The 56491-nt window shown below is 62.9% G+C and carries 54 protein-coding genes, 3 tRNA genes, 1 pseudogene and 1 riboswitch (2 of these 59 cut by a window edge); of the genes and pseudogenes, 33 read left to right on the top strand and 25 right to left on the bottom strand.

Features of this window, described 5'->3' with window-relative positions; genetic code table 11:
- Together trxB and trxA are read left to right on the top strand one after the other, a co-directional pair.
- Window positions 1-326: the final stretch of a thioredoxin-disulfide reductase gene (gene trxB / locus ACT3UE_RS01125; RefSeq protein ID WP_444554454.1), read on the top strand. Its footprint begins 655 nt before the window's first position; only the last 326 of its 981 coding nucleotides appear in the window; its start codon lies beyond the left edge, outside the window; it ends in the stop codon at window positions 324-326.
- A 28-nt stretch (window positions 327-354) separates the two neighbouring features.
- On the top strand, window positions 355-678 hold the full coding sequence (gene trxA / locus ACT3UE_RS01130; protein ID WP_444554455.1) for a thioredoxin: 324 nt from the start codon (window positions 355-357) through the stop codon (window positions 676-678).
- 1214 nt (window positions 679-1892) lie between these two features.
- On the opposite strand, the gene ACT3UE_RS01135 is transcribed toward trxA, so the two are convergent.
- The 8 genes from ACT3UE_RS01135 to rpmH form a co-directional block, all read right to left on the bottom strand.
- Entirely contained in the window at window positions 1893-3011 is a 1119-nt protein-coding gene (locus ACT3UE_RS01135; RefSeq protein ID WP_444554456.1) for a ParB/RepB/Spo0J family partition protein, read from the bottom strand.
- A gap of 535 nt (window positions 3012-3546) precedes the next feature.
- A complete protein-coding gene (locus ACT3UE_RS01140) occupies window positions 3547-4500 on the bottom strand; it encodes a ParA family protein (protein ID WP_444554491.1) in 954 nt (317 codons plus the stop codon).
- Between the two features lie 228 nt (window positions 4501-4728).
- Window positions 4729-5379 (bottom strand): 16S rRNA (guanine(527)-N(7))-methyltransferase RsmG, encoded by a 651-nt coding sequence (gene rsmG / locus ACT3UE_RS01145; protein WP_444554457.1) that lies wholly within the window; start codon window positions 5377-5379, stop codon window positions 4729-4731.
- 45 nt (window positions 5380-5424) lie between these two features.
- Window positions 5425-5931, bottom strand: a complete 507-nt coding sequence (locus ACT3UE_RS01150; protein WP_444554492.1) for a Jag family protein — start codon at window positions 5929-5931, stop codon at window positions 5425-5427.
- A 69-nt stretch (window positions 5932-6000) separates the two neighbouring features.
- On the bottom strand, window positions 6001-6960 hold the full coding sequence (yidC, locus tag ACT3UE_RS01155; RefSeq protein WP_444554458.1) for a membrane protein insertase YidC: 960 nt from the start codon (window positions 6958-6960) through the stop codon (window positions 6001-6003).
- Window positions 6961-6966: 6 nt separating this feature from the next.
- The gene (gene yidD / locus ACT3UE_RS01160; RefSeq protein WP_444554493.1) at window positions 6967-7344 is read right to left on the bottom strand and encodes a membrane protein insertion efficiency factor YidD; all 378 of its coding nucleotides are present in this window, start codon (window positions 7342-7344) and stop codon (window positions 6967-6969) included.
- Window positions 7331-7726, bottom strand: coding sequence for a ribonuclease P protein component (rnpA, locus tag ACT3UE_RS01165; RefSeq protein ID WP_444554459.1), 396 nt, complete (start codon window positions 7724-7726; stop codon window positions 7331-7333). Before rnpA ends, yidD begins: the two co-directional genes overlap by 14 nt.
- Window positions 7727-7796: 70 nt before the next feature.
- The gene (gene rpmH, locus ACT3UE_RS01170) at window positions 7797-7934 is read right to left on the bottom strand and encodes a 50S ribosomal protein L34 (RefSeq protein ID WP_444554460.1); all 138 of its coding nucleotides are present in this window, start codon (window positions 7932-7934) and stop codon (window positions 7797-7799) included.
- Between the two features lie 519 nt (window positions 7935-8453).
- Here rpmH and dnaA point away from each other — a divergent pair.
- The 12 genes from dnaA (at window position 8454) to ACT3UE_RS01230 (ending at window position 20494) form a co-directional block, all read left to right on the top strand.
- Window positions 8454-9869 carry a chromosomal replication initiator protein DnaA gene (gene dnaA / locus ACT3UE_RS01175; protein ID WP_444554461.1) on the top strand — a complete coding sequence of 472 codons (1416 nt, stop codon included), beginning with the start codon at window positions 8454-8456 and terminating at the stop codon, window positions 9867-9869.
- Window positions 9870-10274: 405 nt separating this feature from the next.
- Entirely contained in the window at window positions 10275-11396 is a 1122-nt protein-coding gene (gene dnaN, locus ACT3UE_RS01180) for a DNA polymerase III subunit beta (protein WP_444554462.1), read from the top strand.
- Between the two features lie 43 nt (window positions 11397-11439).
- The gene (gene gnd, locus ACT3UE_RS01185; protein WP_444554463.1) at window positions 11440-12327 is read left to right on the top strand and encodes a phosphogluconate dehydrogenase (NAD(+)-dependent, decarboxylating); all 888 of its coding nucleotides are present in this window, start codon (window positions 11440-11442) and stop codon (window positions 12325-12327) included.
- A gap of 15 nt (window positions 12328-12342) precedes the next feature.
- Complete coding sequence (gene recF / locus ACT3UE_RS01190) at window positions 12343-13530, top strand: DNA replication/repair protein RecF (protein WP_444554464.1); 1188 nt, start codon at window positions 12343-12345, stop codon at window positions 13528-13530.
- Window positions 13527-14084, top strand: coding sequence for a DUF721 domain-containing protein (locus ACT3UE_RS01195; protein WP_444554465.1), 558 nt, complete (start codon window positions 13527-13529; stop codon window positions 14082-14084). Before recF ends, ACT3UE_RS01195 begins: the two co-directional genes overlap by 4 nt.
- A gap of 261 nt (window positions 14085-14345) precedes the next feature.
- Complete coding sequence (gyrB, locus tag ACT3UE_RS01200; protein ID WP_444554466.1) at window positions 14346-16541, top strand: DNA topoisomerase (ATP-hydrolyzing) subunit B; 2196 nt, start codon at window positions 14346-14348, stop codon at window positions 16539-16541.
- A gap of 49 nt (window positions 16542-16590) precedes the next feature.
- Window positions 16591-19281, top strand: a complete 2691-nt coding sequence (gyrA, locus tag ACT3UE_RS01205; protein ID WP_444554467.1) for a DNA gyrase subunit A — start codon at window positions 16591-16593, stop codon at window positions 19279-19281.
- On the top strand, window positions 19278-19829 hold the full coding sequence (locus ACT3UE_RS01210; protein WP_444554468.1) for a DUF3566 domain-containing protein: 552 nt from the start codon (window positions 19278-19280) through the stop codon (window positions 19827-19829). The genes gyrA and ACT3UE_RS01210 overlap by 4 nt, the downstream gene beginning before the upstream one ends.
- A 110-nt stretch (window positions 19830-19939) precedes the next feature.
- Window positions 19940-20013 (top strand) — tRNA-Ile (locus ACT3UE_RS01215).
- A 37-nt stretch (window positions 20014-20050) separates the two neighbouring features.
- Window positions 20051-20167 carry a DLW-39 family protein gene (locus ACT3UE_RS01220; protein WP_444554469.1) on the top strand — a complete coding sequence of 39 codons (117 nt, stop codon included), beginning with the start codon at window positions 20051-20053 and terminating at the stop codon, window positions 20165-20167.
- 10 nt (window positions 20168-20177) lie between these two features.
- A tRNA-Ala gene (locus ACT3UE_RS01225) sits at window positions 20178-20250 on the top strand.
- 43 nt (window positions 20251-20293) lie between these two features.
- Window positions 20294-20494, top strand: coding sequence for a hypothetical protein (locus tag ACT3UE_RS01230; protein WP_441356577.1), 201 nt, complete (start codon window positions 20294-20296; stop codon window positions 20492-20494).
- Between the two features lie 360 nt (window positions 20495-20854).
- Here ACT3UE_RS01230 and ACT3UE_RS01235 read toward each other — a convergent pair.
- A pseudogene (locus ACT3UE_RS01235) lies at window positions 20855-21895 on the bottom strand (recombinase family protein); the annotation flags it as partial.
- A gap of 421 nt (window positions 21896-22316) precedes the next feature.
- Here ACT3UE_RS01235 and ACT3UE_RS01240 point away from each other — a divergent pair.
- Both ACT3UE_RS01240 and ACT3UE_RS01245 read left to right on the top strand, forming a co-directional pair.
- Window positions 22317-23012 (top strand): hypothetical protein, encoded by a 696-nt coding sequence (locus ACT3UE_RS01240; protein ID WP_441356576.1) that lies wholly within the window; start codon window positions 22317-22319, stop codon window positions 23010-23012.
- On the top strand, window positions 23013-23513 hold the full coding sequence (locus tag ACT3UE_RS01245; RefSeq protein WP_441356575.1) for a GNAT family N-acetyltransferase: 501 nt from the start codon (window positions 23013-23015) through the stop codon (window positions 23511-23513).
- A gap of 36 nt (window positions 23514-23549) precedes the next feature.
- Here the strand turns inward: ACT3UE_RS01245 and ACT3UE_RS01250 are convergent, their stop codons facing one another.
- Window positions 23550-23957 (bottom strand): RidA family protein, encoded by a 408-nt coding sequence (locus ACT3UE_RS01250; protein WP_444566104.1) that lies wholly within the window; start codon window positions 23955-23957, stop codon window positions 23550-23552.
- 219 nt (window positions 23958-24176) lie between these two features.
- Between ACT3UE_RS01250 and mobF the strand changes: the two genes are divergently transcribed.
- Window positions 24177-27632: a MobF family relaxase gene (gene mobF / locus ACT3UE_RS01255; protein ID WP_441442611.1), complete on the top strand. Its 3456-nt coding sequence runs from the start codon at window positions 24177-24179 to the stop codon at window positions 27630-27632.
- 171 nt (window positions 27633-27803) lie between these two features.
- On the opposite strand, the gene ACT3UE_RS01260 is transcribed toward mobF, so the two are convergent.
- Genes ACT3UE_RS01260 through ACT3UE_RS01270 form a run of 3 tightly spaced genes read right to left on the bottom strand, consistent with a single transcriptional unit; the run spans window position 27804 to window position 30418 of the window.
- Entirely contained in the window at window positions 27804-28655 is an 852-nt protein-coding gene (locus ACT3UE_RS01260; protein ID WP_441356572.1) for an ABC transporter ATP-binding protein, read from the bottom strand.
- Window positions 28630-29328, bottom strand: coding sequence for a TetR/AcrR family transcriptional regulator (locus tag ACT3UE_RS01265; RefSeq protein WP_441356571.1), 699 nt, complete (start codon window positions 29326-29328; stop codon window positions 28630-28632). The genes ACT3UE_RS01260 and ACT3UE_RS01265 overlap by 26 nt, the downstream gene beginning before the upstream one ends.
- A gap of 58 nt (window positions 29329-29386) precedes the next feature.
- Window positions 29387-30418: an ABC transporter substrate-binding protein gene (locus ACT3UE_RS01270; RefSeq protein ID WP_444554471.1), complete on the bottom strand. Its 1032-nt coding sequence runs from the start codon at window positions 30416-30418 to the stop codon at window positions 29387-29389.
- A 65-nt stretch (window positions 30419-30483) separates the two neighbouring features.
- Here ACT3UE_RS01270 and ACT3UE_RS01275 point away from each other — a divergent pair, with 65 nt between their 5' ends.
- The 4 genes from ACT3UE_RS01275 to ACT3UE_RS01290 all read left to right on the top strand — a co-directional run bounded on the left by ACT3UE_RS01275 (window position 30484) and on the right by ACT3UE_RS01290 (window position 34939).
- A complete protein-coding gene (locus ACT3UE_RS01275) occupies window positions 30484-31374 on the top strand; it encodes a siderophore-interacting protein (protein WP_441442605.1) in 891 nt (296 codons plus the stop codon).
- Between the two features lie 67 nt (window positions 31375-31441).
- Entirely contained in the window at window positions 31442-32383 is a 942-nt protein-coding gene (locus tag ACT3UE_RS01280; RefSeq protein ID WP_441839901.1) for a FecCD family ABC transporter permease, read from the top strand.
- A gap of 29 nt (window positions 32384-32412) precedes the next feature.
- The gene (locus tag ACT3UE_RS01285) at window positions 32413-33432 is read left to right on the top strand and encodes a FecCD family ABC transporter permease (RefSeq protein WP_441839907.1); all 1020 of its coding nucleotides are present in this window, start codon (window positions 32413-32415) and stop codon (window positions 33430-33432) included.
- A gap of 616 nt (window positions 33433-34048) precedes the next feature.
- Entirely contained in the window at window positions 34049-34939 is an 891-nt protein-coding gene (locus ACT3UE_RS01290) for a DMT family transporter (RefSeq protein WP_444554472.1), read from the top strand.
- 70 nt (window positions 34940-35009) lie between these two features.
- Here ACT3UE_RS01290 and ACT3UE_RS01295 read toward each other — a convergent pair whose 3' ends face one another.
- A complete protein-coding gene (locus ACT3UE_RS01295; RefSeq protein WP_444566105.1) occupies window positions 35010-35915 on the bottom strand; it encodes a hypothetical protein in 906 nt (301 codons plus the stop codon).
- Window positions 35916-36103: 188 nt separating this feature from the next.
- On the opposite strand from ACT3UE_RS01295, the gene ACT3UE_RS01300 reads away from it, so the two are divergent.
- From ACT3UE_RS01300 to ACT3UE_RS01310, 3 genes are all read left to right on the top strand, one after another.
- Window positions 36104-36649, top strand: a complete 546-nt coding sequence (locus ACT3UE_RS01300) for a peptidylprolyl isomerase (RefSeq protein WP_444554474.1) — start codon at window positions 36104-36106, stop codon at window positions 36647-36649.
- 121 nt (window positions 36650-36770) lie between these two features.
- Complete coding sequence (locus ACT3UE_RS01305) at window positions 36771-37643, top strand: rhomboid family intramembrane serine protease (protein WP_444566106.1); 873 nt, start codon at window positions 36771-36773, stop codon at window positions 37641-37643.
- 677 nt (window positions 37644-38320) lie between these two features.
- On the top strand, window positions 38321-39292 hold the full coding sequence (locus ACT3UE_RS01310; protein WP_444554475.1) for a GNAT family N-acetyltransferase: 972 nt from the start codon (window positions 38321-38323) through the stop codon (window positions 39290-39292).
- 28 nt (window positions 39293-39320) lie between these two features.
- Here the strand turns inward: ACT3UE_RS01310 and ACT3UE_RS01315 are convergent, their stop codons facing one another.
- Window positions 39321-39935, bottom strand: coding sequence for a LysE/ArgO family amino acid transporter (locus tag ACT3UE_RS01315; protein WP_444554476.1), 615 nt, complete (start codon window positions 39933-39935; stop codon window positions 39321-39323).
- A 71-nt stretch (window positions 39936-40006) separates the two neighbouring features.
- Between ACT3UE_RS01315 and ACT3UE_RS01320 the strand changes: the two genes are divergently transcribed.
- Complete coding sequence (locus tag ACT3UE_RS01320) at window positions 40007-40918, top strand: ArgP/LysG family DNA-binding transcriptional regulator (protein ID WP_444554477.1); 912 nt, start codon at window positions 40007-40009, stop codon at window positions 40916-40918.
- A gap of 44 nt (window positions 40919-40962) precedes the next feature.
- Here the strand turns inward: ACT3UE_RS01320 and ACT3UE_RS01325 are convergent, their stop codons facing one another.
- Complete coding sequence (locus ACT3UE_RS01325) at window positions 40963-41454, bottom strand: DUF3817 domain-containing protein (protein WP_444554478.1); 492 nt, start codon at window positions 41452-41454, stop codon at window positions 40963-40965.
- Window positions 41455-41524: 70 nt separating this feature from the next.
- A riboswitch (guanidine-III (ykkC-III) riboswitch) is annotated at window positions 41525-41589 on the top strand.
- Between the two features lie 21 nt (window positions 41590-41610).
- Between ACT3UE_RS01325 and ACT3UE_RS01330 the strand changes: the two genes are divergently transcribed.
- Window positions 41611-41925 carry a DMT family transporter gene (locus ACT3UE_RS01330; protein WP_444554479.1) on the top strand — a complete coding sequence of 105 codons (315 nt, stop codon included), beginning with the start codon at window positions 41611-41613 and terminating at the stop codon, window positions 41923-41925.
- 15 nt (window positions 41926-41940) lie between these two features.
- Here the strand turns inward: ACT3UE_RS01330 and ACT3UE_RS01335 are convergent, their stop codons facing one another.
- Window positions 41941-42192: a cell division protein CrgA gene (locus ACT3UE_RS01335; RefSeq protein ID WP_444554480.1), complete on the bottom strand. Its 252-nt coding sequence runs from the start codon at window positions 42190-42192 to the stop codon at window positions 41941-41943.
- 141 nt (window positions 42193-42333) lie between these two features.
- Here ACT3UE_RS01335 and ACT3UE_RS01340 point away from each other — a divergent pair, with 141 nt between their 5' ends.
- The 3 genes from ACT3UE_RS01340 to ACT3UE_RS01350 all read left to right on the top strand — a co-directional run bounded on the left by ACT3UE_RS01340 (window position 42334) and on the right by ACT3UE_RS01350 (window position 44012).
- Window positions 42334-43134 (top strand): class E sortase, encoded by an 801-nt coding sequence (locus tag ACT3UE_RS01340; RefSeq protein WP_444554481.1) that lies wholly within the window; start codon window positions 42334-42336, stop codon window positions 43132-43134.
- Window positions 43135-43200: 66 nt separating this feature from the next.
- Window positions 43201-43365 (top strand): hypothetical protein, encoded by a 165-nt coding sequence (locus ACT3UE_RS01345; RefSeq protein WP_443383319.1) that lies wholly within the window; start codon window positions 43201-43203, stop codon window positions 43363-43365.
- A 2-nt stretch (window positions 43366-43367) separates the two neighbouring features.
- Entirely contained in the window at window positions 43368-44012 is a 645-nt protein-coding gene (locus ACT3UE_RS01350) for an anthranilate synthase component II (RefSeq protein ID WP_444554482.1), read from the top strand.
- Window positions 44013-44088: 76 nt separating this feature from the next.
- Here ACT3UE_RS01350 and pknB read toward each other — a convergent pair whose 3' ends face one another.
- Genes pknB through ACT3UE_RS01385 form a run of 7 tightly spaced genes read right to left on the bottom strand, consistent with a single transcriptional unit; the run spans window position 44089 to window position 53595 of the window.
- Window positions 44089-46134 (bottom strand): Stk1 family PASTA domain-containing Ser/Thr kinase, encoded by a 2046-nt coding sequence (gene pknB, locus ACT3UE_RS01355; RefSeq protein ID WP_444554483.1) that lies wholly within the window; start codon window positions 46132-46134, stop codon window positions 44089-44091.
- A 24-nt stretch (window positions 46135-46158) separates the two neighbouring features.
- Window positions 46159-48045, bottom strand: a complete 1887-nt coding sequence (locus tag ACT3UE_RS01360) for a protein kinase domain-containing protein (protein ID WP_444554484.1) — start codon at window positions 48043-48045, stop codon at window positions 46159-46161.
- Complete coding sequence (locus tag ACT3UE_RS01365; RefSeq protein ID WP_444554485.1) at window positions 48042-49490, bottom strand: penicillin-binding transpeptidase domain-containing protein; 1449 nt, start codon at window positions 49488-49490, stop codon at window positions 48042-48044. Before ACT3UE_RS01365 ends, ACT3UE_RS01360 begins: the two co-directional genes overlap by 4 nt.
- Window positions 49487-50965 carry an FtsW/RodA/SpoVE family cell cycle protein gene (locus tag ACT3UE_RS01370; RefSeq protein ID WP_444554486.1) on the bottom strand — a complete coding sequence of 493 codons (1479 nt, stop codon included), beginning with the start codon at window positions 50963-50965 and terminating at the stop codon, window positions 49487-49489. Before ACT3UE_RS01370 ends, ACT3UE_RS01365 begins: the two co-directional genes overlap by 4 nt.
- On the bottom strand, window positions 50962-52374 hold the full coding sequence (locus ACT3UE_RS01375) for a PP2C family protein-serine/threonine phosphatase (protein ID WP_444554487.1): 1413 nt from the start codon (window positions 52372-52374) through the stop codon (window positions 50962-50964). Before ACT3UE_RS01375 ends, ACT3UE_RS01370 begins: the two co-directional genes overlap by 4 nt.
- Before the next feature lies 1 nt (window position 52375).
- Complete coding sequence (locus ACT3UE_RS01380; protein WP_444554488.1) at window positions 52376-52858, bottom strand: FHA domain-containing protein FhaB/FipA; 483 nt, start codon at window positions 52856-52858, stop codon at window positions 52376-52378.
- Window positions 52855-53595, bottom strand: a complete 741-nt coding sequence (locus ACT3UE_RS01385; protein ID WP_444554489.1) for an FhaA domain-containing protein — start codon at window positions 53593-53595, stop codon at window positions 52855-52857. Before ACT3UE_RS01385 ends, ACT3UE_RS01380 begins: the two co-directional genes overlap by 4 nt.
- Window positions 53596-53873: 278 nt before the next feature.
- On the opposite strand from ACT3UE_RS01385, the gene ACT3UE_RS01390 reads away from it, so the two are divergent.
- The 3 genes from ACT3UE_RS01390 to ACT3UE_RS01400 all read left to right on the top strand — a co-directional run bounded on the left by ACT3UE_RS01390 (window position 53874) and on the right by ACT3UE_RS01400 (window position 55312).
- Window positions 53874-53957, top strand: a tRNA-Leu gene (locus ACT3UE_RS01390).
- Between the two features lie 164 nt (window positions 53958-54121).
- The gene (locus tag ACT3UE_RS01395; RefSeq protein WP_444566107.1) at window positions 54122-54820 is read left to right on the top strand and encodes a dienelactone hydrolase family protein; all 699 of its coding nucleotides are present in this window, start codon (window positions 54122-54124) and stop codon (window positions 54818-54820) included.
- Window positions 54821-54880: 60 nt separating this feature from the next.
- Window positions 54881-55312: a universal stress protein gene (locus ACT3UE_RS01400; RefSeq protein ID WP_086994058.1), complete on the top strand. Its 432-nt coding sequence runs from the start codon at window positions 54881-54883 to the stop codon at window positions 55310-55312.
- A gap of 90 nt (window positions 55313-55402) precedes the next feature.
- Here ACT3UE_RS01400 and ACT3UE_RS01405 read toward each other — a convergent pair whose 3' ends face one another.
- A complete protein-coding gene (locus tag ACT3UE_RS01405) occupies window positions 55403-55804 on the bottom strand; it encodes a DUF5997 family protein (RefSeq protein WP_443383811.1) in 402 nt (133 codons plus the stop codon).
- Window positions 55805-55849: 45 nt separating this feature from the next.
- Here ACT3UE_RS01405 and ACT3UE_RS01410 point away from each other — a divergent pair, with 45 nt between their 5' ends.
- A protein-coding gene (locus tag ACT3UE_RS01410; protein ID WP_443383814.1) for a substrate-binding domain-containing protein crosses the window boundary here: on the top strand, window positions 55850-56491 show its 5' portion. 117 nt of this gene lie beyond the right edge of the window; the window shows 642 of its 759 coding nt (coding positions 1-642); it begins with the start codon at window positions 55850-55852; its stop codon lies beyond the right edge, outside the window.

Below are 56491 nucleotides of genomic sequence, written 5' to 3' on the forward strand. Positions count from 1 at the left end.
TCACCGGCCTGAAACTCCGCAATCTCCTGGACGGCAGTGAGTCCGAGCTCGAGGTGACCGGCGTATTCGTTGCCATCGGCAACGATCCGCGGACCGAACTGGTCAAGGACCAGTTGCCCGTCACGGCGGAAGGCACCATTGCCGTGGAGGGCCGGACGTCAAAGACGCGCCTGCCAGGCGTCTTCGCCGCCGGTGACGTCATCGACCCGACCTACCGTCAGGCCGTCACTGCCGCCGGCTCGGGCTGTGTGGCAGCACTGGACGTCGAACACTATCTCTCAGGTCTGCCTGTCCCGACAGAGCAAGCCGCAGCAGTTTCCAACTAGAACTCCCCCTCGGAAAGGACAACCAATCATGAGTCAGGCAAAGGACGTTACAGACAGCTCCTTCCAGGCCGACGTGCTGGATGCACCGAAGCCCGTCATCGTGGACTTCTGGGCCGAATGGTGTGGGCCCTGCCGCCAGCTGTCGCCCATTCTCGACCAGATCGCCGCAGAGCACGCCGATAAGGTCGACGTGGTCAAGGTCAACGTCGATGACAACCCCGGAATTGCCGCAAAGTACGGCATCACCAGCATCCCGGCGGTCTATGTCTTCGACAAGGGCGAACACGTGGCCAGTTCCATTGGTGCCAAGCCCAAGCAGGCGCTTGAGCAGGAGTTCGCGGCCTTCCTCTAGAAGGACGCAGCCGGCAATGCGCCGGCACTCCACGACCGAAACGGGGCCGCCTACCATGCAACATGGAAGGCGGCCCCGTTTTTATGCCCGGTGCGGACCGCGGGTCCTTCCCGCGGATGCTCGGAGGACGGCGAGAAGCTTCCCCACCACGTCACTGGACCCCTTCGGACCACTGCTCACGCCGGGGGCTCCGCCGGGCGCCGTCCCCCTGGCTCCAGGAAACTCCGTTCGCGCCATGGTCAAACTACCCCCTCAGACGCCCTGCTCCGTCAACAGCAGCCGACGACGGTGCCATAGGACATCCACCGCGCTCAATGCATCACTATCTGACGCAGTATCCCGGTGTTCCCAGCCTGTCCGGGGGACCCAACAGACGCGGGACCAGCACTGGATCCCTCAAGACCGGGCCCAAAGACCCTCGATACCAACGGGATCAGTTGCGTTTGTCTCTTCTCTCCTTTTCAGTAAATGATTTCTCATCAACGCGCTCACCGAACCAACTTTCTATGGATTCCTGGTCGGTCCGGTCACGAGAGATGCAATGGATGAATTTCACTGATTCCACGATCCAGGGCCCTCATCCGAACCCGTCGAGCGACCATCCACCTCGAACCATCGTTTCACGTGGAACATCCTCCAAGCATGAATCTCGTGCAAGCGTCATAACTTATCCACAAGATATGCACATTGTTAATATTCTGGGGATAACGAAGTCTCCGGCGGTCGCTCACGCCCAGGCGACGTGCGAATCAGGCACTCAATAACTCGGGTCGAACCAGTCGCGTCGATGGGGACATTGATAACTAATCGAGTCTCAAGAGTACGGTCGTAGTCCAGCCCACCACCACATCAAAGGCGTGAGGCTGCAGTCCACGTTTCACGTGGAACATCGTTGCGTCAACGGCTCGGATGGTCGCGTCAGTGAATCGGCCGTACACGACGCCAAGATCATTGATTTGGCTTCAACTGATACCCCGCGTCCTTTGAACGCACCCAGGCAATAGCTACTACCGGGCTCCCGAATACGGTCGCGCTTCACGTGAAACATAGGATTTATGGATTTTGTCGGACGAGAGCGCTCACTTGGTTCCCTTTTCCGACTCCGTGCCTACTCTGACAGGGGACTGTCTACAAGTTTTTCGGAACTACGGCCGGGCGGGGATAAAAGAAGCGGGTGGGTTTCACGTGAAACCCACCCGCTCGACTGACGAACACTACTGCTCAGCAGATGGCGCTATGACTCCCATGATTCGATTCAGATCATCGACCGAGCCGAATTCGATGCTGACGCGACCCTTTTTTGCTCCGAGGCTGATCTTGACATTGGTTTCCAGATGATCTGACAACGAATTGGCCAAATAATCGAGTCTTTCGTGCCGTGCAGTCGAACGCGGAGCCTTTTCCTTCGGCTTGCGCCGCAGACCATCATTCATCGCTACGATCTCTTCCGTCGCCCGGACCGAGAGACCCTCGTTGACGATACGCTGCGCTAGTCGCTCCATATCCGCGACATCTTCAAGTCCGAGGAGGGCACGAGCATGACCTGCGGATAGCACACCGGCAGCAACCCGTCGCTGAACCAGGGCAGGCAGTCGCATCAGACGAATAGTGTTGGAGATCTGTGGCCGGGAACGACCAATACGCTCAGACAATTCATCCTGAGTACAGTCGAACTCCTGCATGAGTTGTTGATAAGCCGCCGCCTCCTCCAGGGGATTCAACTGCGCACGGTGTAGGTTCTCCAACAGCGCATCTCGCAGTAGTGCGGTATCCGACGTCTCCCGCACGATTGCCGGGATGGTCGTCAGGCCGGCTTCCTGGACAGCACGCCAACGCCGTTCACCCATGACGAGCTCATAGAGTTGATCTCCACCTTCATCCGATGGACGCAGCACGATCGGCTGCAGAAGTCCGACTTCGCGAATCGAGTGCACGAGTTCAGCCATGTCATCATCATCAAAGACGGTACGTGGCTGCTTACGGTTCGGGTGGATGCTCGCGACAGACACTTCCGCGAACGTCGCCCCGGGTACCGCGACCAGCGTTTCACGTGAAACATCGTCCTCTGAAGATCGAGACTCACCTGCCGTCGAGGACTTATCGTCAGCAACACCCTTCCGAGATTCAGCTTCCTCATCGGTATTTGGTCCTCTGGACCCTACCGCCTGATCGGAGGGATCGGTTGCTGGATCACGCGAGGTCCGCACGTTACCGAGCACGTTCGGAACAGCTACACGGCGGTTCCTGGGTGTGGCTGGCTTGCGATCAGAATCAGCGATCTCATCGCCCGGCTTTCCTTCTTCAGTCCCTCCCTGCTCTGAGCTGAAGAACATATCAACCGGACGACTCCTCCGTGAAGGCTGCTTCGTTGTAGAACTGGGACGCGTCGACGACTTCTGTGCCTCCTTAGGGGTCTTCGGCGGTGTTGCCGCCCCCTTATCGATATCATCAGGTGTCGAGGATGCATAAGAGGTCTTCCCCGGACTGGTCGCCTGGCTGGAGGAACTACTCTTCCTCTTTGTTGGTGGTGTTTCACGTGAAACAGAAGAAGTGGACGAACCCTTGGATCCCTTGGAATCGGATTCACTCTCGATGTTCACTGCTGAAAGAGCACCATTCGGCCGGCCTGCATCATGACTCGTCTCCGCAGGTGAAGACGCCTTTGGAATGCCCTCTGACGACGAAGAAAGCCCATTATCAACCTGAGAGGGCTCTTCTTCCTCGTTTGACGGACTACCAGAGATCAGGGCACCAAGCCCACGTCCCAAACCGCGCCGCTTCTCAACCATTCGTCGTCCTCTCGACCTTGCCAGCGCGCCCGGGTGCGCGCAAAATTACCTACCAAGAGTCTACTGGCAACCAAGAGCTTCAGGAGCCGCTGACGCCCCGTTCGGCGATCTCCGCGGCTGCCTCCAGATAGGACAGCGCACCCGTTGAGCTCGGGTCATAAGTGACGACCGTCTGCTGATAGCTCGGAGCCTCTGAAATCCTGACACTCCGGGGAATCAATGCCTGGAGGACCTGGTTCGGGAAGTGCTCCCTCACCTCATCCGCAACCTGTGATGCCAGGTTGGTCCGGCCGTCGTACATCGTCAAAAGTATCGTGGAAACAACCAGATCTGAGTTCAAGTGCTTTTGGATCAGTTCAATGTTGCTGAGCAGCTGGCTCAGGCCCTCGAGTGCGTAGTACTCGCATTGGATCGGAATAAGCACTTCCTGCGCGGCAACGAAGGCATTGACCGTCAGCAACCCAAGACTGGGAGGGCAGTCCACGAAGACATAGTCGATTCGTTCGGCCCCTTGATCTTCCAGCATTTTGGCGTACTGGTCCAAGGCCCTGCGAAGTCGTTGCTCCCGGGCCACGAGCGATACCAACTCGATCTCCGCGCCAGCCAGGTGGATCGTCGCCGGGGCCACCAAGAGATTGGGGAACTGCGGACATGGCGCCAAGACATCACCCAGCGGAACATCGTTGATCAGCACGTCGTAAATACTGTCCACTTCGGCGTGGTGATCAATTCCCAAGGCAGTGGAGGCATTGCCCTGTGGATCGATATCAACCACCAGGACATTCATGCCGGCCTTCGCCAACGCCGCAGCGATGTTCACGGTCGTAGTGGTTTTACCGACGCCACCCTTTTGGTTGCTGACCGTCAGGTACCGCGTGCTATCGGGCTTGGGCAAGGTCGTCCCGCTGAGCTTCTCGCGACGCTTGGTTTCGTTGGCCAGCTGGCTTGCCAGCGGGGTGCTCTCGTCGATGCTGTCCATCATGTTCCGAACCGGTGCCTTCGCTTCCGACTGAAATTCTTCTTGCTGCTTGATGCTGCCGTCCTCCAGGGCTGGGCGTGAAGTGCACGGCTAGCTCCATACCGGCAGAACCACGTTTCACGTGAAACGTAAGAAACAACCGAATACGATTGCTCTACTGGTGGCAGTGTGCCGGTCGAGTGCTGAAGCCACTCGGTGGGGCCTGTTAAGACCTCCGTGCCATTCATGGTCGCTTCTCCTCACCACATCCATGACGAGTTCGCCACCAGTACAGCCTACCGGTCAGGACGCGGTACCGACGTTGATCCTCACTACGGTCGTGGTTTCCTCCAGCAACGAATCTCCCACGGTCAGGACTTCAGTTTCCCTGGCGCCAAGTTTTCGCAGGACCTTGGCTGCCTTATCGACTTCCTCCGCTGCACTACGACCCTTGATCGCCAACACCTCGCCCCGTCCATGCAGCAGGGGGATCGTGAGCCCGGCCAGGTTGCCCAATGCAGACACGGCGCGAGCGGTGACCACATCCGCGTTGATGTGCTCCACCGCCTGTTCGGCCCGGGAACGGTACACGGTGACGTTTTCCAACCCGAGGTCCTCCACTACTTCGTTCAGCCAGATACAACGCCGCTCAAGGGGTTCGATCAAAGTCAACGACAGGTCGGGACGAGCAATCGCGAAGGTCAGGCCGGGCAACCCTGCGCCACTTCCCACATCGGCAACCTCTGCCCCTTCAGCAATGAGCTCGGCGACCACCGCGCAATTCAACACGTGTCTACTCCAGAGACGAGGCACTTCCCGCGGGCCGAGGAGGCCACGTTCCATCCCGGTGGTGGCAAGGTGCTGAACGTACCTTTCGGCCAAAGGCAAACGATCTCCGAATATGGCCTGCGCCGCCCTCAATTCCGCTTCACTGGGCTGTACTTCCTGAATCACAACGCTCCTGTTCCTGGCTTCGGTAAGGTCGAACTCGCCGTAGGGTTAGGCGTCGCCCAGTGATACAACGATATGTCGGCGGCTTCCTTCGCCCTCGGATTCACTTTGCAATCCGAGATCGGCGACCGCGTCATGAACCAACTTTCGTTCATAAGCGCTCATAGGATCCAGCGCAATGTCCTCACCGCTTTCGCGGGCGCTCGCCACGGCCTCTTCGGCGATCTTCTTCAATTCGCCTGCCCGACCATCGCGGTATCCGGCAATATCCAGAACGAGCCGTGAACGATTGCCCGTCGCCGAGAGAACTGCGAGACGGGACAGTTCCTGGAGGGCTTCTAGGCCTTCCCCGTCACGACCGATCAGGTCCTTCAGGGATTCGTCTTCGGCTTCTTCACTGACGATGGAGATATAGGTCCGACCATTCCTGATCTCGATGTCGAGATCACCATCCAGATCGGCGATATCGAGCAATTCCTCGAGATAGTCCGCGGCGATGTCCCCCTCTTCCTCAGCACGGTTCGGCGCATCTGCGGTCTGGTCCATCGCCTGCATGGAAGGCTTCGTCTCATCCACGGTGTTCTCGACCGTGTCGGTGGCGTTCACATCGTCGGCACTCATCGTCTACTTCTTCTTCCTGTTCTTGCGCTGCGGTTGCTCGCGCTGTCCCTTGGGCTCGATGACCTCGGCTTCGACCACTTCGTCGGTCTTCTTCTGCCCGAGAGGCGGAAGACCCTTAGCTGCACGACGTTCATTGAGTTCGCGTGCCGCTTGGGAGCCGGGTGTCGGGTTGTTGCGGATCACGTAGAACTGCTGCCCCAGCGTCCAGACGTTCGTGGCGGTCCAGTAGATCAGTACACCGATGGGGAAGTTGATGCCGCCGATGCCGAACACCAGCGGCAGGATGTACATCATCATCTTCTGCTGCTGCATGAAGGGGCCCTGGAGGGCTTCCTTCGTCATGTTCTTGGTCATGATCTGTCGCTGCGTCGTGAACTGGCTCGCAGACATCGCGATGATCATCACGATCGCAGTGATGATGACGGAGACTTTCGGGGCCCCAGAATTCACCGTTCCGAGGAAGGTTTCCGACAGGCCGGCGCCAAAAATAGTCGACCCGTCAAAGCTACGCACCAGGTTGACGGACAATGCCCCGACGCTTTCCCCTTGATCACTGGCATGCGAAGCGTTGTTCAGTGTTCGGAAGAGGGCGAAGAAGAACGGCATCTGCACCAGAATCGGCAAGCAGGAAGCCAACGGGTTCGTCTTGTGCTTCTTGAACAGCTCCCGCTGTTCGGCAATCATGGCCTGCTGCGAGAGCTGGTCCTTCTTACCCTTATATTTAGCCTGCAGCTTCTTCAGATCGGGTTGGAGGACCTGCATCGCCCGCTGGGCCTTGATCTGTTTTACGAACACAGGGATCAGTGCAGTACGAATGAGCAACACCAGGCAGATGATGGACAACGTCCAGGTCCACCCCGAATCGGGATCCATGCCCACGAAAGTAAAGATCGCGTGGAAGGCCCGAAGGATCCATGAGACCACTTGGGTGAATGGCCACAGAAGTGTGTCTAGGAAGTTCATTTCCGGTTATGCTCCTCGAGCCGCATCCGCGGCATCATCGTCGGCGGGAATCGGCGGATGATTCAACACCATGATCTTGGGGGTTCTGCCTTCTGGCCAAATCCTGGATCCTGCAGGGACATGATCGATGCCGCCGTGACTCCATGGATTGCAGCGAAGGACGCGCCAAAAAGCCAACGCGCTGCCCTTGACGGCTCCATGTGCGGTGACCGCTTCCAGGCCGTACGCCGAGCAACTGGGAAAGTATCGACAGACGTCCCCGTATAAGGGCGAGATTGCCTTCCGATACCCCATGATCAAGAGGATCAAGAGGTTCCGGGGAAGATCCCAGAGCCAGCGAAGGGGTCCGGGACCAGCATCTGAAGGGACTTCAGCCAACCGAATGCCTCCTTCTTCTGCTCTCCGTCTTCAGCTCGGCTGCTTGCTGGCACGAATTGTCCAACGCTCGGCGCGCATCCGCGGATAAACCCGCCCATGTGGCCTGAGCCGAAGCGGGAAGGGCTCGCACCACGACGTCGTATCCTGACGCCAGTGAGGGAAGTTCCTGTGCCGCGACGGCCCTCAACCTCCTTTTAACGAGATTGCGGGTCACCGCGTTCCCGACGGCCTTGGACACGATAAAACCGAACCGCGTGGGTTCGGCATGATCGGCCTCAGGCCGCAAGCGTGCATATAGCACGACGTTCCGGCGCCCAGAACGGGCGCCGGAACGTACGGTGGCAGAGAATTCCGCGGCTGCGCGCAGACGGTGTCTCATGGGCAACATGGTCAGTATCCGACTCCGTCGGGGAACATGCTCACGTCACCCACGCGCGGTCCGCAGGAATGGCTCGATGCTATGCAGACAGCTCGGTGCGGCCCTTGGACCGGCGTGCTGACATGATGGCGCGACCTGCACGGGTGCGCATACGAAGACGGAAGCCGTGCTTCTTGGCACGACGGCGGTTATTCGGCTGAAAAGTCCGCTTGCTCACAGTAGTAACTCCAAGACGATCAAAGGATGCGCCTTAACCCGTTGCTACAAGGGGGAAGAACAGGCTGACGCTCGTATTTCATGTGGCACATTGGGTTGCCTGGCCCGAATCCCGCGTAAGCGGACGGATTGCAGGGTCCCAAAGCACACACACAGGACTAAACTACGATAGGCGACGCGTGGTAGCAAGGTCAAACCGGCACGCGGCGGATACCTCGGACATCCGACTACCGGGCTGTGAATAACTTCGTCTTCATTAATCCACAGTTGTGGACAACGAACAAGGCATTTGGGTGATTTCCCGCTACCGGCCATCGTCCTCGATCGCGCTCATGGTAGTTATCCGCAGCAATTCATTGGACTTGCGCGGCTGCTCGCCAATACTTCGCAGTTATCCACGGACTGTGAATAACGCTGTGGATGACGGCTAGAATCGAAACTCGTTGGTCGTCTTTCGCTTAGGGTGCGGGCCAGCGGAAACCTATCACCGGACCGGCCCACCTTGAAGGGGGAGATCGCAATGAGCACAGACGAATCCAACAGTGTCGGCAGCTCCTGGCGTCAAGTCGTTCGGATACTCGAACAAGACGATCGGGTCACCCCCCGCCAGCGCGGATTCGTGGTGCATGCCCGGCCGCTCGGCTTGATCGGCACCACCCTGCTGTTGGCCGTGCCCAATGAATTGACCCGCGAAGTTCTCCAAACCCAACTGAAGAATTCCCTCGACGCGGCACTACGCCAGGTCTTCCAGGATGACATCCTCTGTGCCTTCAGCATTGATGCCGATCTGGTCCCGGACACGGAGCCGGAGCCCAGCAAGCCCGAGCCGGCTCCGGTGGCCAAGGAACGGATGAGCGACCACCGTCCCCAACCTTCCCCGCCCTCGAATTCCCAGGAGTTCGGTCGCCTGAACCCCAAATACATCTTCGATACCTTCGTGATCGGCTCATCGAACCGCTTCGCCCACGCCGCCGCCGTGGCGGTCGCTGAAGCACCCGCCAAGGCATATAACCCGCTGTTCATATATGGGGATTCCGGGTTGGGCAAGACCCACTTGCTCCACGCCATCGGCCACTACGCCCGACATCTGTACAACGGCATCAGGGTCAGATATGTGAACTCCGAAGAGTTCACCAACGACTTCATCAACTCCATCCGCGACGACGAGGGCGCCAGCTTCAAGCAGACGTACCGCAACGTCGATATCCTCCTGATCGACGACATCCAGTTCCTGGCGAACAAGGATGCGACACAGGAGGAGTTCTTCCACACATTCAACGCGTTGCACAACCACAATAAGCAAGTCGTCATCACCTCGGATCTACCGCCGAAACAACTGGCGGGTTTTGAAGACCGGATGCGCTCGCGTTTCGAATGGGGACTGTTGACCGACATCCAGCCCCCTGAGTTGGAAACCAGGATCGCTATCCTGCGCAAAAAGGCCACCGCAGAGGGACTTTCGGCGCCGGACGATGTCATGGAGTACATCGCCTCGAAGATTTCAACGAACATCCGCGAGCTCGAAGGCGCCCTGATCCGCGTGACGGCTTTTGCCTCCTTGAACAACCAGACCGTGGACCTGACATTGGCCGAGCAAGTACTCAAGGACCTGATCACGGACGAGGGAGCCCAGGAGATCACGCCGGCCGCGATCATCGCCCAGACCGCTGACTACTTCAATCTCAGCATCGAGGAACTCAACAGCAAATCCAGGACACGCACCCTGGTGACCGCGCGACAGATCGCGATGTATCTACTGCGTGAGCTCACCGACATGTCGCTTCCAAAAATCGGGGCGGAACTCGGAGGGCGTGACCATACGACCGTGATCCACGCGGACCGCAAGATCAGGGAACTCATGGCAGAGCGCAGGGCGATCTTCAATCAGGTGACCGAACTGACCAACCGCATCAAGCAACAACAGCGCGAGGGCTAGGAAGCCCGAGTTTCCAGCGATATGAACGCTTGTGGATAAGTCTGTGGATAATTAAGTGGACGACTAGGTTCTTCTGCGGATAACTACAGGATTCCTGTGGACCCCCGAAATACCAATAGTTTTTATCCACCGGCCCGTTGGACTTCACACGATGGGAACCCACAAGTTGTGAACAGCCTTAAAGCCCGAGACGAACACGCGGGACATGGTTATCCACAGTATCCACAAGGGTTATTAACACTACTAATCCCTCTTTCTAGAAGAATCCAGATAACAAGTTCCCGTTCCCGACCACTCTGGCCTGCTGAGCACAGATCCCACCGGGGCAGTATGCCCACGTTGATGACTCGGGCTAAGCTTGCACCGGAAAGTTGTCACCAAAAGCTGTGAAAGGCGGATCACTACGTGAAGTTCAGTGTTGAAAGGGACGTTCTGGCAGATGCCGTGTCCTGGACCGCCCGTTCGCTGTCACAGCGGCCTCCCTCGCCGGTCCTCTCGGGGATCCTCATCAATGCGGGAGACTCGGTGGTCTCCTTCGCCGGTTTCGATTACGAAATTTCTGCTCATTTGGAGATCGCGGCGGAAGTCTCCACTCCCGGCACCATTCTTGTTTCAGGCAAACTGCTGGCTGAGATCTGCCGAAGCCTGCCCCAGTCGACCGTCACCATCGAAACGGAAGGCTCCAAGGTCACCGTCACTTGTGGCCGTAGCCGTTTCCACCTGGCGACCATGCCCGTGGCCGACTACCCCGAACTACCGGTCCTGCCGGAAATCGCCGGTGTCGTGGACGGGGCAGCCTTCTCCGAGGCCATCGCCCAAGTCATCGTCGCCGCCTCAAAGGACGACACACTGCCGATCCTCACGGGTGTGAAGATGGAGATCGAGGATGACCTGATCACTTTCCTGGCCACCGACCGTTACCGTCTGGCCATGCGTGAGGTTCATTGGAAGCCCACAACTCCCGGCATCTCAACCTCGGCCCTGGTGAAGGCCAAGACGCTCAACGAAGTCGCCAAGACCCTTGGCGGTGCCGGGGAGTTGCAGATCGCCCTCGGAGAGAACAGCGACCTCATTGGTTTCGAAAGCGGTAGCCGACGCACGACTTCACTCCTGGTCGACGGCGATTACCCGAAGATCAGGTCGTTGTTCCCGGAGAACACCCCCATCCATGCGACGGTCCGCACCCACGAGTTGGTTGAAGCAGTGCGTCGCGTCGCCGTCGTTGCAGAACGGAATACACCCGTTCGACTGGCCTTCACCGATTCCCAGCTGGCCCTTGATGCCGGTACGGGCGAAGACGCACAGGCCGAAGAAGCCATCGAGGCCCAGCTTGAAGGCGAAGAGATCACGGTGGCGTTCAATCCCGCGTACCTGAGCGAGGGCTTGAATGCCTTCAACACGGAGTTCGTTCGGTTCTCGTTCACCACCGCCCCCAAACCGGCGATGATGACCGCCCAAAAGGCACTCGACGGAAACGACGAGGACGACTACCGCTACCTGGTCATGCCGGTACGACTTCCAAACTAAGGCCAATCCACCGACCGGGGATTCCACTATCGAGGAGGATGCCATGCACATCGGAATGATCGGCTTGGGCAAGATGGGCTACAACATGCGGGCCCGCCTTCGCCAGGGTGGAATCGACGTCACTGGGTACGATCGGAACCCCGACGTGACCGATGTCGGATCCGTCGATGAACTACTGGCCCTGCTGCCGGATCGTAAAGTCCTGTGGATCATGGTTCCCTCAGGGGCCGTCACCGATGCGGTTGTCTCGGAGCTCGCGGGAAAACTGGGGGAGGACGATCTGGTCGTTGACGGCGGAAACACCCGATTCAGCGACGACATCCGCCATGGCACCGACCTGGCCAAAAGCGGCATACGCTTTGTGGATTGCGGCGTTTCAGGTGGCGTCTGGGGCCTGGAGAACGGCTACGGGCTCATGGCCGGCGGTGCTCCGGAGGACATCGAGGAACTTCTTCCGCTCTTTGATGCGTTGAGGCCGGAGGGAACCAGATCCGAGAGTTTCGTCCACGTCGGCGACATCGGCGCTGGGCATTACGCGAAAATGGTCCACAACGGCATTGAATACGGCATCATGCAGGCTTACGCCGAAGGCTATGAGCTCCTTGCCGCGAAGGAGATCATCAAAGACGTCCCCGGAACGTTCGGTGCCTGGCAGCAAGGAACGGTCATCCGTTCGTGGTTGCTGGATCTGCTGGTCAAGGCCTTGAAGGAAGACCCGGAACTCAAGGACATCGCCGGCTATGTAGAGGATTCAGGAGAAGGCCGTTGGACCGTTGAAGAGGCCATCGCCAATGCGGTTCCTGCCCCCGCCATTACGGCTTCGGTCTTTGCCCGGTTTGCCTCGCGGCAAGAAGATGCACCGGCAATGAAGATGGTTGCCGCCCTGCGGAACCAGTTCGGCGGACACGCGGTGCGCCGGCCGGGCGAATAAGCGGGACATCAGCAGTTGTACGTTTCTCATGTTTCCCTGACCGACTTCCGTTCCTATCGCCAAATCGACCTCGAACTCGCTCCGGGCACGACGGTCTTCGCTGGTCCCAATGGCGTGGGGAAGACCAATATTGCCGAAGCCTTGGGCTATTTGGCTTCGTTGTCCTCACACCGGGTGTCCAATGATGCTCCCTTGATTCATTTCGATGCCGACCAGGCTCTGGTTCGGGCCCGGATCCATCGGGGGGAGCAGGCGGTGGGGCTTGAACTGGAAATCACGGCGGGGAAGACCAATCGGGCGAGAATCAACCGGGCCAACCCCGTCAGGGCCCGCGAGATCCTGGGCATAGTGAGAACCGTGCTGTTCGCGCCCGAAGACCTGGCATTGGTCAAGGGGGATCCCTCGGAACGCCGGCGCTATCTCGATGATGTCCTGGTTGCCTTGCAGCCCCATCAAGCCGCCACGAGGTCCGACTACGAACGCGTCCTTAAACAACGCAATGCCCTGCTGAAATCGGCCCGTTCGTCTGGACGATTGTCCACCTCCCATGAAGCCACGCTTGCCGTGTGGGATCAGCATCTGGCATCGGCCGGGGCAAAACTGTTGCGCGGTCGGTTGGATGTCGTGGCCACCATCGAAGGACATATTTCGGATGCCTATGCGGGGCTGACGGACGGCTCGAAACCCGCCACGGTTATTTATACGTCCACGGTTGGTGGTGTCCTCCCCGCCGAAGACAACAACGGGGAGCAACCGCTGGCCGCCGGGGAACGCAGCCCGCTGGCCGAGCTCGATCTGGAGGAGCTCCACGAGGCCTTCCTGGCGTCCTTGGGGTCCCAGCGCAAGAAGGAACTCGAACGGGGACTGACTCTGGTTGGACCACATCGGGATGATCTGGTTCTCGGTCTTGGACAGGCGCCGGCCAAGGGATATGCCTCCCATGGTGAAACGTGGTCCCTCGCCCTGTCGCTTCGATTGGCGGTCTACCGTGCCCTGTGTGAAGACGACGCGCGACCCGGTGCGAAGCCGATCCTCATCCTTGATGACGTGTTCGCCGAGCTCGACCTTTCACGGCGACAAAAATTGGCGGCGGTGGTCGCCGACGCCGAACAGGTCATCGTGACGGCCGCGGTCGTCGGCGACGTCCCGGATGAGTTGGGTGGGCGGGTGCTGACCGTGGGTCCAGGAACGGTATCGGCATGAGCCCGGCCGATAAGACCCCCGGGGAAGGGCCGGCGGAATTCGATGCTGCCCGGACCATGTTGAATCGCATGCGTCAGAATGCCGTGGCCCGGGGAGAAGTCAGGATAGATGCAGCCAGGGCCCGGCGGGCAGGAGAACGTAGCGCGCAGGCCCGGGAGATGCGGCGCCGTTCACCCACTGGTGTCTCCTACGAGGACGGCCGGGATCCACAGGGCATCGGGACGGTGTTCGGACGAATGGTCCGTGATAGGGGGTGGACATCCCCGGTGGCCGTTGGATCGGTGATGTCCCGGTGGACCGAATTGGTGGGACCGCAAATCAATGCCCACTGCACGCCGGAAAGCTTCGAGGACACGACCGTCGTGGTCAGATGTGATTCGACTGCGTGGGCGACCCAGGTCCGGCTCCTGAGCCACAGCCTGCTCAAGACCTTCGACGAGAAGCTTGGGCCCGGAGTGGTCACCGTCATCCAAGTCCTTGGCCCTTCGGCCCCCAGCTGGAAAAAGGGGATGCGCCGGGTTGCTGGCCGTGGGCCCCGGGACACCTACGGATAGCTGCGGATCATCCAGGAAGAAGCTTTTCGGTCATGGAAGACCGACCGCCCCCGGAAGTTACCGACAGGGAACCGGCTACAGAGGCACTGGGAGCCCCATCGGCACATAGGGCCTCACTCAAGGGCACTGGAGAGGCTTCTAGGCCGGTTTTTTTGCCAATGAGAGGCAATTGGGGGCTGATTTACCCCACCACGGCTGAGAAACACGGTAGAATTGTAGTTACGGTGCCCGCCCGTCCACGGTCAGGGCGCCGGTTCATGGATGCCCGATCTACCGGATCGGCGTCCTCCGAGAACGCACAAGGAGTCTGCACCGCCTGTGGATACTGAGAACACCACCCCCGAGGACGAGAATTCCACAGCACCACAGGAGCCGATAGCGGCCCAGGAACCCGGTCCGGCCGTAGAACCGGAATCAGTAGTGGAGCAGGAACCACACGAGAATTCCCACCGGGTCGAACACGCTTACGGAGCCAGCGACATCACGGTCCTGGAAGGCCTGGAGGCCGTTCGTAAACGGCCCGGCATGTACATCGGCTCGACGGGGCCGCGCGGCTTGCATCACCTGGTCTATGAGGTGGTCGACAACTCCGTCGACGAAGCTCTGGCTGGATACTGCGACACCATCAAGGTGGCCCTGCAGGAGGACGGCGGTGTCCGGGTCGAAGACAACGGACGTGGCATCCCCGTGGACATGCACCCGACCGAAGGACGGCCGACCGTCGAGGTCGTCATGACCATTCTGCACGCCGGTGGCAAGTTCGGTGGAGGCGGCTATGCCGTTTCCGGCGGTCTGCACGGGGTGGGTGTCTCGGTCGTCAATGCCCTTTCCAGCCGCGTCGACGCCGAGATTCATCGGCAGGGCAACGTCTACCGGATGTCATTCGCTGATGGCGGGAAGCCCCAGGGCGAACTGGTCAAGGGCGAGGAAACCGAAAAGACCGGAACGACGATCACGTTCTATCCGGATGCGGGGATCTTCGATACCACCGAGTTCGACTTCGAGACCATCCGCATACGTTTCCAGCAGATGGCCTTCTTGAATAAGGGTCTGCGTATTTCCCTGACCGATGAGCGCACGCTCGATGATTCGGCCGATGAGATCGCCGAGGACGACACTGAGGAACGGGCCCACGAGGCCGAGGAACCCAAGCACCGGTTCGTCGACTACTGCTACCAAAACGGGTTGCTCGACTATGTGGAGTACCTCAACACGTCGAAGAAGGCCGACCTCGTCCACCCTGACGTCATCGCCTTCGAAAGCGAAGACACGGAACGGATGATTTCCGTTGAGGTCGCGATGCAGTGGACGACCGCCTATTCGGAATCCGTCCATACCTACGCCAACACGATCAACACCCATGAGGGCGGAACGCACGAAGAGGGCTTCCGGGCGGCGATGACCTCGCTGATCAACCGCTACGCCAAGGAAAAAGGCATCCTCAAGGACAAGGATGACAACCTCACCGGTGACGACATCCGGGAAGGCCTCACGGCGGTGATCTCCATCAAGCTGGGAGAACCGCAGTTCGAGGGCCAGACCAAGACCAAGCTGGGCAACTCCATGGCCAAGGGGTTCGTCCAGGGTGTGGTCAACGACGAACTTGGAGACTGGCTCGAGCGCAACCCCTCGACGGCCAAGGACATCATCAGGAAGTCCCTTTTTGCCGCCCAGGCCCGTATGGCGGCTCGGAAGGCCCGGGACAATGCCCGTCGCAAATCCCCGCTGGAGTCATTCGGGATGCCGGGCAAGCTCTCGGATTGCTCCTCGAAGAACCCCTCCGAGTGCGAGGTCTACATCGTGGAGGGTGATTCCGCCGGTGGTTCGGCCAAACGCGGTCGTGATCCCCGGACCCAGGCCATCCTGCCGTTGCGCGGGAAGATCCTGAACGTGGAGCGTGCACGCCTGGACCGGGCCTTGGGAAATGCCGAGGTCCAATCGATGATCACGGCCTTCGGAACGGGCATCGGCGAGGAATTCGATATGGCCAAGCTCCGGTACCACAAGATCGTGTTGATGGCCGATGCCGATGTGGACGGCCAGCACATCACCACGCTGCTGCTGACCCTGGTCTTCCGGTACATGCGTCCGCTGATCGAAAATGGCTACGTGTACTTGGCGCAGCCACCGCTGTACCGGATCAAGTGGTCCAACTCGGCTCATGAATACGTCTTCTCGGATGCCGAGCGGGATGCCTCCCTGACCGCTGGTGCGGCGGCCAATAAGCGCCTCCCCAAGGACAACGCCATCCAACGCTATAAGGGCCTGGGCGAAATGGACTACTCCGAGCTCTGGGACACCACCATGGACCCGGACCACCGGACCCTGCGTCAGATCACCATGGAAGACGCCGCCGCAGCGGATCAGATCTTCGCGGTGCTCATGGGCGAGGACGTTGAATCCCGCCGTAACTTCATCCAGCAGAACGCCAAGGACGTGCGCTTCCTCGATATCTGAGGAAACCGTCCCCACGTTCCGACGCAGCTTTGAATAGAGGAAGAAACCGATGAGCGACGAGACGCCAGAAAACCCCCACGACCCGGAGCACGAGGACGTCGTGCAGCCGGACCAGCCCCTGGCCGCGGCCACCATCGACAGGGTCGAACCCATCGACCTGCAGACCGAGATGCAACGGTCGTATCTCGACTACGCGATGGCCGTGATCGTCGGCCGTGCCCTGCCCGACGTCAGGGATGGGCTCAAGCCGGTCCACCGCCGCGTCCTGTACGCGATGTTCGACGGCGGCTACCGCCCGGAACGGTCCTACAACAAGTGCGCGCGTGTGGTCGGCGAGGTCATGGGTCAGTACCATCCCCACGGTGACACCGCGATCTACGATGCCCTGGTCCGGCTTATCCAGGACTGGACCTTGCGCTACCCGTTGGCCCTGGGACAGGGGAACTTCGGCTCCCCGGGCAATGATGGTGCCGCGGCCCCGAGGTACACGGAAACCAAGATGGCTCCCCTGGCCATGGAGATGGTTCGCGAAATCGACGAGGAGACCGTCGACTTCCAGGACAACTACGACGGGAAGAACCAGGAGCCGACGATTCTGCCGGCACGGTTCCCGAACCTGTTGGTCAACGGCTCCTCCGGCATTGCCGTCGGAATGGCCACCAACATCCCTCCGCATAACCTGCGTGAAGTGGCCGCCGGTGCGCAGTGGTACCTGCAGAATCCGGAGGCGACGAAGGAAGAGCTGCTTGAAGCCTTGATGCAACACATCAAGGGACCGGACTTCCCCACCGGGGCACTCATCCTGGGCCGCCGCGGTATCGAGGATGCCTATAGGACCGGACGTGGCTCGGTGACCATGCGTGCCGTGGTCAATGTCGAGGAGCTGCAGGGGCGGACCTGCCTGGTCATCACCGAATTGCCGTACCAGGCCAACCCGGACAACCTTTCCATCAAGATCGCCGAGCTCGTCAGGGACGGCAAGATGGGTGGCATCGCAGATCTCCGTGACGAGACGTCCGGCAGGACCGGCCAGCGTCTGGTGATCGTCCTCAAACGTGATGCCGTCGCCAAGGTGGTGTTGAACAACCTCTATAAGCACACGGAGCTGCAGGGGAACTTCTCGGCAAACATGCTGGCCATCGTGGACGGCGTACCGCGTACCTTGTCCTTGGATGCCTTCATCCGTCACTGGGTCAACCACCAGATCGATGTCATCGTCCGGCGAACACAGTTCCGGCTGCGCAAGGCCGAAGAGCAGGCCCATATTTTGCGGGGACTTCTCAAGGCGCTGGACGCCTTGGACGAGGTCATTGCCCTCATCCGCCGGTCTCCGACCGTCGAGGACGCGCGTAACGGCCTGAAGGACCTGCTCGATATCGACGACCTCCAAGCCCAGGCCATTCTGGACATGCAGCTGCGTCGACTAGCAGCCCTGGAGCGCCAGAAGATCCAGGACCAGCACGCGAAGCTGGAGGCCGAGATCACCGAATACAAGATCATTCTGGCCGATCCGGTGCGTCAGCGCGAGATCATTTCCGAGGAGCTCGACGGAATCGTCCAGCGCCACGGGGATGACCGTCGTACGCAGATCGTCGCCGGCTATGACGGTGACATGTCGATGGAAGACCTCATCCCCGAAGAGGAAATGGTGGTCACCATCACCCGCGGCGGCTACATCAAGCGGACCCGAAGCGACAACTACCGCTCGCAAAACCGTGGTGGCAAGGGGATCCGGGGCGCCCAGTTGCGTGGGGACGACGTGGTCGAGCACTTCTTCGTCACCACCACGCACAACTGGCTGCTTTTCTTCACCAACCACGGGCGCGTGTACCGGGCGAAGTGCTACGAGCTGGCCGAGGGCGGTCGCGATGCCAAGGGCCAGCACGTGGCGAACGTGATGGCTTTCCAACCGGATGAGCATATTGCCCAGGTCCTGGACCTGCGCGATTACGAGCAGTCGCCCTATCTGGTGTTGGCAACCCGCCGGGGACTGGTGAAGAAGAGTCGACTGACCGACTACGACACGAACCGTTCCGCCGGGGTGATCGCCGTGAACCTGCGGGAAGGCGACGAGCTGGTGTCGGCGCAGCTGATCTCGGAAACCGATGATCTGATGCTCGTTTCACGCCACGGACAGTCCGTGCGGTTCACAGCCACCGACGAAGCGTTGCGTCCGATGGGCAGGAACACGTCGGGAGTCACCGGCATGAAGTTCCGTGATGACGACGTCTTGCTGACCGCGGGCGTCGTGGGAGAAGACTCCTATGTCTTCACCGTCACGGAGGGAGGCTACGCCAAGCGGACCTCTGTGCAGGAATACCGTGTGCAGACGCGGGGCGGCATCGGCATCAAGGTGGCTAAGTTGGCCGACGAACGCGGAGTCCTGGCCGGGGCCCTCATCGTCGAGGAAACCGACGAAGTGCTCGTGGTCATGCAGCGCGGGAAGGTCGTCAGGTCCAAGGTCACGCAGGTGCCGGCCAAGGGACGCGACACCATGGGGGTCATCTTCGCGAAGCCGGATAAGAAGGACCGGATCATCGCAGTGGCCAAGAATGCTGAGCGTGGGCTGGGAGTCGATGAGGACGAGGATGAAGTACCGTTGGATCCTGAAGATTCTCAGCAGAGGGCACCGGTAGTGGACGGGGCACCGGCCGATGGTGAAACCGGCTCCGTTGCCGCGGAGTCCGTGGAAGCCACCCAGGCTGCTGATGAGACCGAAATCGACGGAGGTAATGCGTGAGCACCCCGAACAACCCGCGCCCAGCGGCGCCGCGGCAAAAGCCCGGCGGACAGCAGGGACGCCCGACCGCTCCCACGCAACGACCTGCCTCCGGTGGCCAGCGTCCTTCGGGCCAGTCAGCCGCAGGCAGGAGCCCCGCCCAGAAGAAGGGGACCCAGCAGCTCGTGCGGCCGGCGCCCAAAGCGAAGGTCCGTAAGGCCCGACTGCTCATCAGCAAGGTCGATCCCTGGTCGATCCTGAAGATGGCGTTCTTGTTGTCGGTGGCGTTGGGGATCGTCACCGTCGTGGCGGCCGTCGTACTGTGGACCGTCCTGGATCTGACCGGCATCTTTGATCGAGTGAACGATCTTCTCGGGGAGGTGATCGGTTCGGAGTCAGGATTCGACCTCAAGGAGCTAGTTTCCCTGGGCCAGGTTGCCTCCTTCGCGACCATCATCGCCGTTGTGAACGTGGTGCTGCTCACGGCCATGTCGATGCTCGCTGCCGTGCTTTATAACATTTCCTCCACCCTGGTCGGTGGAATCGGGGTCACCCTCACCGACGACTGATCGGGTACTGATCGGCTTCCGCGGCGTCGTGTCCACCACGCCGCGGAAGCCGATTTGTTTTCCCGGCGACCGGTCCGGTAAAGTCATATCTCGTCCTGAAGGGACAATGAGGGCGTATAGCTCAGGCGGTTAGAGCGCTTCGCTGATAACGAAGAGGTCCCAGGTTCAAGTCCTGGTACGCCCACGGAATCCCTCCATCTTCCAGGAACTGTGGAGAATGCATGCGGAAATTATTGGTCGCAGTCGTGGCCGCCGCCTCCGTGGTCGTCTACCGTAGATGGAAGGCCTCCGAATCGGAGAAATCCGTGTGGAAGGCATCGACGGATCAACTCGATTGATTCCCGTCACGGGGGTATGGCGCAATTGGTAGCGCACCTGCTTTGCAAGCAGGGGGTTAGGGGTTCGAGTCCCCTTACCTCCACCCAAAGTGTCTTACGGGAACACGCGACATCGAAAGATGTTGTGTGTTCCCGTTTCGCTTCCTTGCCTTCGTCGCCGCCCTGGTGCGCTTCGCGGAAGATCGTCGCGAAAGGTTCGGCCAGCGTGGGACGGAGCTGTTCGTCGTCGGTGATGTCGAGGCGCGTGTAGAACGCTTGGTTCGCGAGTCGCCTGTCAGCGTCTCCGGAGCGCGTGTAGGCACGGTGCGCGTCGGTGAGCAGCCGTAGCGAGTCGTGGAGGAAGGCGCGCCCGCCGGTGTGGTGCTCGCTGTGTTCAGCGAGTCGGCGGTTCACATCGGCGAGGCCCGCGCGGATGCGGTCTTGGTGCCTTTTCAACGTGTCGAGGTCGATGGCGTCGGCGAAGTGCGCGGCGAGGAGCTTGTCGGACTCGGATTCCAACCTGGCTCGGTTCGCCGTCAGATCGGCAAGTTTCTGGTCTTGGCTGGTGTTGCGCTTGTCGAATGCCGCATCAACGTCGGCCGCGATTCGTTGGTAGGTGGTGTCACTAATCGTGATGCTCGCGTAGGAGTCCGCGACGAGACGTTCCGCGACCGCGACGGGAACCGCGCGTCTGGTACAGGTCGTCTTCTTCGCAGCGCGGCCGGAGCAGATGAAGTAGGCGTAGGTGACACCGCGTGGGTTGGTGGCGAAGTCGAGCAGCATCCGCGACCCACAGGTGCCGCAGTGCAGCAGGCCCTTGAGGTGGTGGGCGTGCTGGACGTGCCGGGTCATCTTCGCCGTCCGCGCCCGGAGCAGCGACTGCACCTTGTCGAACAGCGCAGGCTCCACGATGGGATCATGCGCGCCCGGATGCAGCGCACCTTTGTAGCGGATCACTCCCGCGTAGTACGGGTTCGTCAGGAGCTTGTAGAGCGTGTTCTTCCCCAACGGCTTCGACGGACGCTTCGGCGTCGGCACCGTGAGTAGCCCCCGTGCGGTGAGGTCGCGGAGGAGGCCGGTGACGGAGGTCTCGCCTTCGGCGTAGTGCTCGAACGCCCAGGTGATGAGCGGTGCTCGTTCGGGATCGACCTCGACCGTGCGAACCTCCCGCCCGTTGTCGTCCGTCTTGCGGACGTTCAAATAGCCGATGGGGGCGCGCATCGGGGTGCCGCCCTGGGCGACCTTCTGGGTGAGGCCCTTGGTGACTTCGGTGGCGAGGTTGCGGCTGTAGAACTCCGCAATACTCGACATGATGCCGTGCACGAGCATCCCCGACGGCGTCTGATCGATGCTCTCGGTCGCCGACACCAGGGTGACGCCTGCGCCTATGAGTGCTTCGTGGATTTTCACATCGTCCGAACGGTTGCGGGCGAGCCGGTCGAGCTTGTGGACGATGCAGAACGTGATCCGGGTGGCGGCGATGAACGCCAACATCTCCTGCAACCCATCCCGATCCGCAGACCTCGCAGACTCCCCGGCATCCACGAACTCCCGCACAACCCGCGCGCCCAGTTCGTTGGCCTTCCTCGCGTTGGCCTCTCGCTGCGCGGGGATCGAGAACCCCTCCTCGGTTCCGCCCCGCTCAGCCTGCTCACGGGTCGAGACGCGGAGATAGGACACAGCCAGCAGCACCGGCCGATCGTCCGCTTGCGCGTTGGTCGGGATGACTGTGGGAGCGGTGGTGGTCATGCGGTGCTCTTTCGTCGGTGCAACAGCTCGGGTTCTTCATGCTCTTCTACTCTGCCGCGCGCATCTGACATCAGGCTCAGATTCGCAGGCATCGGGAGGTCGTAAGGGTCAGGTTCCCCGGCCCGGTAAGCCTCCCAACGCGCCTGGGTGATGTTCAGCACCCACTCCACGAGCTTCCCCATGTCGGGTTCGGCACGGCGGATCGTGCGGAGACGGAGCTGCCCCGGATCGCTCCCCGCCCCTGCCCCGAGCGCAGCCCGGCTTTGCGCCGCGTGTGGTGGGCGCTCACGGGTCGGGGCTGGGGTCAGGCCACTCACCACCAATCTCATACAAAAGCAGATACGCCAGAACCAAGGTAGCACACTCCTCGCGTAACGGCCATTGTTTGAGATGAAGTGGTGGTTCCACTACGATCAGAGGCATGAGTCAAGACGTGGAGGACATGCCGCTGCTGGTCCCCGAAGACCTGCCAGCAGGCTGGGTGATGCCTGATCCTCCCGTGATCGCCTCTTCTGCCGACTCGGTAGCCATCGATGCCGCGCTCAAGTACGACAAGCGGACATACCCCACGCCGGGGTCGGACGGGAACCTGAGCGGGTATAACGATGGTCGCGACGGTCGCTGGTTCCTCATCGAGCACACCCAGTCCCGTACCCGCGTGCTGCTACGCCTGCAACGCCAATACCTCATGCACCAAGAGCCAATGGGTGAAGTGCGGATCACGGGGATCGTCTACCTGCCCGAGCTGGCGGGCGACCCGGTGGCCAGCCCGATCCTTCGGAACTTGCCGACCTCCCGGATTGAGGCGGCGATCAACCGCCGCCAGTTCACCGTCACCGGAGCCACCCGCTTCGAGGGCGGCACACTCACCATGCCCTCGGGTCGCATTCTCCACTCCTCAGAGGTCATGCAGCCGTTGGGGAACCCGAAGCGGATCGCGGACTTCTACGAAGTCGTCGCCCTCCAACACACCCGCCTCGTAGACGACGGGGAGACAAACCCGACCGCGAAGATGGCAGAAATCAGCCGCGTACCCCTCTCCACCGCACAAGGCTGGGTCGCCCGCGCCCGCTCGAAGGGGTTGCTCCCGCCTGGACGACGCGGACGCGCGGGATAGTTGGACGAAACGCAGAGCATGACCTTTGATTTCGTGAGAGAAGCGACGGCGGCAGACCGTGGGCTGCTCGCGCGGGCGACGCTCGACAACCTGAACTGGAACGGCCCGCGTTTCACCATGCGTGAGGTCGAGGACACCCCGCAGTTCCGCCACTACTACGACGAGTGGCCAAGAGATGAGGACTTCGGCCTCGTCTCTGAGGACGCCGACAGAATGGTCGTCGCAGTGGTCTGGCTACGTTACTTCACCGCCCAAGACCCCGGCTACGGATTCGTCGCGGACACCATCCCGGAGCTGAGCATCTGGGTCAGCGCCGCGCATCGAGGCCAAGGCATTGGTGGACTGCTCCTGCATCGAATCTCCGAGACAGCTCGATCCCGTGGCGTCGCGGCGATCAGCCTCTCCGTCGAGGACGGCAACCCCGCCGCGAGACTCTACGCCCGGCACGGCTTCCGACCTGCCCCGAACGGTGTGCCGGGCTGCCTGCTCATGGAACTCTGACGCAAGCTTTTCGCCACCTACCGGCGGGCTTCGCAGTCAGTCAATGACGGCGGCAACCGCTTCGATCTCGACCAGCTGGTCGTCGTAGCCCAACACCGTCACGCCCATCAACGTGCTCGGCACGTCGTGTTCTCCGAAGGCATCGCGCACGACCTCCCAGGCCGTAACAAGATTGCTCTGCGAAGAAGATGCGACCAGCACGCGAGTGCTGATGACATCCTGGATCGTCGCGCCAGAAGCGGCGAGAGCACGCTTCATCGTTTCGATACATGCGGCAGCCTGGCCCGCGTAATCGCCGACCGCGACGGTGGTACCGTGCTCGTCAAGCGGGCACGATCCGGCGAGGAAGATCAACCGAGAGTCCTTCGGTGCTGTGGCCGCATACGCGTACTCGGCGACGTCTGAGAGGCCGGAAGCGCGGATCAACTGAACGGAACTCGGCATGCCCCTCATTCTCTCAGGACAGTCGCCGCCGTCATGTCCGCGCCACCTGACCCCGTGCCGCCGACCTTGCCGAGCACGCTCCGCACGCGCCACCTATGTACCCCGCCTTCCACCCCAGCACCCATTCTCTCGCCCCAATCTCAGAATGAACGTATCCTAAGTGCCGTAGTTGCTGATACGCTAGATGCCCAATGAGGCGGCGGAAGGGCGGTGGTCGGGATGCATGGCGGCGTGATCCCGTTCCGGGGCACCGGGGCTGATGCGCTGCGCTATGTCGAGTCCGACCGCTCCCGCGCCGACGACTACTACCTCGGCGCGGAGACGACCGTCGCGCAGTTCGCGGCGCTCGACGGATCGGGCGCGGTGACCGCTGAGCTGGCCCTTGACCCTGCCGCGTATGCGGGGTGGGTGGACTGGGTGAACCCGCTCACGGGTGAGTCGATGGGAAGACCTCGGGGTGCGGGGTCGGATCGCAAGGCGTCGCCCCGGTTCATGGAGATGGTCATCAACACGCCCAAGTCGCTGTCGATCGCCGCCGCTCTGCACCCGGAGGTCTCCGACGCTCTCGATGCCGCCCAGCAGGACGCTTTGGCGGAGATTCGGCGCTGGCTCGCCCTCCACTCCGTGACTCGCGTGGGGTCGCTGGGGGCGCAGGAGGTCGTGCCCGTCGAGCAGATGCACGTCGTCGGCATCACCCACAGAACGAGCAGAGCGGGTGATCCGCACCGGCACATTCACATGCAGATCGGCACAAGGGTATGGGCGGCCGGGAAATGGCGGGGCCTGTTCACCGCCGCGCTGTTCAAGCAGCAGAGCGCGATCCGCGCCCTGGGCACCGCGGTGATCGCCGCCAGCCCCGAACTGCATGCTGTGCTTGACCGGCACGGCCTGACTCTCGACCCCGTGACCGGCGAGGTGGCCCAGTTGCAGCCGTTCAACGCGCTCATGTCGAAGCGCGGCAAGCAAGTAGGCGAGAACCTCGAACGCCTCGAAACCGAATGGGATCACGCGCACCCCGGCGAAAGCATGGGGCCGGTCGTCGCCACCCGGCTGCAAGCCGAAGCATGGGCCTACCAGCGGCCTGCGAAGAAACCCACCTCCCTCGCCGAGGAAACCGGCTGGGTGACGGAGCTGCGCGAGGCCGGATACGACCCCGCAACATTGCAACGGCCAGCGCCGCGCGCATCGGTGCGATTGGACGAGTTGAGTGTGCAGGAGGTTGCATCCCGCGCGCTGGATCGTTGCGCCGCTTCCAGTTCCGCGTGGACGGCGCACACGGTGACTGAGCACGCGGCGCGGATCATGACCCAGTACGGCGTGCAAGCATCTCCTGCCGAGATACGAGAGTTCATCACGGCGGCGTCGCGGTTGGCGTTGGAGGATTGCTTCTCGATCCTCCCACCGGACAAGCCTGCGCTGGAGCATGTGGCGCATCTGACGAGCGTGCGCGTCATGCAAGCCGAAACCGAACTGCGCGACCTCCTCACCGCCCGCATACCCAAGATCGAGCCGGCAGTGCCGGACGTGCGCCAGTTGGCGCAGGCCGCCGGCCTCGACGTCGGGCAGACGGAAGCGGCAGCAGCACTCGCATCGGCTGATCCGCTGGTGGTCGTGGAAGGGGCAGCGGGCAGTGGGAAGACGACCATGCTTGCCACGGCCATCCAAGCTGCCGAGCGGGAAAGTCGAGCAACGCGGGTGGTTGCGCCGACGAAGAAGGCCGCCGACGTCGCACACCAGACGCTCGGGGTTCCTGCGGATTCGGTGGCGGCGCTCGTCCACGCGCATGGCTACCGCTGGAACGCCGATGGCGTATGGACACGCCTGGAACCCGGCGACACCGATCCTGAGACCGGACGCACCTATACCGGCCCACCCGATGCGGCATGCCTCCGAGCGGGTGAGCGGATTGTCGTGGACGAGGCGGGCATGCTCGACCAGGACAGTGCCATCGCCCTGTTCACCGTTGCCGCCGAGTCGGGCGCGACGGTTGCGCTTGTGGGTGACCGGGCGCAACTGCCAGCCGTCGGCAGAGGCGGGGTGCTCGATATGGCCGCGCAGATTCGCGGCCGCACCATCGACATGGCCGAAGTCCACCGCTTCACCGATCCCGCCTACGCCGAACTGTCGGTGCGGTTGCGGGAACGGAACGATCCCGGCAAGGTCTTCGACCAACTTGCCGCGCTCGGCCTGATCCGCCTACACGCCGACGCCGAGCACCTGCACGAGCACATCGCCCGCAACCGGAAGGATGGGGAGGCGGTCACGGTCGCCACCAACGACGAAGCCGCCCGCCTGAACGAGCACATCCGCGACCAACGCGCAGGTGCTGGGGCCGTGGACGACGCCGCGCCTATGACAGGCAGCGACGGCCTCCCCATTAGTTGCGGTGATCTGATCCAGACGCGGAAGAACGACACCATCCTGGGGGTCGCGAACCGGCAACTGTGGATCGTGCAGCACGTCGAGGTTGACGGCACCGTGTGGGCGGCCGAAGGAAGCAGTGACCGCAAACGCGAGCACTCCGTGCGCCTGCCTGCCGCGTATGTCGCCGGGCATGCGCATCTTGCTTATGCTTCGACCGCGTACGGGGTGCAGGGCGTCACCGCCAAGGGGTCGCACACGATCCTTAGCGACGCGATGAGCGGAGCCGCCGTGTACGTCGGCATGACCCGAGGCACCAGCGAGAACCAGCTACACATCATCGCCGAGAGTCTGCCCGCCGCGCGTGAGCAGTTCATTGACGCACTCGAACGCGACCGCGCAGACCGAGGACTCCCCCACGCCACACAGCAAGCAGCAGAAGCCGTGCGCGGTCTCGTGGATGACGGCCCCGCGAAACTCGTCAGCACCGAAGTAGTTGCGCTGATTCGACGTGCCGAACAAGCCGAGGCTCGAGCGGCACAGTGGCAGCAAGCCGCCGAAGCCCTGGACGACCTATACACGCGGCAGCGCGCCGAACGCGACCATGTAGTCCAGGCGAACAAGGAAGCTAAGCAGCAGGTTGAACTCGTACGTTCTGAGGTCGCCGAGCCGCTGACCGCGCAGGCACGGGAAGCGTTCACCAATTGGCAAGCCGCCGATGCCGCTGAGAAGACCGCCCACGAGAAGGCGTGGATCGTGGGGAGGCTCAAGAAGCGTCGCGCGACTGCCGAACACGACGCCGCGCGAGGTGTCGCCCGAGACGTGGAGCGGGTGCTCAAGAGAGCGTGGGGTGATCTGCCCCGATGGAACGAGGGGGAGAATGCGTGGGTCGAGCGCGTCACCCGTCCCCGGATCGATGCCGACCCGCGCGTGATCGAAGCCGAGCAACAGCACGCGACCGCTGCGCAGGCGTTGCATGCCGCGCTGGAACCGAACCCGTGGCCCAGCCTGGGCGTCTACGCCCGCATCTTCGGAGAAGAGACCGTGCGGCAGAACCCCGGCGCGTACGTCAACGCGCGCCCCGCACGCCTGGTCGAAGACGCGACCCGCACCGCTCAGCACGCCCGTGCCGAAGCAGATGCGCTTTGCACGCTGACCCCGGCCGAGGCGGTCGAACGGATTAGGCAGACTCGTGCATCGGAGGAGGCTAAGCGCGAGGCTGCCCGCATGCTTGCCGAGCGCGAGCGCCAACTACGCGCCTCCCGATTTGCCTCCACCGATCCACGCCGTGGTGGGCCAAGCCTGGGCCGGTGAGCCGAGCCGTGGCATGAGTGTTCTTATACTTCTGGGGCGCTTCCGCAGGCGATTATCAACCCCGAGTAATCCGTTCGCAACGCTGATCTCCCGGTCTCGGGGGCTAACTACCGACCGGATGCAGCCGTCGGCGCGCGCCGCGAGCAAGGACGGCGCGACCAGCTCTCATTGTCATCGCGTGTTCGCGACGCTGGTGAGGGGGACGATGACAGGGGCTGTGAGTTCCGGGTCGTGAAGGATGCGTGCCTCGATGCCGAACACATCGCGGAGCAGTTCTCCTGTCATGACCTGCTGGGGGGTGCCGCGCGCGACGATCTGTCCCTGACTGACGACGATGAGCTCGTCGGCAAAGACGACCGCCTGGTTGAGATCGTGCAGCACCAGAACGATGGTGCGACCATCGTTCTGGTTCAGTCCTCGCACCAGTTCGAGGACTTCGAGCTGATGGGATACATCGAGGTACGTGGTCGGCTCGTCCAACAGCATGACGGGCGCTTGCTGCGCGAGCAGCATCGCGATCCACACTCGCTGGCGTTGTCCGCCCGAGAGCTCTGCAACGGGCCGATCAGCGAGCTCAGCGATACGGGTCGCTGCCATCGCGTGCTCGACCGCCCTGGTGTCCGCCTCCGTTAGCGTCCTCAGTGCACGTTGGTGGGGGAATCGTCCTCGCGTGACCAACTCTGACACGGTGATGCCGACGGGGGCCGTCGATGTCTGCGGGAGAATTCCGAGCCGCCGCGCAAACTCCTTAGGCGCGTAGCGTCGTACGTCGGTCTCATCAAGCAGAACCGCGCCGTCCGTGGGATTGATCAAGCGGGCGAGGGCCCTGAGAACGGTGGACTTGCCCGAGGCGTTCGGCCCAATGATGACCGTAACCTTGCCCTGCGGGATTTCGACGTTCAGGTCTCGGCAGATTTCACGTCGGTCGTACGCGAGGGTGAGTTGCGTGCCGCGCAGCCTCCCGCCAGTCGCTGAAGGGTTTTTTGGGTCGTAGGTTTTAGGGCGTCGAGTTGGAGTCGTCATCTGGTCTCGTTTCGATCTGGTCTGGTTGGCCGGGGATGCCCGTGATCGAATCGAGCAGTCCCTTGATAAGTGCGTGCGCCCCGAAGAGGAAGTGGCGTTCGGCGTCTTCGTGCTTGAGGACACGTGCAGTCGCGGACAACGCGGGAAAGCGCGGATCGTTGGCCATGCGTCGCAGGTCTCGGCGTCGACCTTCCCCGGCGTGCACGACGTCGGTGACCGCCAGCGAATGCTCAGCGACAGTCGCCAAGAGGATTGAGCTGTGGACCAGGGGGAGCCTGTAAGCCTCGGCAACAGAGCGCTGGTGCGCATCCATCGCGGCGACGAGGGCGGGAGAGATATCCGACGAGGTTCGCAGCAGGAATCCCGCGATGCCCGGGTTTTCGATCGCGAGCCGCCGCAGCGACGATGCAATGGCGAGCAGATGCTCCTCAAGCGGTTGCCCTTCGGGGGCGGGTGCCTCCCAAGAGGCGAAGATTGCTTCGGCGGTGATGATCTGAATATCCTCGATGCCGCTCGTGTGCTTGTAGAGCGATCGGATAGCTACCCCGAGTTCTTGCGCGACATCGGCCACGGTCACCTTGGGGAGGGTGAGCCGCCTTCCCGCGTCGGCAATCGCCTCGCGAGTGATCTTTCTGGGCCGCCCACGACGGGCAGGCGTGGGCTCGGATGTCATGTCGCCAATTCTTCCAGGGAAGGGTGGGGGCACGCCGGTGCCCCCACTCACCATGCGGTTATTGTTCCCCGAGCGCGGGCACGATGCTCCCTGCGATGACCTCGTCGATGACGTACGGGATCGACAGCGGTGAAGGATTGCGCAGCGCCGTGCTGGCCGACAGATCCATCGCGATAAATCCGCCGTTCTTGACCGCGTTGAGCTGTTGGAAAAGCGTTGAGCTCTCCCAGAACGTCTGGGTGTCGGCGCCGAAGAACCCGATCATGACGATGTCCGCGTCGAGCGCGGCAACGTTTTCCTCCGACACTCCTGCTGATCCGGATCCGTCGCCGAGGCCGGGGAGGGCTGCCGCTGTCTCGCTGAAGGTCATGCCGAACGCATTCATGATTTCGACGCTCGCATCGGCGGGATCGTTCATGACCTTGATCTGGTCGGGGGTGCCCAGTGAAAGCGTGTAATCGTGACCTTTGGTGATTGTGTATTCGGCCGCAGCTTCGACCATCTGTTCCTCGACTGCGGCGATCCGGTCGTTGACCTCTTCCAGTAGCCCCAGCGACTCACCGATGGCGCGTGTCTGATCGCGCCACGGGAGCTGTAGGTAGTTCGCGTCCGACGGGCCGAGGACGGGAGCGATCATCGCGAGTTGGTCGTAGTACTGGCCGAGCTGTGTGTAGGTGGTTGCGATGATCAGATCAGGGTCCAGAGCGGCGATCGCCTCGACATCGAGTTCGGCACCATTGGCACCGGTCGTTGTGGTGTCGATGATCTCGGGCGCCTCGTCGAGCTCGGGGGCAAGCCACGGGGCGATGCCGTCCGGGGTTGCGAAGAACTTCGCAATCGCGATCGGAGTGACTCCGAGGTCAACGGCCACATCGGTTTCCAACAGGCCGAGGGTGATCACGCGCTCGGGTGCCTTGTCAAGTTCGAGGGTCCCGTATGCGTGCTCGATCACGATGCTCGCGTCGCCAGAGGCCGAAGGGCCGGTGCCGTCCGGCTCGGCGTCGCTCGTTCCGGAGCAGCCCGCGAGTGCGAGTGTTGCCGTTGTGACGAGGGCCAGAGCCGTGATCGAGTGTCGGCGCGTTCGTTGCATGTGTGTTCCTTTGCGAATGGAGTAAGGTAAGGGCAACCTTAGTGTAATAAATCATGGAGTAGGAAATGAACAACGTGAGCAATGCGCTCTATGGTGGTCGCCATCAGAAAGTTCTTGACCATCCTGACCATCGCGCCGGTGTCAATCACGGGACGATGACGGTGACCGCAGTGGCTGAGATCGCCCCGTCGGTCGTCCGCGTCACAGCGACCCTCGACCACGATGGCGACGCAGAGCGCTGGCGTGTCACGAACCCAGCGATTCGGCTTGAGCTCCCTGACGTAAAAAGTGATGCCATGGTGTCGCGCGTCTACACGGTGCGCGACTATCGAGAATCATCTGCTGGGGTGCGCGAGCTAGACGTCGACATCGTGCGACACGAGGGAGACAGCCCGGTGATGAGGTGGCTCGCCGCCGCACAGCCGGGGATCGCCGTGCGAATCCTTGGCCCGCGTCCGCATTTCTGCCCGGCGATCGTTTCCGAGCGGCCTGCGTGGATGTTTGCTGACGAAACAGCCATTCCCGCCCTGGCAACTATCCTCCGCGACTGGGTCCAGCCGGGTGTGCGAGGAGAAGCCTGGGTCGAAACGCCTGATGAAGCTGTCTTCACTGAGCTTGAAGCACCGGAAGGCGTCGCCCTCCACTGGTTGCCGCGTCCTACGGATGAGCCGCCCGGAACCACCGGACGACTTGTCGCGGCTGCACTAGAAGCCAGTTCTGCCTTCGCCGAACCCGTGACCGTCTGGGCGGGCGGCGAGCATCAGGAGATGCGGCAGATTCGGGATCACTTCCGCCATGATCGCGGCATGGACCGAACCGAGGTCCAGGTTTTCGGCTACTGGCGTCGAAGTCGCACGAGCAGCCAGGTCGATGAAGCACGACTGCAGCGTTATGAGGAAGCGTTGAAGCACAGTTCCCGGATGGCGCCGCTCGATGACTTCGACGTCCAAGACTGAGCGAGGATCCCAGCCCCTCAGACGCTGGTCAACGGCGCTCATCACCATCGGGGTGCTTGGCGCAGCGATGGCATCCGGGCTGTTCATTGGAGGTCAGTCAACCAGCCCGTGGGTCGTCCTCGGGGTGATCAGAGGTGATGTCGACATCGTTGCTCAGGCCTTGGTCGTCGAGATCCGACTCCCCCGGACACTTGCTGCCGCGATCGCCGGTATAGGGCTCGGCCTCGCCGCATCGCTTCTACAGACCCTGACCCGCAACCCGGTGGCCGATGCCGGCCTCCTCGGCGCCAACGCCGGAGCGACGGTGATGATCGCGTTCGGCATCGCGACCGGTATGGCCGCGGACTTCGTCGCACAGAGCGCCTGGGCGCTGCTCGGCGCGCTCACCGCGACCATCCTCGTGAGCGCCGTCGGACTGAGCGGAAGGATCTACTCGGCCACGCGCCTTGTCCTGTTCGGTGTCGCACTGGGTGCGGTGCTCACCGGGATCACCACAGGCCTGATGCTCGCGGTACCCGAAGCCTTCGACAGCATGCGCAGTTGGCTCTCGGGGTCGATGGTCGGCGTTGCGATGCCATCGAATTTGACAGCGGCAATGCTCATCGGTCTGTCACTCATCGTAGCCCTCGCGGTCTCGCGTGCACTGGAGTTGACCCTCATGGGCGATGATGTCGCGCGTGCACTCGGGGCTCGCCTGCTGCCGACGCGGGCGACAACCGTGCTGGCTGTCGCGCTCGCCAGCGCCGCAGCGACTGCTTTAGTTGGACCGATCGGATTTGTCGGGCTCCTTGGCGCTCACCTCGCCGCGGCAACCGCACAACGACTCGCTCTCCCCGCAGCCTTGCGGCACCTCGTCGCCGCTGCTGGCGGGGGCGCGCTACTCGTCTTAGCAGACTTGGTCGGCCGAATCGCGTTCTGGCCTGGAGAGCTTCCCGCGGGCATCGTCGTGGCAGTCATCGGTTCGCCGTTCCTACTACTCATTATCCGCCGCAACCGGAGCCTCACATGACGAGACCGCATCCGCACCCCTCTGTGGCGATGCCGCGAAATGAAGCGTCGCGAGCCACATCCGAAGTCGTCTACCGACGCCGTCGTAGAACGGCTCTCTCGCTCGTTATCGTCGCGGCTGTCGGCGTCACCACGCTGGTACTTGCTGTGTCCGTCGGAAGCTACGCGATCCCGCTCGATCGGTTCTGGCAGGTGCTCACCGGTCAGGGGACGGGCTTCGATCACACTGTTGTCCTGGAATGGCGGATGCCGCGTGGCGTTACGGCCCTCGCCGTTGGTGCGTGCCTCGGCCTGAGCGGAGCCCTGCTGCAGACCGTCACGCGTAACCCTCTAGCCTCCCCCGATCTCATCGGCATTTCCGGGGGCGCATACACCGCCGTGCTGATCCTGCTGGTCTACGTTGGCTCGCAGTGGGAACTCGTCGCACCCGCTGCGCTCATCGGCGCCCTGATCGTTGCCGCAGTTCTCTTCTCCGTCTCCGGTGGACGCAGTACTCAGAGCGGCAGCAGGTTCCTTCTCGCTGGCGTCGCCCTCGCCGCATTGCTCGGCGGTATCAACAGCTGGATCATCCTGTCCGCCTCCCTTGAGTCTGCGATGACGGCAGCCACCTGGGGTGCAGGTTCTCTCGCAGCATCTACATGGCAGACCGTATTTCTCTCTACTGCGGCTCTCGCGGTCGGATCAGTGCTCAGCTCACTTGCCGTGCGGCGGATCAAGGTGCACACGCTCGGCGACGATCTCGCGACGAGCCTGGGTTCCGCACCTCGCACGCTGCGCATCCAGCTGATCGTGATCTCGGTGATGCTTGCGGCCATCGCGACCGCGCTGTGTGGACCAATCGGGTTGCTCCCGCTGGTTGCGCCACCGATCGCGCGTGCGCTCGTCCGTACCTCTGAGGCGCCCCTCGCGCTTTCGACGCTCGTCGCCGCAGTACTCCTCGCGATGGCCGATCTGCTGGCTCAGCACGCACTCCCGGGCGGACCACCCGCGGGTCTCGTCACCACCGTGCTCGGGGGGATCTATCTCATGTTCGTGCTTCTTCGACGGTGAAACTCCTAGGAGATCGCGGCAGATCGCTCCCGGCGGGCTGCCAGCAATGTCTATACAAGGTCGTCGGCTGCGACGCTTGCCGAAAGGGGCCAACGCCCGGGACAAACCATGCGGCACCAAGTACGTTCTCGAATGCACTGAGAGCTACTTGAGCGCCAAGATCAGCCTGGAAGTTGTTAGTCCTCTGCGGTTCTGTGACTCTCAACGCTGATCTGCGCTCACGCGGAGGCAAGAGTTCAATGCGGCTACCGAGTCTTCGCCCACACCGTGCCCCGGTGAATCCCGAACTGCTTCGCGATCGCCTTCACGCTCACCCCGCGCTCACGGGCTGTTCGCATAGCGTCCACTTCGCTGCCTGTGAGGCGTGTTCGAGGTCGTTTACTTGGTTCTGCCGAGGCCCCAATCAGTGAGTCGTCAACCTTGCCCGACTCGTCGCCGTCACCCCGAATCCTTTGATTCCATGCGGAAACGAGCTTCTGAACCCGTGGTCGCCTGTTCCCGCAGCGCCCAATTGCTTCCACATATTGAAGACAAGGTCCCGGGTCATCGACCCGGGACCTTGTCATTTGTGGACTCGCATCCCGAGGGCTTCTTCCCGGCAGCCTAGAGTGGTCATGTGATCTTCCTGCTGGCTCTCGTAGGCGTCCTTGGAGTCTCCGCATCCGGGCCCCTCGTTGCGGCTACGCCCAGTGTCCCGCCTTTGGCCATGGCCTTCTGGCGCAACGGACTCGGTGCCGGCGCCATGGGCGTGATGGCCACGGTCCAAAGCCGCGGACGACTGCGGTTCCCCACGCACCGCGAATGGAAGTACTGCCTGATTGCGGCCGTCGCGTTGGCCCTGCACTTCGCCACGTTCATGACCTCGGTACGTTTGACCACCGTCGCTGCGGCTACTGCGCTGGTGTGCCTGCAGTCCGCCTGGATCGCCGGCTTCCAACGACTCCGTGGAGCTGCTCTGGGCAAGCAGGTCGGGTGGGGCATGGCCCTGTCCTTGGCCGGAGTCGTTGTCATCACCGGTTTCGATGTCGGCGACGGGTCGGCAGAAGCCCTCCTCGGAGACCTACTGGCATTGGTCGGAGGAGCCTTTGCGGGGGCCTACACGCTTGCCGGTAGCAAGGCCCGGGCCACGATGGACACCGGAAGCTATACGACGGTGTGCTACGCCTTGACGGCCGCCATGCTCTTGATCATGTCCGTGCTCATGGGGGAACAGCTCGTCGGGTTCCCGCTCGCCGGATGGGTCGGGATCATCGCGCTGACGGTTGCCTCCCAACTGCTGGGCCATACTGTCTTCAACCACCTGGTCGTGGCCTTGGGGCCACTGGTGGTCTCGATGATCATCCTGCTGGAGATCCCGGGAGCGGCGATCCTGGCCGGGATCTTCCTGGGTCAGAGCCCGCCGGTGGGAACGTACCTGGGGCTGATCCTGATCCTACTCGGGCTCCTGGCAGTGGTCTGGGGGCAAGGGCGGAGCCTACGGCACCTGCCAGCCGTCCAGGATGACTGAGCACCAGACAAGACAAAAGCGGCGGTGATCCTTCAGGATCACCGCCGCTTCACGCGTTTCGGATGAATGCTTACTTATCGTCCGAATCGTCGGCACGCCGGCGTGCGGAGCTCCGCGGGCCCGGCTTCGGGGCGTCCGTGCCCTCCTCGGCGGCAGGGGCCTTTGCGGCCTCGGGTGCCTTCGGTGTCGGCTCGGCTGCGACCGGTGCCTTCGGCTCTTCGGTTTCCGCCTTGGCCTGTGCCGTGGCCTCGGTGACGTGGGTGTGCACGTCCTCGGTCTTCAGCTGGGTCTCGGGAGCCGGAACCGGCGCGGGGACGGGGGCCGGCTCGACCGGGGTCTTCCAAGGATCCTCGACGGGCTTGGAAGCACGCCAGGCGGCCACTCCTGCGGTGACCACCGCGGCGATGATGCCAAAGACCAGGAAACCGCGCTTACGGCTCTGACGGGCCTTTTCGCGCTTGAGCTGCTTGGAGGCTTCCTTGGCTGCGGTCACTGCGGCCTTCTGGGCCCGCTTGAGTGCCTTCTTGTCACCGGTGGCCCGGGCAACTGCCTGCTCGACCTGAGCGGGAACCTGGACATCATCCAACCGACGCGCCGCGTATCCGGCGGCATCGCCCAGACGTGCACTTGCGGAAGGGATGTAGTCATTGACCACGACATCGCGGGCATGCTGCAAGGCCGGGGTGGCTTTGTCGAGGGTTTCCTGCAGCCGCGGAGAAACGTCATCGACGGCCTGGGAGATGCGCGGAGCGACCTTGTCGAGACCGTCTTGGATCTTCGGGGTCACCTTGGCGACACCACCGGCAATTTCATTGGTGGCACGCTGGAATCCCTCCTGGATGCGCGGGGAGGCATTCTCGACGCCCTTCTCAAGCCGGGGCACCGCCCAGTTGACGGCTGCATCTACCTTCGGGGCTGCCCAATCACGGGCATTCCCGGTACCGGCATTGACCGAACAACGCAGATCTCGGGCCATTCGCTTCTTCTTCTTCACACGTTCCTCCCAAGTAGTTGGAGTATCCACGCCTAGCCTACGCGTTGGAGGGTTGACGGGCTATTCACGACGTGGGTGAGGCTACCGTCCAGGACCGATGTTCACTGTCCGCGTAGTCGACCTGCCGCGGGGGCTCACGGATGAGTGCGGGGAAGTGGAAGAATGAAGTCATGACTGCAATCCCCACGCATAAGGCCACCATCCACACGAACCACGGTGACATCGTGGTCAACCTGTTCGGCAACCACGCCCCGAAGACGGTCAAGAACTTCATCGGACTCGCCACCGGCGAGCAGGACTGGACCCACCCGGAATCGGGCGAGGAGAAGACCGGCACCCCGTTGTACGACGGCACGATCTTCCACCGCATCATTTCCGACTTCATGATCCAGGGCGGGGACCCGTTGGGCCAGGGCGTCGGCGGCCCCGGCTACCGATTCGACGATGAGATCAACCCCGATCTGGACTTCAACGAGCCCTATAAGCTCGCCATGGCCAACGCCGGCCTGCAGATGGGCCGGGGCACCAACGGTTCGCAGTTCTTCATTACGACGGTCCCGACCACCTGGTTGCAGGGAAAGCACACCATTTTCGGTGAGGTGACGGACGAGAAATCCCGGGAAATTGCTGCCGCGCTGAACAAGGTTCCGACCGATGGCCGCGATAAGCCGCTTGAGGACGTTGTCGTCTCAAGCATCGACGTCGAGGCCCTCTAGACTCAGGAACAGCCACGGCGGACATCCCCCGCACAGCAAGGGCGGTTCCCCATCGACTCCCCGGAGCCGACGGGGACCGCCCTTTCGTCTTCCATCCCTGACCACGAACCAGGAGCATGACATGGCCTTCGGCCAACCAGAGCAGGAACCCCAGACGCCGGTTCCGACGTGCCCGCGGCATCCCGATCGTCCCTCGTACGTTCGCTGCCAACGCTGTGGGCGCCCCGCCTGTCCCGAATGCCAGCGCACGGCCGCCGTGGGGGTCCAGTGCGTTGAATGCGTCGCGCAGGCAAACAGCGAACGGCGCCGACCGCAGACGGTCACCGGCGGGCGGCTGACCTCTGGACGTCCGACCGTCACGTATGCGGTGATTGCCCTGTGCGTGGTGCTCTTCGGAGGCCAGTACCTGATACCGGGGCTGACGGATCGTCTGCTCTATGCCGGCCTGTACACAGGGAGCGAACCGTGGCGCATGATCACTTCCTTGTTCCTGCACTCCACGGGTCTGATCATGCACATCGCCTTCAACATGTATGCCCTCTACATCCTGGGCCGGGTCCTGGAGCCGGCCCTGGGGCACGTGAGGTTCGCGGTCCTGTACCTGGTGGCCGGTTTCGGCGGCTCGGTGGGTGTGTTGCTTCTTGCGGCGCCGAACGTCGCGGTGGTCGGCGCCTCCGGCGCCGTATTCGGGCTATTCGGCGCGTTCATGGTCGTGACCAAGGCCCACGGTGGCAACCTCGTCCCCGTGTTGGTGATCATCGGCATCAACCTAGTCATCGGTTTCCTGCCGGGCGCCAACATCGCCTGGCAGGCCCACGTGGGCGGTCTGGTCACCGGTGGTGCGGTAGCGGCCGTGTTGGTCTTTTCCCCGCGCGGTAGGAACCGGGCACTCCTTCAATGGAGCGGCATCGGGATCATCGTGGTGGCGCTTGGCGTACTCACCTGGTTGGGCTGGGCACCGATCCGCGCACTGTACCAACCAATAATGGGTTGATCGACCAGCGGTCCGGTTGTATTCGGGTCACATCCACGGGGTGGGCGGTGGAATCATTCCACCGCCCACCCCCTTTTTCGTCGCTCCCGGGGAAGACTATCCACAGGGTTTATCCACATTGTTAATAACTCACAGCCGTGTAATTCACTGAACATTCCGTCCGCGCATCCCCGGGTGCTGGCCCGAAGGCATCAAATCGTGGGCCGATCCGCTTGAATATTCACATAACAATCCACACCTGTGGATAACTGTCGTGCACAGCCTGTGCGTACAGCTTCATGACGAGCTTTCGAGCAGTGCCCGTCGGCCCGGGGACACCAAAACCGCGAAATCACGCGGAAATTCGAACATCGAGTCGTCATCCACAGGGGTTGTCCACATTGTTAATAACTCACACCCATGTAATTCGAATGCCTTCCGGGACCTGCATCCCTGCCAGCGCGGGCTAATCGAACATAGTTACGCACAGCTCTATCCCCAGCTGTGGATAACTATATTCACAGCATGTGCATGACTGGGGTGAACCCGGACCGGAACGCTGATCGACCCCACCAGCAGGCCCCTGACACCACGGTGGAACACGGGGTGGGGAGGTGACGTGGGACAACACTCGCCTGTATCTTGAGTCCACCCTGGAAATTCCGGCGGCATCGGGGCAGGGGATGACTGGAGGATCCATGACCATACGCTTTTCCGCCCTGTCAGCCGTCGATCTCGTTGCCTGGTCCGGTCTGACGAACCTCTTGGCGCAGGCCGATGAGACCGACGAGTTCTACGATGCCGAGGATCTCGCGGAAGAACTGGAAGAACCCGGATTCGATCCGGGACGGGACAGCATCGCGGTGTGGGACGGCGAGGAACTGGTGGGTTTTGGGCAGCTGCGTGTGGCTGACGTGCTCTTCGAGGGCCAGGCCAAGGCAACCATCGATGGTGGAGTGCATCCGGACCACCGGGGCCGAGGAATCGGCCGCCGGATCATGGATGGCCTGGAGGCCCGTGCGCGCGAATTGGCGGCGCAGAGGCACCCCGGGGCTCCGGTGAGCGTGGGTTTGGCAACAGGAGCCGAAGGATCCAGCTCGGGACGCATGGCCGTGTCGCGGGGCTACGCCCCGGTTCGATATTTCACCGACATGATGATCGAGTTGCCGCGTCGGCGCGGTGACACCGTGGAGGCGCCCCCCTCAACGGAAGGGCCGCTGATAGAGGTCTACACCGCAGAGATGGAAGAAGCGGTCCGACGGGCCCATAATGATGCCTTCGCCGATCACTGGGGGGCGGTCCCGAAGACCCGGGAACGATGGGCCGATCAGCAGTCCGCCCGAAGCTTCCGTGCGTCCCTGAGCCCGGTCGTCCGCACCAGGGATATCGGGCTGGATCCGGTGGAAAGCGTCGATGGATATGCCTTGTGTGGTCAATGGGCCGAGGGGGAGATCCATGTCAGCTTGCTGGGCACCAGGAGTCGCGCCCGCCACCAAGGGCTGGCCTCCGCCCTGTTGGATTGGATCGTGACGGAAGCAGAGCGCGATGGGTACCGGATGGTGGACCTGGCGGTTGATTCAGCCAGCCCCACCGGTGCGGGCCGCGTTTACGAACGGGCCGGGTTCACGGCGGTCCGGACCTGGACGGTCCATAGGCGTCAACTGGACTGACCGTGTCGTCGCTCGTCCCAGCCGAGGTTCATGGCCCGGTGAGCAAGCTGATGGCGACCAACAACATGACCGCGGCTACCAGGCCATCCAGGACCCGCCAGGAGCCGGGGCGGGCGAAGAAGCCGGCCAGGAGGCGGGCGCCGAATCCGACCGCCGGAAACCAGAGGAAGCTTCCCAGCACGGCCCCGGCGGCGAAGATCCACCTCCCCGGGTCGCCGTGGGCGCTGGCAATCGTGCCGAGCAGGATCATGGTGTCCAGATAGACGTGGGGATTCAACCAGGTCAGCGCGGCAGCAGTGGCTAGTACCGACCTGCGGGTGGTCCCCGGGGTCCCGCGGTCGACGGTGAGCGCCGCAGGACGGACAACCCGACGCAGCGCCACGAAGGCATAACCGACAAGGAAGGCGGCCCCCGCCCAACGGGCCAGCACCAGCAGCCAGGGGGCCGTGGCGACCAGGGCCCCCACCCCGGCAACGCCGGCGAAGATCAAGACCGCATCGGAGAGGGCGCAGATGAGGACAACGCCGAGCACGTGTTCGCGCCGGATGCCTTGGCGCAGTATGAAGGCATTCTGTGCCCCGATCGCGATGATCAACGCCAAACCGGAACCCAGTCCGGCGAGCAGGGAAGGAAAATAGGTCACTGGTCAACGGTAAGCGGAGCAACATGCAGTAGACCAGCTAAAGATATGCATGGGACATTAGAATATCTAATATGGATTTTCCGGCGGACCAGCTCCGCGCTTTTGCAGCGGTCATCGATACCGGCACCTTCGACGCAGCCGCCACACGGCTCCGGGTGACTCCTTCGGCGGTGAGCCAACGGATCAAGGCGTTGGAAACGCAGGTCGGAACCGTGGTCGTCCGTCGGGGAAAGCCCGCGCTGCCCACGGCCGCCGGCACGGTCTTGTTGCGCCTGGCGCGCCAGACCGATCTCCTGGCTGCAGAAGCCGCGGCGGAACTCTCCGGCGGGGGCGCCACGGACCCTGCCCGGACCCCGGTGCGTGCGGCGGTGAGGGTGGTCGTCAATGCTGATTCCCTGGCGACCTGGTTCCCCGGCGCCTTCAGGTTGTTGGCCCAGGATGGAAGCCTTGAACTCGAACTCCTGCGTGAGGATGAGTCCGTTTCGGCGGAGTTGTTGCGGGCGGGCACGGCGATGGCGGCCGTGACGACCGACGGGAGGGCCGTGCAGGGGTGTTCCACCGAACTCCTGGGGACACTGCGGTACACGGCGATGGCTTCAGCGGCGTTCAGGAGGCACTGGTTCGCTGAAGATCCCCCGCGGGGGCTTGCGGTGGCCCCCATGGTTGATTTTGATCGTTCGGACCAGCTGCAGCACGCGCTGGTCCGATCCGTCTGTGGTGTGCAGGCGGAGCCCCCGAGACACCATGTACCGGACTCGTCCCAGTTCGTCCGGGCGGTCATCGACGGCCTCGGATGGGGGATGGTGCCGGACGCGCAGGACCCGGGAGAGGGTCTGCTGGAGGTCCTGGATCCGCACTGGACCCGCGGGGTCGAGCTGTATTGGCAGCGGTGGAAGCTTGATTCCCCGGCCCTGGCGCGGGTCGGTGAAGCCGTCCGGACAGCTGCCCGGAATTCGGGGGTGTTGGAACTACCCCGTCCCTGAGCACCTGATCCGCGGCCCGAGGCCTGCCAACGAAATGTGTCGGCCTAGCCCCGGGGAACCGGTGGACCGAGCATCAACAGCACCGTAAAGACCACGGCGATGAAAACGATGCCCAGAATGACCGCGGGAAGGGGATGGCGTAGGCACCATGCCTGGACGATTTCGATGAAGCCATGGGGCTCATCCCCGCCGACACCCAGCCTCCAGCCGCCGTCGAGCAGGCCCGCCCGTTTGACGGAGCGTTCGAAAGGCACCGTGCAGAACGGAATGAAGGCGGAGGCCAGCCCCAGCAGGCCCCGGCCGAACGACCACCGTTGATTGACCCAGACGAAGCAGGTCACCACGCAATAGCTGATGAACGTCAGTCCGTGGATGCCCCCGAAGACCGGAACGAATTTGTCGCTGATGTTCCCGTACTTCAAGGCCATTCCCAGCAGCAGAAGCCCCCAGGTGAACATCTCGGCAGTGGCCAGGAAACCATAGAGCCGCTGGGGTGTCAGACGGGATCCGGTCAGAGGGGTGGCAGTGGGAGGCATGGTGTCCTTTCGTCGGGTATACAGCATCTCACGACTAGGTCCCTGCTCCATGGCGGTGTGCTAGCGTGCCGGGCAGGAGCCGATTGCTCCGACCGGACGAGGGAGCCGTACCCGGACAGCGACAAGACGGCCGCCGGAAGGTAACGGTGGTTGATCATGGCGTGGTTCGTGCTGATTGTCTCAGGAATGTTCGAAGCGGTATGGGCGATCGCCCTCGGCAAATCAGAGGGTTTTTCAAAACTGGTGCCCAGCCTCGTGTTCGGAGGCGGGCTCATCGTCAGCATGAGCGGACTGGCATATGCCATGAAGGACATACCAACAGGAACCGCCTATGCCGTCTGGGTGGGCATCGGAGCTTCCCTGACGGTGATCTACGGGATGGCAATCGACGGTGAATCCATCAGTTGGGTCAAGGTCCTGCTCTTGATGCTCCTCGTAGGATGCGTCGTCGGACTCAAATACGTTGACTGAGGCCCTTCGGCCCGGCTAACGCCAGCGCGTCGTCATGAAGAACCCGACCATGGCGATACCGAAGCCGATCACGATGTTCCACCCGCCGGCGATCCCCAACGGAAGAGTGGCCTGGGAGATGTAGTAGGTGATGATCCAGAGCAGCCCCAGGATCATCAGACCGAACATGACCGGCTTGTACCACACCGGAAGGGCCTTGACATCCCCGTTCTTATTGGCGGCTTCAGACTGCCTGCGGGCCTTGCGGCGGGTCCTCGACTCGGGCACTGGTACTCCTGACCTTGGGCGGGTCAAACACTCGTTGTTTGCGACCCGGGCGATACTGTCATGGGTGGGGGCCGGCACAGCAGTATCCATGCGGCCACCCACGTCACCGACATTCTACCGGTACCGCGTCAGGAGGTTTTCGTGCCCGCTGTCCCCGAGTCAACAGCGCCGCTGAAACCCGGGCGTCGACGGAGCCGATCCGCGGCGATCATCGGTGGCCTCGGCGAGGTCCTGGTGACGCTCGGGGTCATCGTTCTCCTTTTCGTGGCATGGGAGCTGTGGTGGACCAACATTGAAGCCGATGGCGCCCAGGAAGAGCTGACGTCCAGAACGCTGCAGGAATTCGCCGGTGGTGATGCGAACGCCTCCACCGGCCCTTCCCAATCGGCAGAGGCCGCCGATGCCGACCGGAAGAAGTACGGCACCCCGGAAAAAACCAACCTGGACGGGGAGGAGACCTTCGGGGTCCTGTATGTGCCGCGCTTCGGGAAGGACTATGCGCGGCCCATCTCCGAAGGGGTAGGCAGCGACGTCCTCGACCATTTGGGCATCGGACACTACCCGCAGACACAATTGCCCGGCGAACAGGGGAACTTCGCCGTCGCGGCGCACCGGCAGACCCACGGACAGGTCTTCTGGGATATCGACAAGCTGGTCGACGGGGACCAGCTGTACGTCCAGACCCGGCAGGGCTACTACACCTACCGGTACCGCAGCACGGAGATCGTCGATCCCTCGGATTCCAAGGTCCTGCTGCCGGTGCCGCACGAACCCGGGGAACAGGCCGGCGAATCCTTGCTGACGATGACCAGTTGCCATCCGCCGTTCACGACACGGATGCGGATCATCGCCTATTCGGAGCTTGAATCATGGCGCCCCTTGGATGCGGGACCCCCAGCGGTGATCGCCGAAGCCGTGGGTCGCGCGACCGGCGGCGGCTGAATCCGGAAATCTACGTCCCCGGTCCGCCACCATCGAAGAACACCACCCCAGTGAAGGAGTCAGAGCGTGTACGCATGGTTATTCGGAAAGCTACCCGGCCCGTGGTGGGTGCGTCTGTTGATTTCAGCATTGCTGGCGGTGCTCGTCATACTGGTGTTGATGGAATACGTGTTTCCCTGGGCCAGTCAGTACAGCCCATGGACCGAATCAACGATTGGTCTGGTGCAGTGACAATGCCCGCCCCCACGCGGATCCTAGTGATCGACAACTATGACAGCTTTGTCTATACGCTGGTCGGCTACCTGCGCGAACTCGGTGCCGAAACGACCGTCGTGCGCAATGACGACGTGACGGTGGCCCAGGCCATTGAACTGGCCGAGGCCCGGGACGGTGTCCTGGTCTCCCCCGGCCCCGGGACGCCCGGCGAATCCGGGGTCTGCATCGATCTCATCCGTTGGTGTGGTGAACACGCCAAACCGATGTTGGGGGTCTGCCTCGGACACCAGGCCCTCGCCGAGGCCTACGGCGGGGTCGTCACGCACGCCGAGGAACTCATGCACGGCAAGACCTCGTCGGTCCATCATGGAACCCACCCGTTGTTCCACGACATCAGCAATCCGTTCACGGCCACCCGCTACCATTCCCTGGCGGCGGTCCGCGCGTCGATCCCGGATGAGTTGGAGATCATCGCCGAAACCGATGGTGGCGTCGTCATGGGTCTGGCCCACCGCGAGGCCCCCCTATGGGGCGTCCAGTTCCACCCCGAGTCGGTGCTCACCGAAGGTGGGTACCACATGCTGGGGAACTGGCTGGAAGCACTCGGCCTCTCCGGTGCGGCGGCCCGCGCCGAGAAATTGAGCCCGTTGATCACCGACTGATCCGGCCACACCTGGCCACTGTTCCGCCCAGCCCCCACCTCGGCAAGGAAGCGGCGTTTCCTGGACGGGACAGCGGCTAGGGGGAGGGTTCGGCTGCCTTCGAGGACTTTGACGCCTTCTTGGAGGCCTTGGCCGACTCGGACGCAGCCTTCTCCGATGACTTCTCGGCCGCCTTCGAACTCTTTGAACTTTCCTTCGCCGACTCCTTGGACTCCTTGGAATCCGATCCGGGTTCGGATTCGGACGGTGGAGCAGAGGGGGATTCCTCCGGTTCCGGCTTCTTCGCGATCTTGACCCTCACGGTGCCGTCCTGATCCAGATCCTTGCCACCCACGGGAGTCTGTTCGATGACGCTATCGACGGGCTTGGAGCTCTCCTTTTCTTCGGATTCGAGTTGCAACCCGACGGCGTTGTCGGAGAGGACCTTGCGCGCCTCGTCCACATCCAGGCCGATGAGCGAAGGAACAGTGACCTTGCCCGTGGAGAGCGTCAGTTCGATCAGACTGCCGGTCTTGACCTTCTCCCCCAGCTTCGGATTCGTCCCGATGAGGCTGCCCAGTTCCACGGTCGCCGTGTTCTCGCGCTTCACATCGTCGGAGACGTCCAAACCCAGCCGTTCCAGCGTGCTGCGCACGGTGGCCTCCGACTGGCCGGCCAGGTCCTTGGGCAGGGTCACCTGTTCGGGGCCCTGAGATACCAGCAGTTGGACCTCGGAGTCCTTGCGTGTCGAGGAGCCGGCCTTCGGGTCGGTTCCCACCACGGAGCCGGAATCGACGTCGTCGTCGTAGACCTCCTTGGTGACGGGCTTCAGATTGGCGGCGTAGATCTTGTTCTGTGCATCGATCACCGACAAGTTCGATACGTCGGGAACGGGGATCATGGCATTGCGTTCCTGCTGGTCCTGGCTCCAGTTCCAGAAGAACCAGGCACCGAGGGCGATGACAATCACCGCCAGAATGGAAAAGACGGTGATCCATGCCCGTCGGCGCGACGTGCGTTGACGGTCGGCCTCGTCGGTCCGGGAGGGGCCCGAAGACCCGGCGAGCAAGGACTCTTGTGAATCGGTGGCGTGCACGGCAGGCTGTTTCCCGGTGTCCCCGGCCCCGCCGGAGCCCTCGGCGGCCAGAGCGGCAGTACGTTCCCTGCCCTCGTTCCCGGGGGGCCCGGAAGCGAGGGCCTGCGTGGGTGGTTCGGTGGTCAGCATCGCCTGGGTCGACATAGGCATGACGGCCAGGGCCTGGGTGGCATCGCCCAGATCCTTCGGAACGGGGCGGTCGTCCTGGGCCGCGCGCAACGCGGCAGCGAAAGCCGCGGCATCCTGATAGCGGTCGTCCCGGTCCTTCGTCAGTGCCGTGGAGATGACCTCGTCGATCCGAGGGCTGATTTCGGGGTTGTGGACGCTGGCGGCGACCGGCTTTTCACTCACATGCTGGAAGGCCACGGAGACGGGACTGTCGCCCGTGAAGGGTGGCCTGCCGGTGAGCAGCTCATAGAGGAGGCAGCCTGCCGAATACAGGTCGCTGCGGGCATCGACGGTTTCCCCGCGGGCCTGTTCGGGGGAGAAATACTGGGCCGTCCCCACCACGACTTGCGTCTGGGTCATGGTGGCCGAGGAATCGGACATGGCGCGGGCGATACCAAAATCCATGACCTTTACGGCGTCGTCGCCGGTGACCATCACATTGGAGGGCTTGATGTCCCGGTGGACGATGCCCATGCGGTGGCTGTATTCCAGGGCCGACAGGACGCCGAGCGTGTACCTGACCGAGGACTGGGGATTCAATTCCCCGGCCTTGGACAGATCACGCAGGGTCTTCCCCCGGACATACTCCATGACGATGTACGGCAGCTTGGTGACGTGGTCCCCCGAAGCATCAACATCCTCTTCGCCGGTGTCGTACACGGAGACGATGGCTGGATGGTTCAACCCGGCGACGGCCTGGGCCTCCCGGCGGAAGCGGGTCTGGAACACCGGATCGCGGGCCAGGTCGCGACGCAGCAGCTTGATCGCGACCTCGCGCCCGAGCCGGAGGTCGCGGGCATGGTAAACATCCGCCATGCCGCCGCGACCAATGAGGTCGCCGACTTCATAGCGGGCGTTCAGGATTCGGGGTTCAGTCACACATTTCCTCTGCACGCCTCAGCGTTAGTTGCCCGCGCCGGTCGGGGCGGCCTGCTTGAAATTTCCATTTGACCCCTTGTCGTCCTTGGCAGCGTCAGGGTTTTTCGAATCCGTCGGCTTGGTTGCTGGAGGCTCCGTGACCGGGGCCTTGGACGGTGCCGTTTCCTTGGGAGGTTCGGTCTGTTCCGAGGTGGTGGGGGCCTGCGTCGGCGGGGCAGGTGCGGAGCTACTGGCCTTGCTGCTGGAGGGCTTCGAGGATTTGCTGCTCGGAGCCGGCGTGGACTTCCTGGTCGGCGCGGGGGCCTTGGTCTTGGTCTCTTGCACCGGCGGAGGCGGAGGCGTGTTTTCCACCGGCAGCGGCACGGCGTAGCTCAGCTCGATCACGGTGCCGACCTTGACGGTACCGGTGGGGGAAACGGCAACGACCGAATTCTCCGGATCGCTGGCTTCCTTCTCCTTCGTCGACACCTCCAGGCCCAGGTCCTTCAATTCGGCCGAGGCCTTGTCGACGTCCATGCCGAGGTAGTCGTCAGCATCGACCTTGACGGTCTTCTGCGAGGACTGCGCGCTTGATGCCGGAGACTCGTTGCCGGTCTTGTCACCGGTGAACATGGGCACGAGCCACACCGCGAGCAAGGCCAGGACCACGATCACGATCAGGGGCCAGATCCAGGGGTTCCGCTTTTTCCGCGGAGGGGTCCCGGAACCGCCTGAGGCTCCGCCGGCGCCGGCCCCGGCACCAGCTGCGGCGCCGTCCTCGTCATCGGGATCCCAATCCTTGCTGGCGCCGAGGACCGAATTGAAATCCTGGTCGTCGTTGCCGGACCCGGCCCCGGCGCCCGCGGCGGCGGCGGCACCCTGGACGCGAGTGGCGTCAGCGTCGTCGTACTCCTTGCTGGCCTGCGGACCGCGGGTGGTCTGGTCGGAGACCATGGGCAAGGCACTGGTGCTCGGGGTCCCCGAACCCGCCTCTGGTGTCTGCGGGTTGGCCTGGGTGGGAGCATCTCCCACGTTGATGGCCTGCGTGGCGTCGCCACCGCCGGTTCCCAGGAACGGGATGATGCCCGGGACGGCGGTTTGGGCCGCCTCGAGGTTGTCGGCCCGGATGGCGTCGGCCGCCTCCGCCAGCTTCGTGGCGGTCTCCGGTCGTTCCGCCGGACTCTTGGCCAGCATCGACATGATCAAAGCCCGATATTTGGCCGGGATGGATTCATCGAGTGCCGGAGGGTTGTCGTTGACCTGGGCCAGCGCAATGGCGATCTGTGATTCGCCGGTGAACGGTCGACGACCGGCCAGGCACTCGTAGCCGATGACTCCGAGGGAGTAGATGTCCGAAGACCCGCTGGCCTGCTGCCCGGTGGCCTGTTCGGGGGCAAGATACTGGGCGGTGCCCATGACCTGCCCGGTCGCGGTCAGGGGGACCTGGTCGGCGATGCGTGCAATGCCGAAGTCGGTGATCTTCACCCGACCATCGGGCAGGATGAGCAGGTTGCCCGGCTTCACATCCCGGTGGACCAGGCCCTGTGCATGGGCCGCGGCGAGGGCGCGGGCGGTTTGGGCGATGATGGACATGGTCCTGTCGGGGGACAGGACCCGTTCGCGTTCGATGATGGCGGACAGCGGCTGGCCGGGGACCAGCTCCATGACCAGGTAGGCCGAACCGCCTTCCTCGCCGTAGTCGAACACGTTGGCGATGCCTACGTGGTTCAACAATGCCGTATGGCGTGCCTCGGCGCGGAAACGCTGCAGGAAGCCGGGGTCGCCGGTGTATTCCTCCTTGAGGATCTTGATGGCGACGATCCGGCCAAGGATCTCATCGCGCGCCTTCCAGACCTCCCCCATTCCGCCGATGGCTATCCGCTCGGTCAGTTGGAACCGACCGCCCAGGGTGATACCCGATGTAGGCCTCACTTATTGAACACCGCCTCTAGCATCTTCTTCAGGTTTGGACTGGTCAGGTTGTGGCCGGTCTCGTAGTCGGTCTTTTCTATGACAATGGTGACAGCGACCTCCGGGTCATCCGCCGGGGCGAAGCCGGTGATCCACGAATTGACGCGTTTGGTCCCATCTCCGAGTTGCGCCGTGCCGGTCTTCGCCGCGATGTCCAGCCCGGGGATGTCTGCCGTGTAGGCCGTCCCGCCCTTGAGTGGTGCGCGCATCAATTCGGTCACCTGGTTGGCCACCTTCTTGGTCGTTGCCGTACTGAATTCCTCGGGCTTCGGTTCTTCCAGCACGCTCAGATCCGGAGCGGTGACCCGTTTGATCAGGTTCGGCTTCATGATGACCCCGTCATTGGCGATGCCCATGGCGACCATGTTCATCTGCAGGGGCGTGGTCTTGACGTCGAACTGTCCGATCGAGGACAGGCCCAACTGGTCCGGAGTGAGATCGCTCGGGAATTGGCTGGGGGTCACGCGTTGCGGGATCTCCAGTTGCTGGCCGAAACCGAAACGTTCGGTGACGTCGCGCAAGGCGTCCTGCCCGACCGCCTCGCTCATGGCCACGAATGGCGTGTTGCAACTCTGGGCCACGATGAATTCGAGCTTGGCCCGGTTCTGGTTCGCGCAGATGCCCTGGTCGAAGTTGTTCACCTTCGTCGAAGTGCCCGGCAGAGTGATCGACGTCGGATTGTCGTAGACCGAATCAAGGTCGTACTTCCCCGATTCCAGGCCCGCGACCAGGTCGAGGATCTTGAAGGTGGAACCCGGTGAGATCAGATTGTTGATGGCCGGGTTGATGTTCGGGCTCAGTCCGTTCGTCTCGAGGATGTCCGCCATGTTCTTCGAGGCGATCTTCCCGCTATGCACGGCCAGGAGGTTGGTGTCATAGCTGGGCTTGGACACCATGGCCAGGATGTTTCCCGTACTCGGTTCGGAGACGATGATGGTCCCCTGCTGTCCGTCGGGGATCAGATTATAGGCCGTCTTCTGGAGAGCCGGGTCGATGGTGAGCTCCACGGAGGCACCCTCGGTGGATTGACCGGTCAACAAGTTGACCATGCGGTTGTAGAACTGCGAGTCGCTCTGCCCGTTGAGCTCGTCGTTCATGACGCCTTCGAGGTGGTTGGCACCGTAGGTCAGCGAGTAGAAGCCGGTCAGGTGCGCATACAGTTTCGGGTCGTGGTACACGCGTTGGTAGTCGAATTGGTCATCGGAGGCGACGGATTCGGCGATCGGTGTTCCGTCGACCAGCAAGGCACCACGGGCCAGATCGAAGTTCTTGTACAGCTGCCGGGTGTTGAGCGGATTGGCGTTGAGGTCCTTGACCGCGAAGAACTGGATGTAGCTCAGGGCGCCGAAGATCAGGACGAAGAGGCAGACGATGGCGATCCACACGTGGCGTATGGCGGTGTTCATGCGGTGTCCCCCTTTCGCGGTGGCGTGGCTACCTTGGCTTGTGCCTTCTTGGCGCGGCGCCGGGCGTCTTCCTCTTCGCGGGCCTTCGCCTTCGCGCTGATGTCTGGTCCGGCCGCGGCCATGTCCCGCTCGTTGAGCGGTCCCGTGAGGGCTGGTCTCCGGGAATTATGGGAGACTAGGAGCAATAGGGCGACGATGATCCAGTTGGAGAGCAGGGAGGACCCGCCCGCCGACATGAAGGGCGTGGTCAGCCCCGTCAATGGAATCAACAGAGTCACCCCTCCCATCAGGACGAAGCACTGTAGGCCGATGGTGAAGGAGAGGCCGGCGGCGAGCAGTTTGCCGAAGGCGTCCCGGCTGCCGAGGGCGGCGCGGATTCCACGGCTGATGAGGATGACGAACAGCAGGATGATGGCCACCAGGCCGATGAGACCCAGTTCCTCACCCAGGGCGGCGATGATCATGTCGGAGTTGGCCAGGGGGACGAAGTCGGGTCGTCCATTGCCCAGGCCGGTACCGAACAGTCCGCCGTTGGAGAGCCCGAAGAGGCCTTGGACGATTTGCCGGCTCCCGCCGTACTGCTGGTCGTAGACGGAGGGGTCGAAGGCGTGGAGCCAGGAATTCAGTCGCAAGGCGACGTGCGACATGAATTGCGCGGCAAAGAACCCGGCGACGACCACCATGACCAATCCGATGATGATCCAGCTGATACGCCCGGTCGCGACGTAGATCATGACCATGAACAGGCCGAAGAACAGGATGGATGAACCGAGGTCGCTCTGCATCACCAGCACGCCGATGCTGAGCAGCCAGGCGACGATCATGGGGCCGAGGTCCCTCGCCCGGGGGAGCTGCAGGGGACCGATCTTGCGGCCGGCCAGCAGGATCAGGTCCCGGTGGGTCGAGAGGTAACCGGCGAAGAAGAGCGCCAGGGTGATCTTGGCCAGCTCACCGGGCTGGAAGGAAAGGGGCCCGATGAAGATCCAGATGCGGGCGCCGTTGATGACCTTGCCCAGGCCCGGCACGAGTGGCAGGAGCAGCAGGAGGGCACTGATGACCAGGAACGTGTAGGGGGCCTTGCGCAGGATGCGGTGGTCGCGAACCAGCCATAGCGTGGCGATGGCAGCGGCCATGGCAAGGCCGGTCCACAACAGTTGGCGGGTCGCCGCATCGTCGTTGTTGGCCAGATCCAGCCGGTGGATCATCGCGATCCCTATCCCGTTGAGCGCCACCACGCAGGGAAGAATGATCGGATCGGCATACTTCGCCCAGATCCTCAGCACGATATGCATGACCAGGGCCATGCCGGCCAGGACGGCTCCTTGGGTGATGAACCCTTCGTCGAAACCATCCGTGTTGCTCAAGCTGACCAGGTAGTTGGCACCCACCGCGACGGCCAGGGCCAGGATCAGCAACACCAGTTCGGTATTGCGCCGTGGGATGGGCGCGGTCTCTAGTTCCGGGGTTTCGCTCACGGTGTCACCTCCTGACAATAATTGGGCAAGCCCGGCGGCGAGTCGGCGGACTGCGGATCGGCCGGTACCACGACCGGACAGGCCTGTTTGGCGCTGATGACCAGTTCGGTCACGATGTCCTGGGCATGGGCGAGATCGCGGGCCGCCAAGGAGTTGCGCAACCTCTGTTGCGTGTAGGAGGGCAGGGCCTGCGTGGGTATATGCGTCACGGTGTCGACATGGGAGAGCTTGATGGGACCCAGATCCTGTGACACGCCGTTGTAGATGGCCACCTTGCCGTCGTGATCGGCCACGTAGTACTGCGTTTGGGTCCAGGCGAACCCGAACCACAAGACGGAAACCAGGATCAGTCCCATCAGGGTCAGGAAGGTCGGGATGAGCCACCCCCGGTTCAGCGGGCGACGCATGGGATCGAATTCGCGGTCCTCCGGCACCTCGTCGGGCTCGGAAGCCTTATGGGTCAGGATCGCGGCGGCCCGCTTCTCCGCCGACCGTTGGGTGACCATCGGGATTTGTCCGGTCTGGGTGGCCAGGGCGGCCGCGCCGACTAGGGCATGGGGGCGAATGGACATCTCGTGGCGGATGACGGCTGCGCTGGCCCCGAGATCGCCTTGCTGGGCGACCTGGAGTTGGCCGGTATCCGGGGCGGGTTCGAGACCGGGGTCAACCCCCGGGGCGTCGTCGTCGGCATTCTCAGCGACTTCGACCATCACGATGGTGACGTTGTCGGGGGAGCCATGCTGGAGGGTGACCTCGACCAATGCGTCGACGGTCTGTTGCAACGAACCGGCGGTCCGCACGATGCGCTCGGTGATGTCGTCGGGCACGACGGCATTGAGGCCGTCGGAGCATAGGAGCCAGCGCTCCCCCGGGGCGATGGGGAACTGGTCGATATCCAGCTCGGGACTCGCATCGGAGTCGCCCAGGACCCGCATCAACACGTTCTTATGCGGGTGGTGCTCGGCTTCCTCGGGGCGTATGCGGCCCTCGTCCACGAGCCGTTGGACGAACGTATGGTCCTTGCTGACCTGTTCGAAGACATCATCCTTGAGCCGGTAGGCGCGGGAATCGCCGATATGGGCGTATTGGAAGCGGTCCCCGGTCAGCAGCAGGGCCGTGACGGTGGTGCCCATCCCGGAGAGCTTCGGGTTCGCGCTGACCAGTTCGTTGAGGATCGAATTGGCGGTCTGGATCTCGTCCGGCAGCACCGTTTCCACGTCGACCGTCCGGTCCTGGTCCAGATGCACCAGATCCAGCACGGTCGATGCCGAGGCGACGTCCCCGCCGACATGTCCGCCCATGCCGTCGGCCACGACCGCCAGATAGCGGCCGGCATAGCCGGAGTCGTCGTTCTTGGCGCGGACCAACCCCACATCCGACCGCGCTGCGAACCGCAACGTGAGCGCCATACTACGGCCTCAACTCCATGACGGTCTTGCCGATCCGGATGGGCTGGCCGATCTCCACCGGCTGGGCTCGGGTCAACTGGTTCTCCCCCAGATAGGTGCCGTTCGTCGAGCCGAGGTCCTCGATGAACCAACGGCTGCCCTGCGGGAATAATCGGGCATGTCGCCCGGAGGCGTAATCGTCCTCGAGGACGAGTGTGGCCTCCTGGGCCCGCCCCAGCAGGATGGGGCTGGCCGCCAGATCCAGGCTCGTCCCGCTGAGTGGTCCTTCCAGGATGGCCAGGGTTCGTGCCGCCTTCTTGGCCGGTGGCGCCGGTTCGGGCGCCAGTTCGGGGTTCTTACGGACCTCGCGTGCCGTCGGCTCGCCGGTCTTCGCCCGCTTGCCGATGGACAAGTCCCGACGCAGCGCGGCGATGATGCTCATGATCAGGATCCACAACAGGATCAGGAACCCGAGGCGTAGGGCGGTCAGGAAGAGGTCGCTCATGCGCTGTCTCCACTCGATCGGGGGACCAGCCGGTACGTGATGCGGGTGCGCCCCATGGCAATGATGGAGCCATCGAAGAGTTCCTCGCGGTCGACGACCCGTTGGCCATTGACGTAGCTGCCATTGGTGGACCCCAGATCCACGGCCCACGCCCGGGAACCCTCACGAACGACTTCGATATGGCGGCGCGAGACCCCGGGGTCCTCGACCGGGATGTCGGCGTCGGCGGAGCGGCCGAGCACCACGGAATCGGCATGCAGCCCATAGCGCTGGCCATTGATGTCCAGTACGGCCTGCTTGCTCGGCGGTGGACGTGGTGGAGCGCTCGGAGCCGGTGGCGGGGCGGAGGCCGCGGCGGGGGCGGTCGTCTTGTCCATCGTGGCGTCGATGGAGAAGCTGCCGGATTTGGTGTCGTCGTCACGGTGGAAGGAGACGGTGACCGGGCCCTGCAACGTGTACTGCTGCGAGCGTGCGTGCTTGACGGCGGCATCGCAGAGTTCCTCGGCCAGGGTGGCGCCCCACTGCTTGGCGCGTTCGAAATCGGCCGCCCCCAGCCTGACCTTGAAGGAGTTGGGGGCCAGGGTGCGGCCCTGGGACAAGGTCAGCGTCCGGTTGTCCATCTCGTTGCGAAGTTGGCTGGCGATCTCGACCGGCTGAACCTCGGAGGAGCCCGATCCCCGGAAGACGGTGCTCACCAGCTTTTCGAGACCGCGCTCGACATTGTCGACCAAACCCATGGGCGCTGCTCCTCTCGAAGTCGGTTGTCCTGTACGCCGCTCCGGCCACGGCGCGTGACGAAACAGCCGGCCCTGAGGCCTGTGCCATTCCGATACTACTTGTCATGCCACCGAAACGTCCGACGGTGCAGGCCTCTCTTCCATAACGCAACGAGATTTTCGGGGTATTTGGTTCCCCGGGGTGCGGCTCATCACACCATGGGACCCGATTAGGTGATGCCCCGGCAGCATGGTTATGATTGTTCTCGCTGTTCAGGGGAAACCCGAAACAGTAACTTGCGCGAGTGGCGGAATAGGCAGACGCGCTGGCTTCAGGTGCCAGTGCCCGCAAGGGCGTGGGGGTTCAAGTCCCCCCTCGCGCACGAGTTTGGATGAAATGTCCTCCTCCCGGAATCCCGGGAGGAGGACATTTTTCGTGGAGGGGACCACCGGGGCCTGGACTTGTACGCCCGGGGAGGAGACCCGGAGGCATGATCTGCATAGACTGGGAAAGCGAACCAGATCGTCGACGAGCAGGAGTGCATCCGTGGCTGAACCGTCAGCTCATCAGAATGTCGCGTTCCCTTCCAACGGGCAGGACGCCCATGGCTATCTGGCCGAGCCCGCTTCGGGGAGCGGACCGGGGGTCATCGTCATCCAGGAATGGTGGGGCCTGACGGGTCATGTTCGCGACGTCGCGGATCGTCTGGCAGCCGAGGGTTTCGTCGCCCTCGCCCCCGATCTGTATGGAGGCTGGATCACCCACGACGGTGCCGAAGCCGGGGAGATGATGCAAAAGCTGCCCGAGGCCGAGGGCGCCCGGTTGCTGGCCGGGGCCGTCGACTACCTGTCGGGGTTGGAGAAGGTCACCAGTGAGAAGGTCTCGGCCATCGGCTTCTGCATGGGTGGTGGCTTCGTGTTGGCGCTCGCGGCGCAACAGGGGGAACGGATCGCTGCGGCCGTCCCGTTCTACGGCGTGGGCCAGGCGGTGCCCGAGTCGTTCACCGGCGTGAAGGCGGCCGTCCAGGGACATTATGCGACCGAGGACGGGCTCTTCCCGGTGGAGCAGGCCAAGGAGCAGGAAGAGCAGCTCCGCGCCGAATCCGAGTCCGAAGTCACATTCCACTACTATGAAGCGCCTCACGCGTTCCATAATGATGAGGACCCCCAGGGGAACTATCGTCCGGAAGCGGCACGATTGGCTTGGGAACGGGCCGTTGGTTTCCTGCGGCAGAAGACCAAGTAGACCAAGCAGGACCAAGGGGTGTCGGCGCCAACGGCGTCACACCAGACAGGGAGGAAACACATGTCAGGAACAGTCATCGTCGGTGTCGACGGCAGCGAGACCGCGAATAAGGCGGCCACGCGTGCTGCGACCGTTGCGGCCGGCCTGGGCGCGAACCTCGTGGTGATCACCGCCCACACCAAGGACAACACCGAAGTCGTCCAGATCGGCAGTGATACGTGGATCCTCGACGACGCGGAACAGGCACAGAAGCTGGCGGAGAAGTCCGCCACCAAGCTGCGTGAACTGGTCCCGGGGGCCACGATCAAGGCCTCCGCCGTCAAGGGCAAGCCGCAGGATGCCCTCGTGGAGGAAGCCAGCAGGCTGGGAGCCCAGCTCATCGTCGTGGGCAACGTCGGGATGAAGGGCCTGGGGCGAGTGCTCGGAAGCGTGGCCTCCAGTGTGGCCCTGAACGCCCCGTGCGATGTCTACATCGTGAAGACCGCCAACTAGGCACCGTCTGGTTCGCCCGAAAACGGCGCCCTCCCCCTCTGGGGATGGGCGCCGCTTTTTGTTAAGGGTCGACCACGACGATGGGTCCGGTCAGCTGCCCGGGGTCTCGCGTGCCGCCGCCTTGCGGGCGTCGGCTTCCTTGATGCGGGCTTCTTCGGCGCGGACCTCGGCCATGTTGGTGCGCTCGGCCTGCAGCCATTCGGGCCGGTCGGCCAGCAATTCGTCGATCTGCGCGGTGGTCAGTGCTTCGTCGATGCCGCCCCGGGCGAGCCCGGAGATGCTGACGTTGAGTTTGCGGGCGATGACCGGGCGCGGGTGCGGTCCGGTCCGACGCAACTCGACCAGCCATTCGGGCGGTTCATTCATCATGTCGTCCAGGGCGTCCCGGGTGAGGGGACCATCCTGGAACTCGGCAGGCGTGGCGGGAAGATACACACCAAGCTTCTTGGCGGCAGTGGCCGGTTTCATGCTCTGCGAGGATTTCTGGGTCATGGTCCCAGCCTACCGGGCGCGGAGGGTGCCGGTAGGCTAGCGGTCGTGGCTGAACTGAGAATTGCGTTCGTGCCGGGCGTGACCCCGGATAAGTGGCTGGATCGTTGGCGGGAGCGTCAACCCGGGGTTCCGGTCCAGGCGACGATGCATGACATCGGGGACGATCCGCGGGGGCTGCTGGCCACCGGTGACGCGGACCTGGTGTTCATGAGGTTCCCCGACGGAGTGAACCCCGCGGACGGGATGACCCACGTCATCCCGCTCTACGAGGAGCTGCCCGTGGTGTGTGCCCCGCGTGAACATGCCTTGGAGTTGTACGACGACGAGGTGCCGTTGGAGGAGCTGGCCGAGGAGACCTGGTTGGACCTGGCCGACTATCCGCCACGGGTCGGGGGAACGGCGATGGCCCTGGAGGTCGTCGGTGCCGGGACCGGCTTGGTGATCGTCCCCCAATCCGTCGGACGCCTGTACCGGCGCAAGGACGTCGTGCAGAAGATCGTGACGGGGGCCCCGTCCACCCGGATCGGGGTCGCCTGGCTCAAGCCTGTCGGTGATGAGCCGGAGGACCCCCGCGTGGAGGAGTTCATCGGCATCGTCCGTGGACGTAGGGCCAATTCCTCCCGGCAGCCCTCGGTGCAGGAGCGGGAACGTTCCGCGGCCGCCCAAGCCCAGCGACGCCGGCAGCGC

The sequence above is a fragment of the Arthrobacter sp. 179 genome (assembly GCF_052379645.1).
In the GTDB taxonomy this organism is placed as follows: Bacteria; Actinomycetota; Actinomycetes; order Actinomycetales; family Micrococcaceae; genus Arthrobacter_H.

What these genes read in the sequence shown, in the direction of transcription:
- rnpA (WP_444554459.1), bottom strand. Translation starts at nt 7,726, where the DNA reads ATGTTGCCCATGAGACACCGTCTGCGCGCAGCCGCGGAATTCTCTGCC.
- gyrA (WP_444554467.1), top strand. Translation starts at nt 16,591, where the DNA reads ATGAGCGACGAGACGCCAGAAAACCCCCACGACCCGGAGCACGAGGAC.
- ACT3UE_RS01270 (WP_444554471.1), bottom strand. Translation starts at nt 30,418, where the DNA reads ATGCAACGAACGCGCCGACACTCGATCACGGCTCTGGCCCTCGTCACA.
- trxA (WP_444554455.1), top strand. Translation starts at nt 355, where the DNA reads ATGAGTCAGGCAAAGGACGTTACAGACAGCTCCTTCCAGGCCGACGTG.
- mobF (WP_441442611.1), top strand. Translation starts at nt 24,177, where the DNA reads ATGCATGGCGGCGTGATCCCGTTCCGGGGCACCGGGGCTGATGCGCTG.
- ACT3UE_RS01300 (WP_444554474.1), top strand. Translation starts at nt 36,104, where the DNA reads ATGACTGCAATCCCCACGCATAAGGCCACCATCCACACGAACCACGGT.
- ACT3UE_RS01240 (WP_441356576.1), top strand. Translation starts at nt 22,317, where the DNA reads ATGAGTCAAGACGTGGAGGACATGCCGCTGCTGGTCCCCGAAGACCTG.
- ACT3UE_RS01385 (WP_444554489.1), bottom strand. Translation starts at nt 53,595, where the DNA reads ATGGGTTTGGTCGACAATGTCGAGCGCGGTCTCGAAAAGCTGGTGAGC.
- ACT3UE_RS01375 (WP_444554487.1), bottom strand. Translation starts at nt 52,374, where the DNA reads ATGGCGCTCACGTTGCGGTTCGCAGCGCGGTCGGATGTGGGGTTGGTC.
- ACT3UE_RS01330 (WP_444554479.1), top strand. Translation starts at nt 41,611, where the DNA reads ATGGCGTGGTTCGTGCTGATTGTCTCAGGAATGTTCGAAGCGGTATGG.
- ACT3UE_RS01220 (WP_444554469.1), top strand. Translation starts at nt 20,051, where the DNA reads ATGCGGAAATTATTGGTCGCAGTCGTGGCCGCCGCCTCCGTGGTCGTC.
- ACT3UE_RS01310 (WP_444554475.1), top strand. Translation starts at nt 38,321, where the DNA reads ATGACCATACGCTTTTCCGCCCTGTCAGCCGTCGATCTCGTTGCCTGG.
- ACT3UE_RS01275 (WP_441442605.1), top strand. Translation starts at nt 30,484, where the DNA reads ATGAACAACGTGAGCAATGCGCTCTATGGTGGTCGCCATCAGAAAGTT.
- ACT3UE_RS01135 (WP_444554456.1), bottom strand. Translation starts at nt 3,011, where the DNA reads ATGTTCTTCAGCTCAGAGCAGGGAGGGACTGAAGAAGGAAAGCCGGGC.
- ACT3UE_RS01305 (WP_444566106.1), top strand. Translation starts at nt 36,771, where the DNA reads ATGGCCTTCGGCCAACCAGAGCAGGAACCCCAGACGCCGGTTCCGACG.
- ACT3UE_RS01400 (WP_086994058.1), top strand. Translation starts at nt 54,881, where the DNA reads ATGTCAGGAACAGTCATCGTCGGTGTCGACGGCAGCGAGACCGCGAAT.
- ACT3UE_RS01250 (WP_444566104.1), bottom strand. Translation starts at nt 23,957, where the DNA reads ATGCCGAGTTCCGTTCAGTTGATCCGCGCTTCCGGCCTCTCAGACGTC.
- ACT3UE_RS01295 (WP_444566105.1), bottom strand. Translation starts at nt 35,915, where the DNA reads ATGGCCCGAGATCTGCGTTGTTCGGTCAATGCCGGTACCGGGAATGCC.
- gnd (WP_444554463.1), top strand. Translation starts at nt 11,440, where the DNA reads ATGCACATCGGAATGATCGGCTTGGGCAAGATGGGCTACAACATGCGG.
- yidC (WP_444554458.1), bottom strand. Translation starts at nt 6,960, where the DNA reads ATGAACTTCCTAGACACACTTCTGTGGCCATTCACCCAAGTGGTCTCA.
- ACT3UE_RS01380 (WP_444554488.1), bottom strand. Translation starts at nt 52,858, where the DNA reads ATGAGCGACCTCTTCCTGACCGCCCTACGCCTCGGGTTCCTGATCCTG.
- ACT3UE_RS01405 (WP_443383811.1), bottom strand. Translation starts at nt 55,804, where the DNA reads ATGACCCAGAAATCCTCGCAGAGCATGAAACCGGCCACTGCCGCCAAG.
- ACT3UE_RS01325 (WP_444554478.1), bottom strand. Translation starts at nt 41,454, where the DNA reads ATGCCTCCCACTGCCACCCCTCTGACCGGATCCCGTCTGACACCCCAG.
- ACT3UE_RS01150 (WP_444554492.1), bottom strand. Translation starts at nt 5,931, where the DNA reads ATGCAGGCGATGGACCAGACCGCAGATGCGCCGAACCGTGCTGAGGAA.
- gyrB (WP_444554466.1), top strand. Translation starts at nt 14,346, where the DNA reads ATGCCCGATCTACCGGATCGGCGTCCTCCGAGAACGCACAAGGAGTCT.
- ACT3UE_RS01280 (WP_441839901.1), top strand. Translation starts at nt 31,442, where the DNA reads ATGGCATCCGGGCTGTTCATTGGAGGTCAGTCAACCAGCCCGTGGGTC.
- dnaA (WP_444554461.1), top strand. Translation starts at nt 8,454, where the DNA reads ATGAGCACAGACGAATCCAACAGTGTCGGCAGCTCCTGGCGTCAAGTC.
- ACT3UE_RS01350 (WP_444554482.1), top strand. Translation starts at nt 43,368, where the DNA reads ATGCCCGCCCCCACGCGGATCCTAGTGATCGACAACTATGACAGCTTT.
- ACT3UE_RS01285 (WP_441839907.1), top strand. Translation starts at nt 32,413, where the DNA reads ATGCCGCGAAATGAAGCGTCGCGAGCCACATCCGAAGTCGTCTACCGA.
- ACT3UE_RS01365 (WP_444554485.1), bottom strand. Translation starts at nt 49,490, where the DNA reads ATGAACACCGCCATACGCCACGTGTGGATCGCCATCGTCTGCCTCTTC.
- ACT3UE_RS01320 (WP_444554477.1), top strand. Translation starts at nt 40,007, where the DNA reads ATGGATTTTCCGGCGGACCAGCTCCGCGCTTTTGCAGCGGTCATCGAT.
- ACT3UE_RS01195 (WP_444554465.1), top strand. Translation starts at nt 13,527, where the DNA reads ATGAGCCCGGCCGATAAGACCCCCGGGGAAGGGCCGGCGGAATTCGAT.
- ACT3UE_RS01265 (WP_441356571.1), bottom strand. Translation starts at nt 29,328, where the DNA reads ATGACATCCGAGCCCACGCCTGCCCGTCGTGGGCGGCCCAGAAAGATC.
- ACT3UE_RS01260 (WP_441356572.1), bottom strand. Translation starts at nt 28,655, where the DNA reads ATGACGACTCCAACTCGACGCCCTAAAACCTACGACCCAAAAAACCCT.